The sequence below is a fragment of the Achromobacter pulmonis genome (genome assembly GCF_902859765.1).
Classification (GTDB): domain Bacteria; phylum Pseudomonadota; class Gammaproteobacteria; order Burkholderiales; family Burkholderiaceae_B; genus Achromobacter; species Achromobacter pulmonis.
On sequence record NZ_CADIJV010000012.1, the window covers coordinates 1 to 57061 of the forward strand.

General features: G+C 68.2%; 50 protein-coding genes, 1 tRNA gene and 1 pseudogene (1 of these 52 cut by a window edge). 22 read left to right on the forward strand and 30 right to left on the reverse strand.

The annotated features are described in order from the left end of the window. The coding region (locus HV701_RS12080) for a sigma-54-dependent Fis family transcriptional regulator (protein WP_175133270.1) at positions 1-920 on the reverse strand (920 nt) is incomplete at its 3' end. Between the two features lie 227 nt (positions 921-1147). On the opposite strand from HV701_RS12080, the gene adh reads away from it, so the two are divergent. Continuing rightward, positions 1148-2677, forward strand: coding sequence for an aldehyde dehydrogenase (adh, locus tag HV701_RS12085; RefSeq protein WP_175133271.1), 1530 nt, complete (start codon positions 1148-1150; stop codon positions 2675-2677). 25 nt (positions 2678-2702) lie between these two features. Continuing rightward, entirely contained in the window at positions 2703-3080 is a 378-nt protein-coding gene (locus HV701_RS12090) for a DUF779 domain-containing protein (RefSeq protein ID WP_175133272.1), read from the forward strand. Between the two features lie 282 nt (positions 3081-3362). On the opposite strand, the gene HV701_RS12095 is transcribed toward HV701_RS12090, so the two are convergent. Both HV701_RS12095 and HV701_RS12100 read right to left on the reverse strand, forming a co-directional pair. Next, positions 3363-4007 (reverse strand): 2-hydroxychromene-2-carboxylate isomerase, encoded by a 645-nt coding sequence (locus HV701_RS12095; protein ID WP_175133273.1) that lies wholly within the window; start codon positions 4005-4007, stop codon positions 3363-3365. Further along, positions 4004-4243: a DUF2917 domain-containing protein gene (locus tag HV701_RS12100; protein ID WP_175133274.1), complete on the reverse strand. Its 240-nt coding sequence runs from the start codon at positions 4241-4243 to the stop codon at positions 4004-4006. Before HV701_RS12100 ends, HV701_RS12095 begins: the two co-directional genes overlap by 4 nt. 172 nt (positions 4244-4415) lie before the next feature. Here HV701_RS12100 and HV701_RS12105 point away from each other — a divergent pair, with 172 nt between their 5' ends. Together HV701_RS12105 and HV701_RS12110 are read left to right on the forward strand one after the other, a co-directional pair. Next, positions 4416-5345, forward strand: a complete 930-nt coding sequence (locus tag HV701_RS12105; RefSeq protein ID WP_175133275.1) for a LysR substrate-binding domain-containing protein — start codon at positions 4416-4418, stop codon at positions 5343-5345. Positions 5346-5589: 244 nt separating this feature from the next. Continuing rightward, entirely contained in the window at positions 5590-7653 is a 2064-nt protein-coding gene (locus tag HV701_RS12110) for an LTA synthase family protein (RefSeq protein ID WP_175133276.1), read from the forward strand. Between the two features lie 27 nt (positions 7654-7680). On the opposite strand, the gene selD is transcribed toward HV701_RS12110, so the two are convergent. Next, the gene (gene selD, locus HV701_RS12115; protein WP_175133277.1) at positions 7681-8742 is read right to left on the reverse strand and encodes a selenide, water dikinase SelD; all 1062 of its coding nucleotides are present in this window, start codon (positions 8740-8742) and stop codon (positions 7681-7683) included. A 142-nt stretch (positions 8743-8884) separates the two neighbouring features. Between selD and HV701_RS12120 the strand changes: the two genes are divergently transcribed. Both HV701_RS12120 and HV701_RS12125 read left to right on the forward strand, forming a co-directional pair. Further along, positions 8885-9982 carry a transglutaminase-like domain-containing protein gene (locus tag HV701_RS12120; RefSeq protein ID WP_175133278.1) on the forward strand — a complete coding sequence of 366 codons (1098 nt, stop codon included), beginning with the start codon at positions 8885-8887 and terminating at the stop codon, positions 9980-9982. 15 nt (positions 9983-9997) lie between these two features. Continuing rightward, positions 9998-10549 (forward strand): TlpA disulfide reductase family protein, encoded by a 552-nt coding sequence (locus HV701_RS12125; RefSeq protein ID WP_175133279.1) that lies wholly within the window; start codon positions 9998-10000, stop codon positions 10547-10549. A 43-nt stretch (positions 10550-10592) separates the two neighbouring features. Here HV701_RS12125 and HV701_RS12130 read toward each other — a convergent pair. From HV701_RS12130 to fdnG, 7 genes are all read right to left on the reverse strand, one after another. Further along, positions 10593-10688, reverse strand: a tRNA-Sec gene (locus HV701_RS12130). Positions 10689-10700: 12 nt separating this feature from the next. Beyond that, positions 10701-12638, reverse strand: a complete 1938-nt coding sequence (selB, locus tag HV701_RS12135; protein WP_175133280.1) for a selenocysteine-specific translation elongation factor — start codon at positions 12636-12638, stop codon at positions 10701-10703. Continuing rightward, entirely contained in the window at positions 12635-14047 is a 1413-nt protein-coding gene (selA, locus tag HV701_RS12140; protein ID WP_175133281.1) for an L-seryl-tRNA(Sec) selenium transferase, read from the reverse strand. The genes selB and selA overlap by 4 nt, the downstream gene beginning before the upstream one ends. A 2-nt stretch (positions 14048-14049) precedes the next feature. Next, positions 14050-14985, reverse strand: coding sequence for a formate dehydrogenase accessory protein FdhE (fdhE, locus tag HV701_RS12145; protein WP_175133282.1), 936 nt, complete (start codon positions 14983-14985; stop codon positions 14050-14052). A gap of 130 nt (positions 14986-15115) precedes the next feature. Then, entirely contained in the window at positions 15116-15763 is a 648-nt protein-coding gene (locus HV701_RS12150) for a formate dehydrogenase subunit gamma (RefSeq protein WP_175133283.1), read from the reverse strand. Continuing rightward, positions 15756-16655, reverse strand: a complete 900-nt coding sequence (gene fdxH, locus HV701_RS12155) for a formate dehydrogenase subunit beta (protein WP_175133284.1) — start codon at positions 16653-16655, stop codon at positions 15756-15758. The genes HV701_RS12150 and fdxH overlap by 8 nt, the downstream gene beginning before the upstream one ends. A 10-nt stretch (positions 16656-16665) precedes the next feature. Beyond that, positions 16666-19734, reverse strand: a complete 3069-nt coding sequence (fdnG, locus tag HV701_RS12160; RefSeq protein WP_175133285.1) for a formate dehydrogenase-N subunit alpha — start codon at positions 19732-19734, stop codon at positions 16666-16668. A gap of 273 nt (positions 19735-20007) precedes the next feature. On the opposite strand from fdnG, the gene HV701_RS12165 reads away from it, so the two are divergent. After that, positions 20008-21516 carry a DUF1254 domain-containing protein gene (locus tag HV701_RS12165; RefSeq protein ID WP_175133286.1) on the forward strand — a complete coding sequence of 503 codons (1509 nt, stop codon included), beginning with the start codon at positions 20008-20010 and terminating at the stop codon, positions 21514-21516. A 78-nt stretch (positions 21517-21594) separates the two neighbouring features. After that, positions 21595-22095, forward strand: coding sequence for an acyl-CoA thioesterase (locus tag HV701_RS12170; RefSeq protein WP_175133287.1), 501 nt, complete (start codon positions 21595-21597; stop codon positions 22093-22095). Between the two features lie 170 nt (positions 22096-22265). Here HV701_RS12170 and HV701_RS12175 read toward each other — a convergent pair whose 3' ends face one another. Genes HV701_RS12175 through HV701_RS12185 form a run of 3 tightly spaced genes read right to left on the reverse strand, consistent with a single transcriptional unit; the run spans position 22266 to position 25007 of the window. Then, positions 22266-23285, reverse strand: coding sequence for a sterol desaturase family protein (locus HV701_RS12175; RefSeq protein WP_175133288.1), 1020 nt, complete (start codon positions 23283-23285; stop codon positions 22266-22268). A gap of 2 nt (positions 23286-23287) precedes the next feature. Next, the gene (locus HV701_RS12180) at positions 23288-24079 is read right to left on the reverse strand and encodes a polysaccharide deacetylase family protein (protein ID WP_175133289.1); all 792 of its coding nucleotides are present in this window, start codon (positions 24077-24079) and stop codon (positions 23288-23290) included. Continuing rightward, positions 24063-25007 (reverse strand): YVTN family beta-propeller repeat protein, encoded by a 945-nt coding sequence (locus HV701_RS12185; protein ID WP_175133290.1) that lies wholly within the window; start codon positions 25005-25007, stop codon positions 24063-24065. Before HV701_RS12185 ends, HV701_RS12180 begins: the two co-directional genes overlap by 17 nt. 324 nt (positions 25008-25331) lie before the next feature. Here HV701_RS12185 and HV701_RS12190 point away from each other — a divergent pair, with 324 nt between their 5' ends. Next, positions 25332-25769, forward strand: coding sequence for a universal stress protein (locus tag HV701_RS12190; RefSeq protein ID WP_175133291.1), 438 nt, complete (start codon positions 25332-25334; stop codon positions 25767-25769). A gap of 64 nt (positions 25770-25833) precedes the next feature. Here HV701_RS12190 and HV701_RS12195 read toward each other — a convergent pair whose 3' ends face one another. From HV701_RS12195 to HV701_RS12210, 4 genes are all read right to left on the reverse strand, one after another. Continuing rightward, positions 25834-26850 (reverse strand): 2Fe-2S iron-sulfur cluster-binding protein, encoded by a 1017-nt coding sequence (locus HV701_RS12195; protein WP_175133292.1) that lies wholly within the window; start codon positions 26848-26850, stop codon positions 25834-25836. A 13-nt stretch (positions 26851-26863) separates the two neighbouring features. Further along, positions 26864-27343, reverse strand: a complete 480-nt coding sequence (locus HV701_RS12200; protein WP_175133293.1) for a GlcG/HbpS family heme-binding protein — start codon at positions 27341-27343, stop codon at positions 26864-26866. A gap of 21 nt (positions 27344-27364) precedes the next feature. Further along, a complete protein-coding gene (locus HV701_RS12205) occupies positions 27365-28825 on the reverse strand; it encodes an aldehyde dehydrogenase family protein (protein ID WP_175133294.1) in 1461 nt (486 codons plus the stop codon). Positions 28826-28943: 118 nt separating this feature from the next. Beyond that, a complete protein-coding gene (locus HV701_RS12210) occupies positions 28944-30476 on the reverse strand; it encodes a hypothetical protein (protein WP_175133295.1) in 1533 nt (510 codons plus the stop codon). A 226-nt stretch (positions 30477-30702) separates the two neighbouring features. Between HV701_RS12210 and HV701_RS12215 the strand changes: the two genes are divergently transcribed. Both HV701_RS12215 and HV701_RS12220 read left to right on the forward strand, forming a co-directional pair. Continuing rightward, a complete protein-coding gene (locus tag HV701_RS12215) occupies positions 30703-31440 on the forward strand; it encodes a sulfite exporter TauE/SafE family protein (RefSeq protein ID WP_175133296.1) in 738 nt (245 codons plus the stop codon). A 77-nt stretch (positions 31441-31517) separates the two neighbouring features. Further along, on the forward strand, positions 31518-32234 hold the full coding sequence (locus tag HV701_RS12220) for a GntR family transcriptional regulator (RefSeq protein WP_175133391.1): 717 nt from the start codon (positions 31518-31520) through the stop codon (positions 32232-32234). A 16-nt stretch (positions 32235-32250) separates the two neighbouring features. On the opposite strand, the gene HV701_RS12225 is transcribed toward HV701_RS12220, so the two are convergent. The 4 genes from HV701_RS12225 to HV701_RS12240 form a co-directional block, all read right to left on the reverse strand. Next, positions 32251-32595: a 2Fe-2S iron-sulfur cluster-binding protein gene (locus tag HV701_RS12225; protein WP_175133297.1), complete on the reverse strand. Its 345-nt coding sequence runs from the start codon at positions 32593-32595 to the stop codon at positions 32251-32253. Between the two features lie 7 nt (positions 32596-32602). After that, on the reverse strand, positions 32603-32941 hold the full coding sequence (locus HV701_RS12230; protein WP_175133298.1) for a ferredoxin: 339 nt from the start codon (positions 32939-32941) through the stop codon (positions 32603-32605). 68 nt (positions 32942-33009) lie between these two features. Beyond that, positions 33010-33354: a 2Fe-2S iron-sulfur cluster-binding protein gene (locus tag HV701_RS12235; RefSeq protein WP_175133299.1), complete on the reverse strand. Its 345-nt coding sequence runs from the start codon at positions 33352-33354 to the stop codon at positions 33010-33012. A gap of 72 nt (positions 33355-33426) precedes the next feature. After that, complete coding sequence (locus tag HV701_RS12240; protein WP_175133300.1) at positions 33427-34158, reverse strand: iron-containing redox enzyme family protein; 732 nt, start codon at positions 34156-34158, stop codon at positions 33427-33429. Positions 34159-34381: 223 nt separating this feature from the next. Here HV701_RS12240 and HV701_RS12245 point away from each other — a divergent pair, with 223 nt between their 5' ends. After that, positions 34382-34591 carry a hypothetical protein gene (locus HV701_RS12245; protein ID WP_175133301.1) on the forward strand — a complete coding sequence of 70 codons (210 nt, stop codon included), beginning with the start codon at positions 34382-34384 and terminating at the stop codon, positions 34589-34591. Between the two features lie 64 nt (positions 34592-34655). Here the strand turns inward: HV701_RS12245 and HV701_RS12250 are convergent, their stop codons facing one another. Beyond that, a complete protein-coding gene (locus HV701_RS12250) occupies positions 34656-35075 on the reverse strand; it encodes a DUF2809 domain-containing protein (protein WP_175133302.1) in 420 nt (139 codons plus the stop codon). A 140-nt stretch (positions 35076-35215) separates the two neighbouring features. Here HV701_RS12250 and sorA point away from each other — a divergent pair, with 140 nt between their 5' ends. From sorA to HV701_RS12280, 6 genes and pseudogenes are all read left to right on the forward strand, one after another. Beyond that, positions 35216-36451: a SorA family sulfite dehydrogenase catalytic subunit gene (gene sorA / locus HV701_RS12255; protein WP_175133303.1), complete on the forward strand. Its 1236-nt coding sequence runs from the start codon at positions 35216-35218 to the stop codon at positions 36449-36451. A gap of 10 nt (positions 36452-36461) precedes the next feature. Beyond that, positions 36462-36788, forward strand: a complete 327-nt coding sequence (gene sorB / locus HV701_RS12260) for a SorB family sulfite dehydrogenase c-type cytochrome subunit (protein ID WP_175133304.1) — start codon at positions 36462-36464, stop codon at positions 36786-36788. Positions 36789-36920: 132 nt separating this feature from the next. Then, positions 36921-38625, forward strand: a pseudogene (locus HV701_RS12265) (MFS transporter). A gap of 16 nt (positions 38626-38641) precedes the next feature. Further along, positions 38642-40705 (forward strand): site-specific recombinase, encoded by a 2064-nt coding sequence (locus HV701_RS12270; RefSeq protein ID WP_175133305.1) that lies wholly within the window; start codon positions 38642-38644, stop codon positions 40703-40705. An 82-nt stretch (positions 40706-40787) separates the two neighbouring features. Continuing rightward, a complete protein-coding gene (locus tag HV701_RS12275) occupies positions 40788-42197 on the forward strand; it encodes an MFS transporter (RefSeq protein WP_175133306.1) in 1410 nt (469 codons plus the stop codon). Positions 42198-42339: 142 nt separating this feature from the next. Then, positions 42340-43959: a methyl-accepting chemotaxis protein gene (locus tag HV701_RS12280; protein ID WP_175133307.1), complete on the forward strand. Its 1620-nt coding sequence runs from the start codon at positions 42340-42342 to the stop codon at positions 43957-43959. 49 nt (positions 43960-44008) lie between these two features. On the opposite strand, the gene hutI is transcribed toward HV701_RS12280, so the two are convergent. The 5 genes from hutI to hutC form a co-directional block, all read right to left on the reverse strand. Beyond that, positions 44009-45226 carry an imidazolonepropionase gene (gene hutI, locus HV701_RS12285; RefSeq protein ID WP_175133308.1) on the reverse strand — a complete coding sequence of 406 codons (1218 nt, stop codon included), beginning with the start codon at positions 45224-45226 and terminating at the stop codon, positions 44009-44011. 261 nt (positions 45227-45487) lie between these two features. Beyond that, positions 45488-47017 carry a histidine ammonia-lyase gene (gene hutH, locus HV701_RS12290; protein ID WP_175133309.1) on the reverse strand — a complete coding sequence of 510 codons (1530 nt, stop codon included), beginning with the start codon at positions 47015-47017 and terminating at the stop codon, positions 45488-45490. 134 nt (positions 47018-47151) lie between these two features. Then, entirely contained in the window at positions 47152-48831 is a 1680-nt protein-coding gene (hutU, locus tag HV701_RS12295; protein WP_175133310.1) for a urocanate hydratase, read from the reverse strand. 152 nt (positions 48832-48983) lie between these two features. Continuing rightward, positions 48984-49610 (reverse strand): HutD/Ves family protein, encoded by a 627-nt coding sequence (locus tag HV701_RS12300; protein ID WP_175133311.1) that lies wholly within the window; start codon positions 49608-49610, stop codon positions 48984-48986. After that, positions 49607-50350 (reverse strand): histidine utilization repressor, encoded by a 744-nt coding sequence (gene hutC / locus HV701_RS12305; RefSeq protein WP_175133312.1) that lies wholly within the window; start codon positions 50348-50350, stop codon positions 49607-49609. The genes HV701_RS12300 and hutC overlap by 4 nt, the downstream gene beginning before the upstream one ends. Positions 50351-50484: 134 nt before the next feature. Here hutC and HV701_RS12310 point away from each other — a divergent pair, with 134 nt between their 5' ends. From HV701_RS12310 to HV701_RS12320, 3 genes are all read left to right on the forward strand, one after another. Then, entirely contained in the window at positions 50485-50775 is a 291-nt protein-coding gene (locus HV701_RS12310; RefSeq protein WP_175133313.1) for a metal/formaldehyde-sensitive transcriptional repressor, read from the forward strand. A 26-nt stretch (positions 50776-50801) separates the two neighbouring features. After that, the gene (locus HV701_RS12315; protein WP_175133314.1) at positions 50802-51911 is read left to right on the forward strand and encodes an S-(hydroxymethyl)glutathione dehydrogenase/class III alcohol dehydrogenase; all 1110 of its coding nucleotides are present in this window, start codon (positions 50802-50804) and stop codon (positions 51909-51911) included. Positions 51912-52079: 168 nt separating this feature from the next. Further along, complete coding sequence (locus HV701_RS12320) at positions 52080-53993, forward strand: bifunctional metallophosphatase/5'-nucleotidase (RefSeq protein ID WP_175133315.1); 1914 nt, start codon at positions 52080-52082, stop codon at positions 53991-53993. Between the two features lie 23 nt (positions 53994-54016). Here HV701_RS12320 and speB read toward each other — a convergent pair whose 3' ends face one another. Both speB and HV701_RS12330 read right to left on the reverse strand, forming a co-directional pair. Next, positions 54017-55063: an agmatinase gene (speB, locus tag HV701_RS12325; RefSeq protein ID WP_175133316.1), complete on the reverse strand. Its 1047-nt coding sequence runs from the start codon at positions 55061-55063 to the stop codon at positions 54017-54019. Then, positions 55060-56460, reverse strand: a complete 1401-nt coding sequence (locus HV701_RS12330; protein WP_175133317.1) for a sodium:solute symporter family protein — start codon at positions 56458-56460, stop codon at positions 55060-55062. The genes speB and HV701_RS12330 overlap by 4 nt, the downstream gene beginning before the upstream one ends. Positions 56461-56713: 253 nt before the next feature. Here HV701_RS12330 and HV701_RS12335 point away from each other — a divergent pair, with 253 nt between their 5' ends. Then, on the forward strand, positions 56714-57061 hold the 5' end (the start) of the coding sequence (locus HV701_RS12335; protein WP_175133318.1) for a LysR family transcriptional regulator. The gene runs 570 nt beyond the window's last position; the window shows 348 of its 918 coding nt (coding positions 1-348); it begins with the start codon at positions 56714-56716; its stop codon lies beyond the right edge, outside the window.

The window sequence follows — 57061 nt, forward strand, 5'->3', positions numbered from 1 at the left end:
AGGCGCGGCGGCGCCACCGGCGGGCGGGCGCGGGGCCGGCGCAAGCGCGCGTGATAGATGGCGCCGCCGCGCGCATGCACGCGCCCAGCCGCGTCGGGCGCCTGCTCCAGGTCGCCGTCGAACAGGTCCGCATAGCGATAGACGCCCAGCGCCGTGGCCGCCAGGCCGAGGGCCTGCATGGCGCGGCGGTTGGCCCCGACCAGCAGGTCCCCCTGGAAGGCCAGCAACCCCTCGCCGGGCGTGCCCAGGCCGGAACGGTCGACGTGCAGATGCAGCACCGCGCAGGGTTCATGCGCCGTATCGAACAACTGGTGTTCGATCAGGTCAACGGCCGCGCGCACCCGCGCCAGCACATCGGGGCGCACCTCGCGCGCCGGGCTGGACAGGTCCAGTACCCCCAGCATGCGGCCTTCGCTGTCGGTGATCGGCACCGCCGCGCAGGTCAGGATGCGGTTCGGCTCGAAGTAGTGTTCGGCGCCGTCGACGATGATAGAGCGGCCTTCCGCCAGCGCGGTGCCGATGGCATTGGTGCCGGCCGCCGCTTCGTCCCATGGGGCGCCGGGCATCAGGGCCACGCGCGAGGCGCGTTGCGCGAAATCGATGTCGCCGTCGCTGTCCAGCACCAGCCCCTGCGCATCTGACAGGATCACCAGCCCATCGCTGCCGCCCTCGCGGCGCAACAGCGCCATGGCCGGTTCCGACATGCGCCGCAGGGCTTCGTTGCGCTGGCGCGCCTCGCGCAATTCGGCGGCGGTCATGGGTTCGGCGCGGCGGGCGCCGCGCATGTCGATACCCAGGTCGGCGCAGCGCCGCCAGGAACGCAGGATGGGCTCGGCGACCAGCCCGCCGGGCACCACGCCCTGCTGGTTGAACAGCTGGCGCGCGTGCGTCAGCGATTGCCAACGGGATTGAGTGGCCATGCATGTCTCCTTGGACGGTGTTCTGCGACACCTGTTCCGCGACGGTGTCGCGAAACGCGACACCCTGGGGCGGCGCCAGACCGCCCACGCCCTTGCCGGCGCGTGGAAATGTACTTTCGCACGCGGCACGCGCGCTTGTCCAGCCGCGTCCCCCGACATGGCACGCGGTTTGCTTGATACGAAGCAGGCACCCGACTGCCGTTACACCGATCTATACGGAGACAAGCATGGACATCGCAACCCGCGTCACCCCCGAATCCTATGGCATGCGCCTGGACCTCAGGACGCAGTACGACAACTTCATCGACGGCAAATGGCAGGCGCCCGCCGACGGCGAATACTTCGACAACGTCACGCCCGTCACCGGCCAGGTGCTGACCCGCAACGCCCGCTCGAAAGAACGCGACATCGAACTGGCGCTGGACGCCGCGCATCGCGCCGCGCCCAAATGGGGTGCGACCCCGGCGGCCGAACGCGCGCAGATCCTGATGCGCATCGCCGACGTGATGGAAGCCAACCTCGAACGCCTGGCCACCGCCGAGACCTGGGACAACGGCAAGCCGATCCGGGAGGCCCGCGCCGCCGACATCCCGCTGGCGATCGACCACTTCCGCTATTTCGCCTCGTGCATCCGCAGCCAGGAAGGCGGGCTGTCCGAGATCGACCACGACACCGTGGCCTATCACTTTAACGAGCCGCTGGGCGTGGTCGGCCAGATCATCCCGTGGAACTTTCCCATCCTGATGGCCGCCTGGAAGCTGGCGCCGGCGCTGGCCGCGGGCAACTGCGTGGTGCTCAAGCCGGCCGAGCAGACGCCGCTGGGCATCCTGCTGCTGATGGAACTGGTGGGCGACCTGCTGCCGCCGGGCGTGGTCAACGTGGTCACCGGCTTCGGCCTGGAAGCGGGCAAGCCGCTGGCCTCCAGCAAGCGCATCGCCAAGATCGCCTTCACCGGCGAAACCACCACCGGCCGCCTGATCATGCAGTATGCGTCGCAGAACATCATCCCGGTGACGCTGGAGCTGGGCGGCAAGTCGCCCAACATCTTCTTTGCCGACGTGGCCGCGCAGGACGATGACTTCCTGGACAAGGCCATCGAAGGCTTCGTCATGTTCGCGCTCAACCAGGGCGAGGTCTGCACCTGCCCCAGCCGCGCGCTGATCCAGGAATCGCTCTACGACAAGTTCATGGAGCGCGCGCTCAAGCGCGTGGCCGAGATCAAGCAGGGTAACCCGCTCGATGGCGACACCATGCTGGGCGCGCAGGCGTCGACCGAGCAATTGGAGAAGATCCTGTCGTACCTGGACATCGGCAAGCAGGAAGGCGCGGCGGTGCTGGCCGGCGGCGCGCGCGCGCAGCTGCCGGGCGCGCTCGAAGGCGGCTACTACGTGCAGCCCACCGTCTTCAAGGGCCACAACAAGATGCGCGTGTTCCAGGAAGAGATCTTCGGGCCCGTGGTGGCGGTGACCACGTTCAAGGACGCCGATGACGCGCTGGCGCTGGCCAACGACACGCTCTACGGCCTGGGCGCGGGCGTCTGGTCGCGCGATGCCAACACGTGCTATCGCATGGGCCGCGCCATCAAGGCCGGGCGCGTATGGACCAATTGCTATCACGCCTATCCCGCGCATGCGGCCTTCGGCGGCTACAAGCAATCGGGCATCGGCCGCGAGAACCACAAGATGATGCTCAACCACTACCAGCAGACCAAGAACCTGCTGGTGAGCTATTCGCCCAAGAAGCTGGGGTTCTTCTGACCCCCGGGGCAGCGAGGAGCCCATCATGCCAGGACCCACTCCCCGCGTGGTCGCCACCGACGCGGCCCGTGCCTTGATCGAGACCCTGCGAGCCAGGCACGGGCCGCTGATGTTCCACCAGTCCGGCGGCTGCTGCGACGGCAGCTCGCCCATGTGCTATGCGCAGGGCGAGTTCATGGTGGGCGCTTCGGACGTGCTGCTGGGCGATCTGGAGGGTTGCCCGTTCTACATGGGCGAAGACCAGTTCGCCTACTGGGAGCACACCCAGTTGATCATCGACGCGGTGCCCGGACGCGGCGGCGCCTTTTCGCTCGATAGCGCCGAAGGCCAGCGCTTTCTGCTGCGTTCCCGGCTGTACTCGGACGAGGAGTGGGCCAACGTGGCGCCGGTCACGCACGGCTGAGGCCCCCCCAGGGCGGGCGCGGCGCGTCAGGGGCGCTGCGGCCCGCCGCCCTTGGCGGCCGGCTCTGCGCCGCCGGACTGCTGCTGCCACTGGAACGAAACGCGACGGATGCGCGCGGCGCGGAATTGCGTGAACGAACGGCCACCCGGCATGGGTGCGCCGCGAAGCGGACTGCTGCTGTTTTTCATTGCGGATAAAACGTCGAGGAAAAAAGGAACAAACGTCCGTAAAGCGGCGATGCCGCCGCCAGGCGATGGCGGCACGGCAATGGCTCGGACGGTTTCAGCCGTTGGCCGCGGCCCGGACGCCGACGGCCGCGCGGCGGGTCCATTCAAGCGCGTCTTCGAGGCGGTCATTGCCCCAGAACATCTCGCCATCGACAAAGAAGGTGGGCGCGCCGAACAGGCCCAGGTTGCGCGCCTGGTCCACCTGGCGGCGCAACGCCTCTTTGGCGGCCTCGGACTTGCCACGCGCGATCAATGCATCGGCATCGAGCGACAGGCCGGTCAACAGCGTATGCACCACGTCCTCGGCCTGGATGTCCTGGTCATGCTGGAAATTGGCGCGGAACACGGCCAGGCAGAAATCGCGGCACCACGGTTCGTCCTGACCCAGCCGCGCGATGCGGGCGGGCAGCACGCTCATGCGCGGAAACAAACTCGGACGGTGGTAAGGCACGCCGTATTTTTCGGCCAGGCGGGCGATGTCGCGCATCATGTAGGCGCCCTTGCCAGGAAACAGCCGGAAAGGCGTGTCGTGCCAACCCTGGGCCTGGAAGATCGGCCCCAGCAGGAACGGCCGCAGGTCGACCCGCACGTCAGCCTGCCTCGCCAAGGCCTCGATGCGCTCGATCGCCAGGTAGCTGTATGGGCTGGCGAAATCGAACCACATCTCGAGGCGGGGCATGGCAGGCAGGGGCGCATTCATGACAAAAGCTCCAACGACGGGGAAACCCGGGATATCAGGGCGACCTGCGCTTGCGGCAGGCCGCTGAGGACGACGTCGCGATTGCTGGCCACGATGATGGACTCGCCGGCTTGCAGCACGCTGTCATCGCGGCACCGATACTCGGACATCCAGACCGTGCCGGCATGACAGACGATGCGAACCCCCGAGGCGCGCCTGAGCAGCATAGTCGAACCCTGGGCCAAACGGAATGACATTCCCGCAGTGCAACATATTCGGATCATGGCGCAACCCCCCGCCGCGATGGCGGCCATCATGGCGGGCGTCATCGGCTTGCCACCGCTTCACCCGTCGTCTGAGTCATATTGGACGCCGCAGGCGTTATATTGCTCAAGCGACATTTCCGCCGCATACGCATGAGTTTTACGAATGTCATACCCCTTGGCCAAACTCCCTCCGCTTGACCTGGTGCGCGGCTTCGTCGCCGTCGGCCGCCGCATGAGCATCACGTTGGCGGCTCAGGACCTGCACGTGACACAGTCGGCGGTCAGCCGGCAGATCCGGGCGCTGGAGGCCCATCTGGGCGTGCCGCTGCTGGTGCGGGGCTTTCGCAGCGTCTCGTTCACCTCCGAGGGCGCGCAACTGTTCCGGATGGCCGACACCTGGCTGAGCCAGCTGGGCGATCTGACCGAACAACTGCGCGCGCCGGAACGCCGCACGCCGGTCACGGTCACCACCACCATCGGCGTGGCGTCGCTCTGGCTGCTGCCGCGGCTGGGGGACTTCCAGGCGGCCTATCCGAATATCGACGTGCGCGTGGCAGCCGACAACCGGGTCATCGACATCGACCGCGAAAGCGTCGACATCGCCATCCGCTACAGCCTGCGCGACACGGTGCCGGACGGCGCTATCTGGCTGTTCGGCGAATCCGTGGTGCCGGTGGCCCACCCCTCGCTCCAGGCGCGCGCCCTGGACGCGCGCGAATTGCAGCGCCACGTACTGCTCGAATTCGACGATCCCACCCGGCCCTGGCTGCAATGGTCGGAATGGCTCAATGCGCGCGGCCTGGGCCGGGTGCGGCCCAAAGGCATGCTGCGCTTCAACCAGTACGACCAGATCGTGCACGCGGCGCTGGCCGGCCACGGCATCGCGCTGGGACGGCTGGCGTTGATCGCGCCGATGCTGGCGGACCGCCGCCTGGTCACGGTGGGGGGCCAACCGGCAGACGCCACCGAACACGCCTACTGGCTGGTGCGCAACGCCCGCCGCAGCACGCCCGATGCCGAGATCGTGACGCGCTGGCTGGTGCAGCAAGCCACGGCCACGGCGCCGCTGCTGACACCGGAATCGGACCGATAAATACCGATATCCGCCCGCGCGCCAACATTGTCGGACTGACAGACCCGGCCTCTCCCTGGGCGGCACGCTACAAGTTCTATACAAACCTTCATAGATTCGCGCCTCCCCTGCGGTAGATTGCGGCCTGCATAGCCCGCATCGATCCGAACTCCCCCTGCGAATGCCCCCCGCGCCCCCCTGTCGGGCGCGGGTCCGTTGCCGCCGTTTTCCGGCGGCTTCCCCGCCTTTTCTCTTCATGGCGCAGATGAAGCTCTTCCGTTCCGCCGACGCCTGGCAAACCTGGTTTCTCAATTTCCAACGTTCCTTTCTGATCCTGCTGGCGCCGTGGCTGGTGTCGGTACTCGCGCAGGGCGCCGGCCGCGCCTACCTGCTGGCCGCGTATGCGCCTCCCGGCGCCTACGCGGCGCTGACGCAGGACATCAACCGCACGCTGCTGGTCGGCCTGCTGTTCGACATCAAGGTCGCGGCGATCGCGTTCGCGGCGCCGCTGCTGGCGGCGCTGGTGCTGGCGGCCCGCCCGGCGATGCAGGCCCGGTGGCTGCGCTGCCTGCCGGGCCTGGGCGCCGTGCTGGCAACCCTGTTCGCCGCCAGCACGGTGGTCAGCGTGTACTACTTCGCCACCTTTTCGCGCTCGATCGACATCTTCGTGTTCGGCCTGATGGACGACGACACCCACGCCATCCTGGTGACGCTGTGGCACGGCTATCCGGTGTTGCGGACCCTGGCGTTGCTGGCGGCGGTGCTGGGCGCCACCTACTGGCTGGCGCGCCGCTGGGGCGCCGGGGTCCTGCGCGCGCGACTGGCACGGCGCGGCCTGGCGCACAGCGCGGCGCGGCTGGCGCTGATCCTCGGCCTCACCGTGCTGGCCTGCCGCGGCTCGCTCGGCACCTTCCCGCTCAACAAGGACGACGCCGGCATCTCGTCGCTGCGCCTGCTCAACGATATTGCGCCCAATGGCATTTCGGCGTTCTTCTGGGCATTGTCCGAGCGCGGCAACGACAAACGCTTCACGCCGGTCAGCGACGATGAGGGCGCGCAACTGTACCAGCGCTTCCTGGGCCGCCCCGGCCATGGCCTGCAGCCCTTCATGGCCAGCACCGGCGCCAATCCGCAGGCCCGCGACCAGCCTCCCCATGTCGTGCTGCAGGTGATGGAGAGCATGGGGCATCACATGGCCATGTACGACCTGCCCGGCCGCGACCTGCTCGGCGCACTGCGGCCGCATTGGCGGCAGGACTGGCGCTTCGACCGCTTCCTGTCCGAAGGCAACGGCACCATCGATTCACTCAGCCGCCTGCTGGTGCGCAGCCCGGTGCCGGCCATCAGCCAATCGTCGGCGGCCCACGCCGACTTCGCAAGCAATGCCTTCACGCCCTTCCTGGCGCGCGGCTACCGGGTGGTGTTCGTCACCTCGGGCGCGGCCACCTGGCGCAACCTGGGGCGCTTTGCCAGCCATCTGGGCGCGCACGAATTCGCCGACCAACTGACCCTGAAACAGCGCTATCCCGAGGCCCGGCCGGGCGCCTGGGGCGTGCCGGACGAATACATGTTCCGCTATATCGCCGAGCGGCTGGCGCGGGCCGACCGCGATGGCGAACGGCTGTTCATCGTCGCCCTGTCCACGACCCACCATCCGCCTTTCCTGGTGCCCGAGGGCGGCCAGCGCGGCGGCCTGGACCTGCGCGATATCGAGCGGCTGCCCTACTACGCCCACTGGTCGGGCCTGGAGGATGCGTTCGACACCTTGCGCTATGCCAATGACCAATTGGGCCGCTTCCTGACCGGCTTGAAAAGCTCGCCCCAGGGCGCCCGCACCATCGTCGCCGTCACTGGCGACCACAACATCCTGGGCGTCGACTATGCCCGGGAGACCGATGCCGCGCTGGCGCACGCGGTGCCCTTCTATCTGTACGTGCCGGCCGCCTATCGCGGGCAGTCGACCTACGATCCCTCGCGGCCGGGCAGCCACAAGGACATCCTGCCGACGCTGTATCACCTGAGCCTGCCGGACACGCCATACTTCCGCAGCGGCTGCGACCTGCTGGCCGCGCGGCCCGATCCGCAATGGTGCTTCGGCTTCAACAACCCGCGCCTGCTGATCACGCGCGATGGCGCCTACCGCAGCGACCGGCAGGGCCGCATCCTGCCATGGGCCGCGCAGACGGGCCTGGCACTGGCCGCCGAGCAAGCGGCAACGCCGGCCCAGGCGGCCGAACAGGCCCGGCTCGACGCCTATGCCCCTTTGCTGCAATGGCAGATCAATTATCAGGTGCAGCACCAGGCGTCATTGCGGCCTGACCGGCCCTGAGACGGCCGGGGCGGCAACGCAGGCGGGCTAGTCGACGCGCACCAGCGCCTCGCCCGCGCACATCTCGCCGACGACGGCGGCATCGGCGAAGCCCTGCTGGCGGAACAGGTCCAGCACCGCCGGCGCCGCTTCGGGCGTGCAGGCCACCAACAGCCCTCCGGAGGTCTGCGGATCGGTCAGCAGGGCGCGCTCGGTATCGGTGACATCCGCGCCCAGCCGGATCGAGGCGCCGTACGAGGCCCAGTTGCGGCCCGATGCGCCCGTGATCACGCCATCGGCGGCCAAGGCGCGCACGCCCGGCAACCACGGTAGCGCCTCGCGCCGCAAGGTCGCCGTCAGCCCCGCGCCGCGCGCCATCTCCAGCGCATGGCCCAGCAGGCCGAAACCGGTGACGTCGGTGATGGCGTGCACGCCATCCATCGCCGCCAACGCCGCGCCGGGGCGGTTCAGGCGCGTGGTGGTGTCGATCATCACGCGGTAGCCGTCCGCATCCAGCCGGTTCTTCTTCAAGGCCGCCGACAGGATGCCTACCCCCAATCCCTTGCCCAGCACCAGCACATCGCCGGCGCGCGCGTCCGCATTGCGCTTGATGCGGTCCGGATGCACCAGCCCCATCGCCGCCAGGCCGTAGATCGGCTCGACCGAATCGATGCTGTGGCCGCCCGCGACCGGGATGCCGGCATCCCGGCAGACCGACTCGCCGCCGCGCAGGATATCGGCGATGACCGCGTGCGGCAGCACGTTGATCGGCATGCCGACAATCGCCAGCGCCATGATCGGCGTGCCGCCCATGGCGTACACGTCCGACAGCGCGTTGGTGGCGGCGATGCGGCCGAAATCGTAGGGATCGTCGACGATCGGCATGAAGAAGTCGGTGGTCGCGATCAGCGCCTGCTCGTCGTTGAGGCGGTAGACGGCAGCATCATCGGCGGTTTCGGTACCCACCAGCAGGCCGGGGTAGGCGGTAGCCGGCCCACAGCGCGCCAGCAGCTGCGACAGCACGCCGGGCGCGATCTTGCAGCCGCAGCCGCCGCCATGCGATAACGAAGTCAAGCGCGGCACCGCCGCGGACGCTGCATCCTGGGTCATGTCGGTCTCTCCGTAGGGGATGGGAAAAGGATAGCACCGCGCCCCCAAATAGCCCTATGATGAGCCAAGCAGCAGGCAGCAACGGACGGCCGCCCGCCACCGGGCGCACCGACAGCCAACATTCACCACGCGTGAGGGCTTCATGGACCGCCGACACTTTCTCCGTTTCTCGGGCGCCCTGTGCGCCACCCAAGCGGCCTTGCCCCTGGCCGCGCGCGCCGCGCAGGCGCCTGTGGACGCCGGTTGGCGTACCTTCGAATTGACCACCCTGGTCCGCCTCCAGGACCCCGGCGCCCAGGCCCGCATCTGGATTCCCGTGCCCTATGCCACCGACACCGACTACCAGCGCGGCGTGCAGAGCGCCTGGCTGGTCAGCGGTGGCGGCGAGGCGCAGTTGGTGCAGGCGCCCGGCTACGATGTGCGGATGCTGGCGGTGCAATGGCCCGACGCCCAGGCGCCGCGCGAGGTCAAAGTCACCAGCCGATTCCAGACCCGCAACCGGCGCGTCGACCTGACCCGACCGTCCCCGGGCGCGCCGCGCGAAAGCGCCGCCACCCTGCGTGAATTCCTCAGGCCCACCGCTTTGCTGCCGACCGACGGCATCGTCAAAAGCACCGCCGACCGCATCACCGCAGGCCACCAGGGCGCCCTGGCGCGCGCTCGCGCCCTCTATGACTGGGTGGTCGCCAACACCTGCCGCACCGCCGCCACCCCGGGCTGCGGCACCGGCGACGTGCGCTACATGCTCACCGCCAACGACCTGAACGGCAAATGCGCCGACATCAACGCGCTGTTCGTCGCCCTGGCGCGCGCGGCCGGCATCCCTGCCCGCGATGCCTACGGGCTGCGCGTGGCCAACTCGCAGCTTGGCTTCAAGAGCCTAGGCAAAGCCGGCGACGTGACAAAGGCGCAGCATTGCCGCGCCGAGTTCTACGCCGACGGCTACGGCTGGATCCCGGTCGACCCGGCCGACGTGCGCAAGGTCATGCTGGAAGAACCGCCCGGCGACCTGCCCGCCACCGACGCGCGCGTGCGTGCCGCCCGCGTCATGCTGTTCGGCGCCTGGGAAATGAACTGGGTGGCCTACAACCACGGCCACGACGTCGCCCTGCCCGGCACCGCCCACGGTCCCATCCCGTTCCTGATGTACCCCAACGGCGAAACCGCCGACGGCCGCCTCGACAGCCTCGACCCCGACAGCTTCCGCTACACCCTGAGCGCGCGCCAGCTAGCCACGTGACCCGGCGGCGTCGCCATGGCCAGCCGCCGCCTGCTCCTGCAATCCGCCCTGTCGCTGGCGGCGCTGCCCGCCTGGGCCCGCGCCGCCGCCAGCGACAGCGCCCTGAAGGCTGCCACCGGCCCCGACTGGGCGCCCTGGACCCTGCCCACCCCGCCTCTGGTCCTGCCAGACCTCTCGGGGCGCGAACAGAAACTTGCCGCCTGGCGCGGCAATGTCGTCATCGTCAGCTTCTGGGCCACCTGGTGCGATCCCTGCCGCGACGAAATCCCCCTCATGTCCGCCATGGCCAAACGCCACCGCGAAGAAGGCCTGCGCCTGGTCGCCGTCAACGTTGGCGAAGCCCTGGGAAAAATCACCACCTTTCTGGCCAAATGGCCCATCGCCGGCACCGTCCTGCACGACCGCAACAGCACGACCTCAAGGAAATGGAACGCCGCAGGCCTGCCCGCCAACTATCTGGTCGACCGCAGCGGCAGCATCCGCCACTGGCATCTCGGCGCCCTTGACTGGCAGGCCGAGAACATCAACCGCGTCGTCACCAGGATGTTGCGCGCGGCGCCGCGCTGACGCCAGCGCGATGGCAGAACCGGGGACCGCCCGCGAGAAAGATTGGCGGAAGGCAGCAGGAGTCGAACCTACCTGGGAGCGTCTGACGCCCCCAACCGGGTTTGAAGCCCGGCCGTGCCACCGGACACGGATGCCTTCCGGAAAGACCTGCCTATGATAGCGCCTGTCCGTCAGCCAAGTAGGCGCTATCGGCCCGCAGCACATGCGTGTCCCGCACCCGCCGCGTCAGCCCCGTCCGGTCGAAGAACTCCAGGATCTGGATCGCGCGTTTGCGCCCCAGGCCGGTGGCATCGCGGAAGGCCGCCGCGTTCAACCCATCCGGCTTCGCGGCAAGCTCGACCGCCAGCGCCGCCAGTTGCGTCACCCGTTCGCGGTGATAGAACAGATCCTTCACCACCTGCGCCACGTCCGCGCGCCGCAGCAGTTTGCGCAGCACTTGCCGCACCCGCTCCTCCGGCTCGCCCAACGCGCGCGCCAGGTCGCGCACCCACGGCGGATCGTAGGCCCCGGCCGCCAGCAGCGGCAGCAGGCGTTGCGCCAGTTGCGCCTCGGCCTCGGCCAGCGCCGCGGTGTGGCCCGGCAGATGCAGCCACGGCCCATTGCGCAGCACCCGGCCCTGCTGCCGCAGATCGTCCAACAGCCCCTGCCACAGCGCCTCGGGCGCCGCCGGCAAAGCCATGCGGCGCAGGCGTGAGCCGTCCGGCCCCGGCTCGTCCGGCGCCCCCTGGTGGAATGTCGCCAGCGCCTGCTCCACCCGCGCCCGCAGCGCTTCCCAGTGCGTGGCCAGGATCAGCGTGCGCGTGCCCTGCGGCGTGCGCGGCTCGATCCAGACCGCGCCATCCGGCGCCGGCAGTTCACGCACCGGCTTGCCGGTCAGGCGTTGCAGCGCCGTTTCGTCCAGGCCCAGCGCGGCCTGCGCCAGCAGCGGCTGCAACCCGCCCCCTTGCAGCATGTCCGCCACGCCTTGCAGCCATTGCAGCCGCGCCGGCGCGCGGCGCTTGCGGTCCGGCGCATTCGGATCGAGCACCCGGCCGCCGCCCACGGTGCGCGTGGCCTGCGCGTTGCGCACGATGTAGCGGTCGCCCGGCATCGCGCACACCGGCGCATCGAAAACCAGCTGCACCCAGCCCGATTGCCCCGGCGCCAGCGCATCGGCCGACAGCGGCACCACGTGCGCCATGTGCCGCGCCGCGCCCAGATGCACATGCAGCGGCGTCCAGGGGCGCAAGGGCGCATCGGCCGAAGACAGCAACGCCAGCGTCACGTCGACATGGCGCGACGGCTGGAAGCAGCGCGCGTCCGCGATCCAGTCGCCGCGCGTGATCGCATCCTTGTCGATGCCCGCCAGGTTGAGCGCGCAACGCTGCCCGGCCGCGCCGGTCTCGCTGGGCTGGTTCTGCGCGTGGATGCCGCGCACTCGCACCCGCGTCCCGGCCGGCATCAGGCGCAGATCGGCGTCTTCGTCGCCGACGCGGGCGCGCCCGCCATGGACGGTGCCGGTCACCACCGTGCCATGGCCGGCCAGCGTAAAGACCCTGTCCACCGCCAGCCGGAACAGGCCCGCGCCGTCGCGCGCGCCAAGCGCCTGCGCGGCCTCGTCCAGATGCTGCTTGAGCCGCGCCACGCCCGCGTCACCGGCGCGGGCCGCGCACACCTCGAACACCGGCGCGTCATGCAGGAACGTGCCGGCCGCCAGCGCCGCGATATCGGCCCGCACCGCCGCCAGCCGGTCCGTGTCGGCGCGGTCGGCCTTGGTCAACGCCACCGCGCCACGCGCCACGCCCAGCAACGCCAGGATCGCCAGATGTTCGCGCGTCTGCGGCATGACGCCGTCGTCGGCGGCCACCACCAGCAGGCCAAAGTCGATGCCGCTGGCGCCCGCAGCCATAGTGTGCACCAGCTTCTCATGGCCTGGCACGTCGATGAAACCCAGCACGTCGCCGTTGGGCAGCGGCGTGTAGGCGTAGCCCAGCTCGATGGAAATGCCGCGCGCCTTCTCTTCCTTCAGGCGATCGGTATCGACGCCCGTCAGCGCCCGCACCAGCGTGGTCTTGCCATGATCGATATGGCCGGCGGTGCCGACGATCATGCCAGCGGCTCCGCCAATTGCGCCGCGAAGGCGTCCTCGTCGCGCGCTTCCAGGCAGCGCAGGTCGAGCCACAGGGCATCGTCGGCGATGCGGCCGATCACCGGCACAGGCAGGTTGCGCAAGCGCGTCTCCAGGCGGTCCAGGTGACGCCCGGGGCGCCCCTTGCCGCGATAGCGCACCGCCAGCCCGTAGCTGGGCAGTTGGTCCACCGGCAGCGCGCCGCTGCCGATCTGGCTGAACATCGGCACCGCCTCGACCTCGTAATCCGCGCCCGCCGCGTGCGCCAGCGCGCCGCGCAGGCGCTCGGCCTGCGGCTGGATCTCGCGCTGCGGCCGGGTCAACAGGCGCAGCGTGGTCAGGCGCTGCGCCAGGAATTCGGGCGCGCGGTACAGCTGCAGCACCGGCTCGAGCGCGGCCAGCGTCAGCTTGCCCACGCGCAGGGCGCGCTTGAGCGGGTTCTTCTTGATCTTGCGGATCAGGTCGGCGCGTCCCACCAGCAGGCCGGCCTGCGGGCCGCCCAGCAGCTTGTCGCCGCTGAAGGTCACCAGGTCGGCGCCGGCGGCGATGGTCTCGCGCACGGTGTCCTCGCGCGGCAGGCCGAACTGGGTCAGGTCCACCAGCGTGCCGCTGCCCAGGTCCACCGTGGCGGGCAGGCCGCGCGCATGCGCCAGCGCCGCCACCTCGGCCACGCTGACGCTCTTGGTGAAGCCGGTGACGGCGTAGTTGCTGCAATGCACTTTCATCAGCATCGCGGTGCGCGGGCCAATGGCGTTCTCGTAGTCGGCGGCATGGGTGCGGTTGGTGGTGCCGACCTCGACCAACCTGGCGCCGGCGCGCTTCATGATGTCCGGGATGCGGAAAGCGCCGCCAATCTCGACCAGCTCGCCGCGCGACACCACCGCCTCGCGGCGGTCGGCCAGCGCGTTCAGCATCAGCAGCACGGCGGCCGCGTTGTTGTTGACCACGGTGGCGGCCTCGGCGCCGGTCAGTTCGCACAGCAGCTCGTCGATCAGGTCGTCGCGGTCGCCACGGCCGCCCGTGTCCAGGTCGAATTCCAGATTGGCCGGCGTGGTCAGCGCGCGCAGCACCGAGGCCACCGCCTCGTCAGGCAGCAGGGCGCGCCCGAGGTTGGTGTGCAACACGGTGCCGGTCAGGTTGTAGACGGCGCGCAGGCGCGGCGCACTGGCACGCGCCAACGCGGCATCGACGGCTGCCGCCACGCAGCTTTCGGCCAGTTCCGCGCGCGGCAATTCGCCCGCCACGGCGCGTTGCCGCAACGCATCCAGGTGACGGCGCAAGGCCGCCACCACCTGGGTGCGGCCATGCACATCCAGCGCCGCGGCCACGGCCGGTGCGTTCAGCAACCGGTCGAGCGCGGGAATCTCGGCGGCGGCGGCGAACCCGGTCATGCTCACTCCTCCTCGGCGCCGTGCCATAGCAACGGATTGCCGCTGGCGCGCGAATAGCCGGCTTCGCCCACCAGCACGTCCAGCATCAGGCTGGCGAGATCGTCGGCCACCGGCTCGACGTTCAAGTCCTTGTCCTGGTAGAAGATCTTGCGATAGGTGTGGCAATGGTCGCAGGTCTCGGCCTTGATGGCCGGCGTGCGCCCCTCGATGGCCTGGTAGGCGACCGATTCGACGTCCTCGCAATGCGAGCATTTGACGCGCACCATGTGCCATTGCGTTGCGCACAGGCTGCAACACAGGTAGCGGTAGCCTTCGAATTGTCCTCCCACGCGCACCACGCTGGCCACCGGCAAGCTGGCGCAGACCGGGCAAACGCCGAAGGGCGAGGCAACCGGCAATTGCTTTTCGTCGAAACGGCTGGCCAGGTCGGTCCAATAGACCTGCAGCGCGGCCATGACGAAGGGCGCGGCGGCGCCATCGACGCCGCGATGCTGCTCCGACAGCAGCGCCTCGGCCAGGTCCTCCAGCGATTCGGTGTCTTCATCCAGCGCGCGGCGCAACGCCGCGCAAACCTCCAGCGCCTCGGCCGGCACGTCCTGGCCGCCGGCCACGTCGTCGACCAGCCGGCGCAGGATATCGCGCCACAGCGCGGTGCGCGGCCAACCCACCGCCTGCAACGGCGGCATGCCATGGGCCTGCGCCAGCGCAATGCGATCTTCCGATGCCGGCGGCGCGGCGCAGTCGCGCAGCGCCCGCTGTTGCGCGTCCACCAGCCGCGCCATCAGCAGCAGGTAATCGGCCACCGGACTGTCGACAGCCAACTGCCGCAGGCGCGCGGCGCGCGTCGCGAAAACCGACTCGCGCGCGGGCAGCTGGACGCGGGGAATGGTGTTGTGGTCTAGCGCTTCGATTTCGCCACGCGGAAGAATTCGCTGCAATTGCGTCTCCAGATAAACGAACACGGCTGCCGCCCCACAAAGGGGCGACAGCCGTGCGGTGGGATCGGGAAGTGCCAACCCGGCCGGCCCGCCACGCCAGGGACGCGGACGCCAGCCAGGCGGCGCCCGCTTACTTCGTGGTGGACTGCTTGCCGATTTGCTCGCGGAACCAGGCGCGGTGGTGTTTCCACGCCCAGCCCGCGGTCACGTAGCCGCGCAGCATCGCCGTGAGCGAGCCCTTGACCCAGATCGCCGCATAAATATGCACAATGATCGCGCAAATCAGCACCAATGCACAAACGGCATGCAGCACCGAGGCCGCGCGCACGACCCAGATCGGGAAATAGAAGGCGAAGTAATCGCGCCAGATCACGATGCCGCTGGCGAACAGCCCCAGCATGCACAGGATCAGCACGTAGAACAGCAGCTTCTGGCCGGCGTTGTACTTGCCGACCTCGGGCAGCTTGTCCTCGCGGTTCTCGACCACGTCATTGAGCTGGCTCAGCCACTGGCGGTCGGCCTTGGTCATCAGGTTGTGGCGCCACATGTGGCCGGCGAACACCACGAAGCAGAAGAACATCACCAGCCCGATGAACGGGTGCAGGATGCGGGTCCAGGGACCGCCGCCGAACAGGTTGGCGAGCCAGAACATCGACGGGTGGAACAGCGCCAGCCCGGACAACGCCAGCAGGATGAACGTGAGGGCGATGATCCAGTGGTTGGTGCGCTCGCCGGGCGAATAGCGCTTGATCCGGCGGTGATGGCGATCGTCAGTCATGGCGGATCTCCTCTTCGGCACGGCGTTCGTCTTCCTCGTCGACCTCGTTGCGGCCGACGCGGGCGTAGTGGAAGAAACCGGCCAGCGCCGTCAGGGCCATGGCGGCCACCCCCAGCGGCTTGGCGATGCCCTTCCACAGCGCCACCATCGGGCTGATCTGCGGGTCCTGCGGCAGTCCGTGGTACAGCCCGGGCTGGTCGGCGTGATGCAGCACGTACATCACATGGGTGCCGCCCACGCCCTGCGGGTCATACAGGCCGGCCTGCTCGAAGCCGCGCGACTTCAGGTCCTCGATGCGCTCGGCGGCGTGTTGCTTCATGTCGTCCTTGGTGCCGAACACGATGGCGCCGGTGGGACAGGCCTTGACGCAGGCCGGCTCCTGGCCGACGGCCACGCGGTCGGAACACAGGGTGCACTTGTACGCCTTGTGGTCCTTCTTGCTGATGCGCGGCACGTTGAACGGGCAGCCGGTGATGCAGTAGCCGCAACCGATGCAGTTCTCTTCGTGGAAATCGACGATGCCGTTGTTGTACTGGATGATGGCGCCCGGGGAAGGGCAGGCCTTCAGGCAGCCCGGGTCCTCGCAGTGCATGCAGCCGTCCTTGCGGATCAGCCACTCCAGGTCGCCTTGCGTGTTCTCGTATTCCGAGAAGCGCATCACGGTCCAGGAATGCTCGGTCAGGTCGGCCGGGTTGTCGTAGACGCCGACGTTGGTGCCGATCTCGTCGCGCAGGTCGTTCCACTCCATGCAGGCGCTCTGGCAGGCCTTGCAGCCGATGCACTTGGAGACGTCGATCAGCTTGGCCACGGACCCGGTGATGGGTTCGCGAATGCCGGGAGGCGGCGTGGTGGTGGCCGAGCGCCGTTTAATGTCGAGGGATTGCATAGACATGTGCGCTCTCCTAGATCTTCTCGACCTGCACCAGGAACGACTTGAATTCCGGTGTCTGGGAATTGCCGTCGCCCACGAATGGCGTCAGGGTGTTGGCCAGGAAGCCGGGCTTCGCGATACCGACAAAGCCCCAGTGGATCGGAATGCCGACGTGGTAGACGGTCTTGCCCTCGATGGTCAGCGGCCGCAGGCGCTTGGTGACCAGCGCCACCGCCTTGATGTAGCCGCGGTTGGACGACACCTTGACGCGCGAGCCGTTGGCGATTCCCAATTCCTTGGCCATGACTTCGCTGATCTCGACGAACTGCTCGGGTTGCAGGATCGCGTTGATGCGGACGTTCTTGGTCCAGTAATGGAAGTGCTCGGTCAGGCGGTAGGTGGTGGCCACGTACGGGAACTTGTCCACCGTGCCCATCGCCGCCAGGTCGTCCTTGAACACGCGCGCCGCCGGGTTGTTGGTGACGCCCTTGGCCTGCGGATACAGCGGGTTGTAGCCCAGCGGCGTCTCGAACGGCTCGTAGTGTTCCGGGAATGGCCCTTCGGCCATGCCGGCGCGCGCGAAGAAGCGCGCCACGCCCTCGGGGTTCATGATGAACGGCCCCATGCCGCCGTCAGGGTTCTCGTCGCCCTTGAAATCGGGAATGTCGGCGCCGACCCAGGCCTTGCCGTTCCAGGAAATCAGGCTGCGGCGCGGGTCGAACGGCTTGCCCGAGACGTCACAGGACGCCCGGTTGTACAGGATGCGGCGGTTGGCCGGCCAGGCCCAGGCCCAGTTCAGGGTCTGGCCGATGCCGGTCGGATCGCTGTTGTCGCGGCGCGCCATCAGGTTGCCGCCCGGCCCCCAGGCGCCGGCGAAGATCCAGCAGCCGCTGGCGGTGGAACCGTCGTCGCGCAGCTCGGCGAAACCGGCCAATTGCTCGCCGCCCTTGCGCGTGATCCTGGCGGGGTCCTTGGGATCGGCCAGGTCGACCAGGGCCTTGCCGGAATATTCCTTGGCCAGTTCCTCCGGGGTCGGGCTTTGCGGGTTGGAATACGGCCACGACAGGTTGACGATGGGGTCGGGATACTTGCCGCCTTCTTCCTGGTACATCTTGCGCAGGCGCGTGAAGATCTGCGACATGATCTCGATATCGCTCTTGGCCTCGCCCGGCGGCTCGGCGCCCTTCCAGTGCCATTGCAACCAGCGCCCGGAGTTCACCAGCGCGCCATCTTCCTCGGCGAAGCAGGTGGTGGGCAGGCGGAACACCTCGGTCTGGATCTGCTTGGGATCGACGTCGTTGGCCTCGCCGGCGTTGCGCCAGAACTCCGAGGTCTCGGTGGCCAGCGGGTCCATGATCACCAGATACTTCAACTTGGCGAAACCCTGGTTCAGCTTGGCCTTGTTGGGCGCGGCCGCCAGCGGGTTGAAGCCCTGCGCCAGATAGCCGTTCATCTTGCCCTGGTGCATCAGCTCGTAGACCTGCAGCATGTCGTAGAGCTTGTCGAGCTTGGGCAGGTAGTCGAACGCCCAGTTGTTCTCGGCGGTCGCGGCCTTGCCCCACCACGCCTTCATCAGGCTGACGTGGAACTTGCCGTAGTTCTGCCAGTAGCTGAGCTGGTTGGGCCTGAGCGGCTTGAGCGCGCGCGCGGCGATGTACTGACCGTAGTCCTGCTCGGGCTCGTTGGGCAGGGTCAGGTAGCCGGGCAGCAGATTCGACATCAGGCCCAGGTCTGTCAGGCCCTGGATGTTCGAGTGCCCGCGCAGCGCGTTCATGCCGCCGCCGGCCACGCCGATATTGCCCAGCAGCAGCTGCACCATGGCGCCGGTGCGGATGATCTGCGAGCCGATGGAATGCTGCGTCCAACCCAGCGCGTACATGACGCTGGTGGCGCGATCGGGAGTGGCGGTGGACGCCAGCATCTCGCATACCTTCAGGAACTTGTCCCGCGGCGTGCCGCAGACCCGCTCGACCATTTCCTCGGTATAGCGCGAGTAGTGCTTCTTCAGCAGCTGGTAGACCGTGCGCGGATGCTGCAGCGTCGGGTCGGTCTTGACATAGCCGTCATCGCCGCGCTCGTAGTCCCAGCTGGCCTTGTCGTAGCTGCGCTTCTCGGCGTTGTAGCCCGAATACAGCCCCGCGTCGAAGGCGAAGTCCTCGCGCACGATGAACGAGAAGTCGGTGTAGTTGCGCACGTACTCGTGCTGGATCTTGTCGTGATCCAACAGGTACTTGATGACGCCACCCAGGAAGATGATGTCGGTGCCGGTACGGATGGGCGCGTAGAAGTCCGCCACGGATGCCGAGCGCGTAAAGCGCGGATCCACGACGATCAGCTTCGCCTTGTTGTGGGCTTTCGCTTCCGTGACCCATTTGAACCCGCACGGGTGGGCCTCGGCGGCATTGCCACCCATGATCAGTACTACGTCCGCGTTCTTGATGTCGACCCAATGGTTCGTCATCGCTCCACGGCCAAACGTCGGGGCAAGACCTGCCACCGTCGGGCCATGTCAGACACGGGCTTGGTTGTCGAACGCCAGCATCCCCATGCTGCGCACGGTCTTGTGCGTGATGTAGCCCACCTCGTTGCTGCTTGCCGAGGCGGCCAGCATGCCGGTGGTCAGCCACCGGTTGACCGTTTTGCCGTCTTCGGTCTTTTCGACGAAGTTGGCGTCACGGTCGGCCTTCATGAGCTTGGTGATGCGGGTCAGGGCCTCGTCCCACGACATCCGCACCCACTTGTCCGAACCGGGTGCCCGGTACTCCGGGTACATCAGGCGGTTGGGGCTGTGGATGAAGTCGATCAGGGCCGCGCCCTTGGGACAGAGCGTGCCGCGGTTGACGGGGTGGTCGGGGTCGCCCTCGATGTGCATGATGCTGGCGCGGGCGTTCTTGGCGCCGTCGCCCAGGCCGTACATCAGCAGACCACAGGCGACCGAACAGTAGGGACAGGTGTTGCGCGTTTCCGTCATGCGCGCAAGCTTGTACTGGCGCACCTCGGCCATGGCCGTGCCGGGGGCTGCCCCCAGCAAGGCCAGGCTCGAGCCGGCCAGCGTAGTACCGGTCACCTTGAAGAACTGGCGGCGGTTCATGTTGACCATGAAGCACTCCTCTCCGGGTGAAATGGGGGAAGCCGAGGGCCGGTCCGGGCAAAGCCCCTACGGATCCCAAGGATATGAAATCAAGTATAGGCTCAGCGCGGAGCGGGCGCCATGCCTGGAGATCCCGCCGCGACGAAATCAGTCGCTGCGAACCGATAAGCCGCCAGAATCAGGGTTCTTCGCGGATTTTGGATCATCGCGCGACTGCTACCATTGCCGGCGTCGGGTTCCGACCCGCTTTTCCGCCCGTCCCGCCTGCCTGTTGGAGCGCCGATGCGCTGTTTCGCCCCCTTGCTCCTGTCCCTGTCACTGGCCGCGCCGAGCCTGGCCCCGGCCGCCGCCGCGCCGCCGCTGACCCCGGCGGCGGCGGCCACCGAGTCCGCCCGCGAGGCGGCGATGGCAGGCTATCTGTATTTCTACCCGTTGCTCACCCTGGACCTGACACGGCGCCAGTTCACGCATCCGTCGCAGGGCGCCGAAGGCGCGCCGGCCAATGCCTTCCTGCACGCGCGCGCCCTGCCGCGTCCCGGCGCGGCCACGCCCTGGGCCAATCCCGACATGCTGCGCAGTACCGCCTGGCTCGACCTGAGCGCCGGCCCGGTGGTGCTGTCGGTGCCCGACAGCCAGGGCCGCCTGTATACGCTGACGCTGCTGGACCTGTGGAATGAGGCCTTCGCCACCTTCGGCAAGCGCAGCACCGGCACCACCCGCGGCAACACCGCGATCGTACCGCCAGGCTGGACCGGCACCCTGCCCTCGGGCATGCCGCGCATCGACGCGCCCACCGCCTACGTCTGGGCCCGCTCGCTGATCCAGACCGGCGGCCCGGCCGACTATCCGGCGGTGCACGCGCTGCAGGATGGCTTCACCCTGACGCCGCTGGCGCAGTGGAATCTGCCGCCGCAATCGCAGCGGATCAAGGCCGACCCGTCACTGGACCTGACAACGCCGGTACGCGAACAGGTCGAGTCGATGCCGACCGACGCCTTCTTCACCTACGCCGCCGAATTGCTGCGCCGCAACCCCGCGCACGCCACCGACCAGCCGGTGCTGGCCCAGTTGCGCCGGGTCGGGCTGATCCCCGGGCGGCCGTTCGACTTTTACAAGCTCGACCACCCCGTCAAGCAGGGCCTGCGGCGCGGCCTGCGCGACGCGCGCGAACGCATGCAGGCCGCCGCCGGCGTCAGCCTGACCAGTGTCAACGGCTGGCAGCGGGAGACGGCCAGCGTCGGCGTCTACGGCAACGCATACCTGCGGCGCGCGTTGTCGGCCCAGGCCCAGCCCGGCGCCGGGCTGGCCGAAGACCTGTCGGCGCTGCTGCTGGCGGCCGACAGCCAGGGCCGGCCGCTGGACGGCGCCCACCGCTACACGCTGCATTTCGACAGCGGCCAGTTGCCGCCGGCAGGCGCGCTGTGGTCGCTGGCCGCCTATGACGCGCAGGGCCAGCCGATGGCCAACCCGATCGGGCGCTACGCGCTGGGCGTGCGCGATCCGCTGCAATACAACGCCGATGGCTCGCTCGACCTGCTGCTCAGCCACGGCGCCCCCGAGCCCGGGGCCCAGTCCAACTGGCTGCCGCTGGCCGCCAGCGGGCCGGTATACGTGCTGCTGCGCGTCTATGCGCCCGGGCCGGCCTTGCTGGACGGCCTGTGGGCGCCGCCGCCCGCCGTGCGCGACGAACCCGAGCCCGAGCCGGAACCCGAGCCGCAGGCCGCGCCGGCACCCGCAGTCCCGCCCGCCGTGGGCGCATCCACGCCCGCCGCCCCCGCGAAGAAACCCTGACAGACGCGCCGCCGACGGCGTCATGACAAGGTTTCGCCACTACCATAGGCGTTTTTGTCGCCGAGTAGAACGCCCGCCATGGACGAAGCCTTTAGCCACCAACTGTCGATGACCATCCTGATGACGCCCGATATGGCGAATTTCTCGGGCAATGTGCACGGCGGAACCATCCTCAAGTACCTCGACCAGGTCGCCTATGCCTGTGCCAGCCGCTATGCGGGCCAGTACGTCGTGACCCTGTCGGTCGACCAGGTCGTGTTCCGCGAACCGATCCACGTCGGCGAGCTGGTGACTTTCCTGGCGGCGGTGAACTACACCGGCCGCACCTCGATGGAAATCGGCATCAAGGTGGTGACCGAGGACATCCGCAAGAAGCTGGTGCGCCACACCAATAGCTGTTACTTCACGATGGTGGCGGTGGACGACCAGGGCGCGCCCACCGCGGTGCCGCCGCTGGCGCCGCGCAACCTCGAGGAAAAGCAGCGCTTCGAGGCCGCCCGCCTGCGCCGCGAACTGCGCCAGGAAATGGAACGGCGCCACGACGAGATCAAGCGCGAGACCACTCATGAAGGGGGTTGAGCGCCACGCCGCGCGCTAGCTGCCCCCGAGAGGGCTGCCCGCCCTTGGGGCGGCCCGGCGAGGGGCGGCTATTCTTGCGACGGCCAGCGTTCGGGTCGCAAGAATAGCCAACATGAAAAAACCGGGCCTTGAAGGCCCGGTTTCTCTTGGCGACGATGCCGCGCGGCGCGTCAGGCCCCCTCGGCCGCGCCCGGCGGGCGCGACGGCGACGGCGACGCCGTCACGGCCGGCTCGCGGTCGCGGCCCACCATGCGCTTGAGACCCAGCCACTGCTGCGCCCAGAAGCCCCGGCCGTAGTCGCGGCCGCCCAGTTCCGGCTGCTGATCATGGATGCCGGTGGGGCCGTAGCCGACGCCGAAGCGCGCCGAGCGGAACAGCACGTCCCAGACCGGGAACAGCGCGGCGAAGTTGTAGCCGCCGGCCGGCCCCGGGGTCGAGGCGTCGTAGGCGATGGAATGGTGATGGCGGTGAAAGCGCGGGCTGACCAGCAGGCGCTCGCCGATGGCGCCAAAGTGCATGCGCAGATTGGCGTGCGAGAAGCTCTGCGCCAGCTGGGTGATGGCCACGATCGCCACGAACTGCGCCGGCGGCACACCCACCAGCTGCGACACGAACACCACCACCACGTCGCGCAGCATGTCGTCCAGCAGGTGGTTGCGGTCGTCGCTCCAGATGGTCATCTGGCGCTGGCTGTGATGCACCGCGTGCAGCGCCCAGAGCCAGGCGAAACGGTGCTGGGCACGGTGGTACAGGTAGTCCACCAGATCGAACAGCAGCAGGTAGATGATCAGGCTGACCCAGGCCTGGTCGGTCACGCCGGGCCAGTACTGGTCGAGCTGGAACGGCGCGAAACCCCAGATGTGCAGTTGCCCGAAGATGCTGTCCCAGAATGGGTCGATGGTGAAAAACAGCGCCAGGCGGAACAGGCCCAGGCGGTGGATCAGGGTATAGATCACGTCGATGCCGATCTGGCGCCGGTCGACGACCGGCTCGACCGGGCGCAGGCGCTGCAGCGGGCCGAACACCAACACCAGCACGGCCACCTGCAGCAGGCCGACCAGCAGCCACATGGTGGCGTCATAGCCGTCCTCGATGAAATTGCTCAGGCCCAGGTGGAACAGCGCCGGCTGCACCAGGGTTTCGAACAGCCATTGCTGGCAGTTCCCGAACCATTGACTAAGCGTATCCATGATCAGTGATGCGTGGCGATCCAGTCGCGGTAAGCGGGATGCGTATCCAAGGTGGCAAAACAATACCCCTTGCGCTGCAGGCCTTCAATCAGCGGTTCCAGCACGGCCGGGGCCCAGGGGTCCTGGCGCGACCAGATGCCCAGGTGCGCCAGCAGGATGTCACCCGGCTTGATGGTGCGCAGCGCCTGCTCCAGCAGCCTGGCGTTGGGGTATTTGTCGCTGGGCAGTTCGTCGCCCAGGAAGCCGGCCGGCGCCCAGCCCACGTGCGCGTAACCGCAGGCCTTGGCCGCGCGCAGCAAGGCCGGCGAGGTCTTGCCCCCCGGCGCGCGGTACAGCGGCAGCATCTGCTTGCCGGTCATCTGCGTGAAACGGGTGGCGGAACGCTTGATCTCGGCGCAGTACTGCTCGGCCGTCCAGGTCTGGCGCTTGCCGGCGTCGGGGCCGGCGCTGGGTTTGACGCGGAACTTGCCATCCGGCAGGTCGCCCTGCCAGTAGACGTGGTCGTAGGTGTGCGAGCCAAACACGTGGCCCTCGGCGGCGCGCGCCCTCCACCAGGGCGCCCAGTGGTCGTCCAGGCTGCTGCCGTCGGTCAGGGTGCGCTCGTTGGCCAGGAAGAACGTGACCTTGACGTGATGGCGCGCCAGCACCTCGGCGATCAGCGGCGCCACGCCCATGTGGCCGGTGTCGAAGGTCAGGTAGACCGGCTTGTCACAGGACGCCGGGGCCGCCGTGGCGGCCTGCGCCGCCAGCGCCAGGCAGACGGCGGCGGCCAGCCGTTCAGCGGGTCGGCGCATGGTTCAGCGTCCAGACGCCGTGCGGCGATTTGCCGACATTGACCTGCTTGACGACTTTCTTCTGCTCCAGGTCCACCACGGAGAGCTTGCGGGCCCAGCGCGAGGTGACCAGCAGGGTCTTGCCGTCAGCCAGCACGTCCATGCAGTCGGGACCGCCCGGCACCGGGAAGGTATCGACCACCGCCAGCGTCTGCATGTCGATGCGGCTGATGGAGTTGGCGGTGCGGTTGCTGACAAACAGGTGGCGGTGGTCGCCCTGGGCGCGGAAGGCGTGCGCGCCGGCGGCGGTCTTGATGCGCGAAATCAGCTTGGCCGGGCCCTTGCTGACGTCATAGGCCTCGACGTAGGAATCGCCGGTCAGCGCCACCAGCAGCGTCTTCTGGTCGGGCGTGAGGAACACGTCGGCCGGCGTCTTGCCCACCGAAACGGTCCACTTGGGCGTCTGCGTGGCCAGGTCGATGGCGATGAGCTGATCGCTGTCCTGCAACGTGACGTACGCCGTGGTGCTCTTGGCGTCGATCATGATGTGGCTGGGCGTCTTGCCGGCCGGGATGCGCTTGACCAGTTTCAGGTCGAAGCCCTTTTCCAGCGGCTGCCAGGCGTAGATGTCGATGTGGTCCAGGCGGTTGGCCGCCGTGACGAACCACTTCATGTCCGGCGAGAACTGCAGCTGGTAGGGATCGACAATGCCGGTCAGGGTGCGCTGCACTTCGCCGGTCTTGGGATCCATCAGCGTGATCGAATCGCCGGTGGCATTGGCCACCATCAGCGACTTCCGGTCAGGCGTGAGATACAGGTGGTGCGGTTCCTTGCCGGTGGGAACACGCCGCAGTTCGGTGTAGGTGGCCGGATCGACGATGCTGACGTTCGCATCCAGGGAATTCAGGACAAAAATCGGGGCCGACGCCGCGACGGCGCTGAGCGCCATCCCTGCGCCGAAAATGGCGCAGCGGACAAAATGCAAGGGATTCAATTTCCAGGTCCGACAAAAGGGGATCGGGCACCGATCCCGGCGGCTGCCATTTTGGCATAGCCGCCTGTCAAAAAACCGTAAGTCGGCGCCGGGTCGGCAAACCCGAAAGCGTGTTGCCGCCCCGCAACAGGCGGGGATTTATCCGATCGCAACAATCGCAAAAAAACATTGCTGGCCAGCCGCGCGACTCGGCCGAAAGCCGTACTGGATCGCGCCAGGGCGCCGCCCTATACTGGACCTGCCCTTGCTGGACGTTCCTTTTCCCAAAGGAGACGCAACATGTACAGGCATCTGCTCATCGCCGTGGACGGCTCGCTGCTGTCCGAATCGGCCTTCAAGAAAGCGCTCGCGTTCGCCAAGGAAATGAACGCGACGGTCACCCTGCTGCGCGCCATCCCTGAAGACCACCTGACCATCTACCAGGCGGAAATGCTGGGCGCCCACCAGGCCCAGCACACCGACCAGGCCCGCAAAAACGCCACCGCCTACCTCGAAGGCCTTGAAGCCGAGGCGCGCCACGCGCTGGTGCCGTGCGACACCGCCGTGGTGATCAACGACCATCCGCACGAAGCCATCGTCGACACCGCGCAGCAGCGCGGCTGCGACCTGATCGTGATGGGGTCGCACGGCCGCCACGGCATGACCGGCTTCCTGCTGGGCAGCGAAACCCAGCGCGTGCTGGCGCGCACCAAGTTGCCGGTGTTGGTGTTCCGCTAGCGGGCGTTCCCGAGGCTGCCGCGCGGCGGCGCCTTTCCGGGCTGACGGCGCCGGGCCGCCGCGGCTACGGCATCACGGCCGTGGCCGGCGCGTGCTGGAAGGTGAAGCTGTCGGCGTAGACGTGGTCCAGGCTGGCGCCGCGCCCTGCCAGCAACGCGGTCGCCTCGCTGATCATGGCCGGCGCGCCGCACAGGTAGAAGGCGTGCTCGGACAGGTCGGCATGGTCCGCCACCACCGCCTGCTGCACGTGGCCACGCCGTCCCCGCCAATCGGCACTGGCGCGCGACAGCACCGGAACGAAGTTGAATTCGTACAGGCGCCCGGCCCAACTCTCGATCACGTCGCGCAGATACAGGTCGGCCTCGGTGCGCATGCCCCAGTAGAGCGTCACCGGCGGGCAATCTTCATTGTCCAGCAGCGATTCCAGGATGGCCTTGATCGGCGCGATGCCCGTGCCAGTGGCCATCATGATCATGGGCCGCCAGTCTTGCTCGTGATAGCTGAACACCCCCAGCGGCGCTTCGATCTCGAGCGTCGCGCCAGGCCGTGCCTGGCCCAGCCAATGATCGGTATAGCGGCCGCCGGGAATGCGCCGCACATGGAAATCGAGCCGGTTGGCGGCCGGCGCCGACGCCATCGAGAAGCTGCGGGTGGCGCCGTCGGGCAGCACCACGTTCATGTACTGGCCGGGCGCATAGTCCAGCGGCGTGTCCGGCGGCAGCGCCAGCGTCAGGTGGATGACGTCGTCGCACAGCGCCGTGATCTCCTGCACGCTGGCCGCCAGGCGGCGGGGCTCGGCGAACGGGCGCGGATTCGGCACGCTGATGCACAGGTCGCCGCAAGGCCGCGCCTGGCAGGCCAGGGCATAACCCTGCGCCGCCTCTTGCGGCGTCAGCGCCATGGGGAATTCCTCATACGTGACGGCGCCTTCGGCCAGCTTGACGCGGCAGGTGCCGCAGCCGCCGAAGGTACATTCGTGCGGCAGCCGGATCGCGGCGCGCTCGGCCGCCTGCAACACGGATTCATCCGGTTCGACCATGAAGGCCTGTCCGGTTTCGAGGATCTGCACGCGATATGCCATGACCGCCAGCCGCCTATTTCTTGATGTCGGCCTGCACCAGCACTTTCATGCCGCGCGGCTCCAGCAGTTCGGCCAGCGCGGTCAGCGCCGCCAGCCCCGCCTGGGTATCCTGCTCGCCATTGCCGCCGCTCAGGCCGACGCCGCCGATCACCTCGTCATTGACCACGATCGGAAAGCCGCCCACGAACGCGGCGAACTTGCCCTCGAAGCTCCACTGGATGCCAAAGGCCTCATTGCCCGGCAGGGCGGGGCCGTTGGGCGGGGTCGTGAACAGGTGCGTGGAGCGCTTGTGCCCGGCCGCCGTGAAGGCCTTGTTCCAGGCGATCTGCGGGCCGGTGATGCGGGCGCCGTCCATGCGTTCCAGCGCGATCGGATAGCCGCCATCGTCGACGATGCATACCGATTCGAGCACGCCGATCTGCTCCGAACGGGCTATGGCCGCGCGCACCATGAGACGCGCTTCTTCGAGTTCCAGGCGATATATCTGCTTCATGTCCTTGCTCCAGGTGGGCCGTCAGCCGGCGCGGTAGACGGTCTTGATCTGCGTGTAGAACTCCAATCCGACGCGGCCCGATTCGCGGAACGTCGAGGTGCTGGAGCTTTTCAGGCCGCCGAACGGGGCGTTGATGAGGTTGCCGGTGGTGGTGCGGTTGATCTTGACGGTGCCGGCCTGGATGTCGCGGGCAAAGCGATGGGCATAGCGCGCATCCGTGGTGGCGATGGCGGCCGACAGACCGTACTCGGTGTCGTTGGCGCAGGCGATGGCCTCGTCGTAGCCATCCACCGCGATCAGCGCCAGCACCGGGCCGAAGATTTCCTCGCGCGCGATCCGCATCTGCTGCGTCACGTCGGCGAACAGGGCCGGCGTCACGAAATAGCCGTGGTCGAAGCCCGGGCCTTGCAGGCGCTCGCCGCCGGTCAGGTGGGTCGCTTCCTGCTTGCCCAACGCGATATAGCTCAGCACCGTATCGAGCTGCTTGCGCGTGGCCAGCGGCCCCAGGTCGAAATTGCCGTCCAGGCCGTTGCCGATGGTCAGCTTGCCCATGCGCGCCAGCAGCTTGTCGGTGAACGCCGCCATCACCTTGCGGTCGACCAGCAGCCGGCTGGTGCCGGTGCAGGCCTGGCCGCTGAGCGAAAAGCCGCCCTTGACCGCCAGATCCACCGCGCGGTCCAGGTCCGCGTCCGCCAGCACGATCAGCGGGTTCTTGCCGCCCAGTTCCATCTGCGTGCGCGTGGTCAGACCGGCGCCGCGGTGGATCTGTTCACCGGCGGCGGTCGAGCCGGTGAAGGAGATGGCGCGCACCGCCGGCGCGGTGGTGATGGCCTGGCCCACCTGCGAGGCCGGGCCGGTGAGGAAATTCAGCACCCCGGGCGGCAGGCCGGCGTCGACAAACGCCTCGGCCAGCCGGTAACCGCTCAATGGCGCATCGGATGAGGGCTTGAACACCACCGTGTTGCCGGTGATGAGCGCCGGCGCGATCTTGCGGGCCGGAATCGAGATGGGGAAATTCCATGGCGAGATCACCGTGACCACGCCCAGCGGTTCGCGCTGGCTGTAGACCACCATGTCGGGATCGTCATTGACGAAGGTCTCGCCCGTGAACGACTGCCCCTCCACGGCGTAGAAACGCAGGGTCTGGGCCGAGCGCAGCACTTCGTCGCGCGCCAGCCCGAGGCTCTTGCCTTCCTCGCGGGTCAATTCCCGCGCCACGCTGTCGGCCCGGTCTTCCAGGATCTGGGCCGCGCGAAACAGGATGGCGGCGCGCTTGGAGATCGGCGTGTCGCGCCAGGCGGCGAACGCGTTGGCGGCGGCCGCCACCGCGCGGGCGGCATCGGCCGCGTCCGATTGCTGAAAGTGCCCCACCACGTCCGACGTGTCGGCGGGGTTCAGGTTGGGCGCCGTAGCGCCCGAGGCGCACGCCACCCATTCACCGCCGATGTAGTTGAGAAATGCCTGCTGCGAGAGATCGTCCACGGAGGTTGTTCCTTTGCCGGGCTGGCCGGAATGCCCGGAAATTGGCCGTCTTAGGTAATTTCTGAACATTGTATACTTTAATCCGTTTGATTCGATCCACGTAAACCCGAACCCGCCCTCAGCCCCAGATCAGCACGGCGCAGATGGTGGACACGCATAGCGCCAGCACGACGGGCAATAGCAGCGCCCGCACCAGCGACAACACATGCACCCGCGCGAACCCCGCCACCGCGATCAGCGATGACCAGGCGATCAGCGTGCCGCCGCCGGTCCAGACCGCGCCCATCTGCCCGACCGCCGCCAGGGTCGCCGGGTCCACACCTACCACCGGTCCGAGCGCGCCCGAGAGCGTGCCGGTCAACGGCAGGCCGGCGAAGCCCGACCCGTCAATGCCGGTGATCATGCCCACCAGCAACACGCCGAACGCCACCAGGAAGTGGTTTTCCGGAATCAGGTGCTGCCCGGCCGAAATCACTTCGAACAGCAGGCCCGGCGCCTGCGCTTGCGGCATGCCCAGAATCTGCGCGGCGGTCTCGTTGGCGCCGATGAAGAAAAACCCCGCGATGGGCAACACCGAGCCCATTGCCTTGAAGGCGAACACGAAACCATCGGTGACGTGCTCGGGGCAGACGTCGAGCATCTTGCGCGGCCCCTCGGCGGCCAGCGTCACCAGCATCATCACCACGAACGCCACACCGCCCACCAGCGCCGCCGCGTCGCCGCCGCGCAGGGCCGGCAGCGCCGGGAACAGCCGCGGCAGCACCATCACCGCGATCACGCCCAGGAAAGCCAGCGGCGTCACCACCGCGAACACCCGCGACCAGCGCACCCGGCGTCGCTCCTCGTCGTCCAGCCCGGGGCCGCGCGGCAGCGCCGGGTTGGCGCCCATGGTGCCGCGCGCCAGCTCGGCCTTGTCGAACGAACCGGAATGCTCGATCTCGGCCAGGCTGCCGTCCTGCGCCCGCGCCTGCCAGGCCGACAACAGGCGCGCGTCGGCCGGCACGATGTGCTTGCGTATCAACAGATAGGCCGCCGTCAACGCCACCGCTCCGGTGATCAGCGACAGCACCAGCGCCCGGTCCGCCACCACCGCGGCGCTGACGGCGGCGCCGGCAGCCTTGGCGCTGATGCCCGGCGCCACGCCGATCACGTAGTCCGACGACAGCGCCATGCCCTGCCCGGCGATGGCGATCGCCATGGCCCCCGCCAGCGGCGGCAGCCCGGCCGCGATGGCCGCGGGCAGCAGGATCGCCGACACCAGCGGCACCGCCGGCGTGGGCCAGAAGAACAGCGAGATCACATACGTACAGAGGGCGATGATGATGAACGACGAGTGCCCGCCGCGCATCACCCGCCGGAATGGCTGCACCATGCGCACGTCCGCCTGCAGCGTCTTGAGCGCATTGAGCAGGGCGGTCATGAAAGTGATCACCAAGAAAATATTGAAGAGCTCTTTGGCGGCCACGAAGCTGGCCGAGAAAATCCCGATCAGCGCGCTGATCGGATTGCCGGTGATGGCCAGCACGACCAGGAAAGTGCCGATCACCGACGGCACCACCACATTGGCCCGCAGAATCATCGTCAGGATGATCGCGGCGACGCTGATCAGGTACATCCAGTGAGCGGCGTTGAGCACGACGTCCGATTGCATGCGCTATTCCCCTTGTCTACGTGGCTGTTAAGTCGCCACGTCGGTATACTATATTTCGTTGTGCGCTATACCAATTGAAATATGCAGTGCTTAGGGAAAGCGATAATTCTGAAAATTCCATGAATATTCGTGGAAAATCAGCGCATTATGTTGGGGCATCGGCCCAATGTTGGTGCATCGCCCATTCTTCTATAGACTATCGTATACAAAAAGACGCGACATCGGCATGGCAAACTACCTTCCGGATTTCTGGCATTACGCCGCCATGGCCGCGGTGGTGTTCGGCGCGGCGCTGGCACAGGGCGTGGGCGGCATCGGCTTCGCCATGTTCGCCGCGCCGGTGGCGGCGTTGTGCTTCCCGCAACTCGCGCCGGGGCCGCTATTGACCCTGGGCGGCTTCATTTCCCTGCTGACCGCGCTGCGCGAACGCGCCGCCATCGACTGGCCAGCGGTCGCCTACGCCCTGGGCGGACGCGCCGCCGGCACGCTCATCGCCATCTACGCCATGGCGCGCTTCGCGCCGCAGACATTGGGACTGTTGTTCGCCGCCATGATCCTGGCGGCAGTCGCGCTCAGCGTGGCCGGGCTGCGGTTTACCGCCACGCCCGGACGCGTCTCGGGCGCGGGCGTGGCCTCGGGCATCATGGGCACCATGACCTCGGTCGGCGCCCCGCCGATCGCCCTGGTGCTGCAGCACACTGAACCGGCGCGGCTGCGCGCCACGCTCGGCATGGTGCTGTTCCTGGGCTCGATCTTCTCGCTGGCCATGCTGGCCTGGGCGCGCCGCTACACCGGCTACCACGCCGGCCTGGCCCTGAGCCTGGCGCCTTTCCTGCTGGCGGGATTCGCGGTTTCGGGGCGCCTGCGCCATCGGCTGCCGCCGCGCGCCGTGCGCGCCGTGCTGCTGGCGGCCTGCGCCCTGGGCGCGCTGGGCGTGATCGGCAAGGCCCTGTGGGCCGGCTGAGGTCCGCGTGACCCGCCGCCGGCGCGCCGCCCGGTAATACAATGAAGACTGTATCCATTCCGCCAGACCTGCTCGCCATGACCACTACGCCCGTCAGCCCGCAAGCCGTAGACACCCAGTCATCTGCCCCGCTGAAAATCGGCGAGCAGCATCCGCAGTTGTTCGCGGTCATCCGCGACAAGCTGCGCGAGCGCATCCTCAGCGGTGAATTCACACCTGGCGACCGCCTGGTCGAAGGGCGGCTGTCCGAGGAGATGGGCGTGTCGCGCATCCCGGTGCGCGAGGCGCTGCGGGCGCTGGCGGCCGAAGGCCTGGTCACCATCGAACCGCGCCGCGGCGCGTCGGTCTCGGTGCTGTCGGACGCGGTGGCCTATGACATGGTGGAAGTGCGCGCCACGCTCGAGGGCCTGAACGCCAAGCTGGCGGCCCAGCGCCGCGATAACGAAACGGTCGAGCGCCTGCAGGCATTCCTGCGCGAGGGCGCCGAGGCCGCGCGCAGCGAGCAGTTGGACAAGTTCCTGGCGCTGAATTCGCAATTCCACGAAATGCTGGCCACCATCGGCGGCAATGTGGTGCTGACCGACCTGATGCGTTCGTTGCGCGACCGCACCGCGCTGCTGTTCGCGCCCAGCAACATGCACCGCGCCAAGCAGAACTGGGACGAGCACTCGCAGATCCTGAACGCCGTCATCGCCGGCAACGGCGACCTGGCCGCGCTATTGGCCAGCCAGCACGTGCATAACGCCGCCAAGGCCTACACCGACACGCGCCAGGCGCATTCGTCGGCCGCCTGAGGGCGGCGCCGCGCCATCAGGGTATCGCCGGCGCCGGCTGGCTGCTGGCGCCGTCCACCACCACGCCCTTGCCGTCACGCACCACCCACGATACCGCCACGTCGCCCAGCACGAAAGTCTGGCAGGCCATGCGGTAGCCGGCCTCGAAGTCCTCGGGCCGCAGGTGCTTGCGCTCCTTGGGTTTGATGGCGTCGGTGTTTTCCACCCCCTGTTCGATGCGGCATTTGCAGGTGCCGCACAGGCCGCCGCCGCACTTGAAGGGGATGCCGCCCTGCTCCTTGAGCGACACCCGCAGCAAGTTGCTGTTCTCGGGCGCCTGGGCCACCTTGCCGCCATTCGATAGAAACGTAATCTTGACCATATGCTGCTCACTGCTCCGCGACGGGGCCGGGACGCCGCGTCAAGGTGGTTTGCATGCTGCCGAAGCGGCTCAGGTGCGCCAGCTCGCGGCGCGCGGCCTCGAGCGTGGCGAACGCGTCCAGGAACTTGGACGGCACGCGGTTGACGATATAGGGCGGGGTTTCCTCGGTGACCAGCAGGCGCGCCGGCCCGTGCAGGCGGGCAATGCTGAACACGGCGCGCGTCCTGCCATCGCAGGCGTAGTCATAGGTCTCGACGATCTCGGCCTGCGCGTCCACCTCGGTGCGGTACACGCCGGGCTTGGACGTCAGGATCACGAACACGGCGTCATTCGCGTCGCGGGTCATGCGCGGTTCCTTTGCATCGGGTTGGACGGCGGCGCCGGGGCTGGTGGACGGGGAGCACGCGCGGCGCGCTAGGGCTGCCCGACCGTGGCCGCGGGCACGGGCACGGACGCGACCGCCACCTCGGCATCCTGGGCCAGTTCGATGTCATGGCCCAGCCACAACTGGCAAGCCAGCCGGTAGCCCGCGTCGATGCGCTCGCCCAACTGCTTTTTTTCCTTCCAGTTCACTGGCGGCAGGTGTTCCGCGCCCGCCAGCACGCGGCAGGCACATTTGGCGCATTTGCCCATGCCACACTCGTAGCGCAGGTGCGGGAAGGGGAATTGCCGGATGCCGGCGCGGACCACCAGGTTGGCGTTGTCCGGCACCTCCCCGGTATAGGTCTGGTCGCCTTTGTGGAATACGACGGTAGGCATGGATGGGTTATCCGGTTGGACCCCGCGGCGATGGCCCGCGCCAGGGCGCGGGTCGTCGCCGCGAATGGGGCATCAGGCCGCCAGGCCCAGTTCCGGCAGCGCGATTTCCTGCTGCACGTAATCGGTATAGAGCGCGGTGGTATAGAGCAGACGCATCTGCGCGCCGATTTCGCAGATCTTCAGGCAACGTTGCTGCAGCTCGACCGTGTTGGCATGCTCCAGCACGATCTGGTAGCCGCGTTCACCGTGGATTTCATCGGACACGATGTGCAGGTCGAAGAATTCCACTTCCTCGTCGGTGAAGCCGTATTTTTCGCGCAAGGTCGGCGTCTGCTTGCGGTAGATCGACGGCACTTGCGATTCCAGACCCACCACCAGGCCGGCCACGGCCACGATGGGGTCTTCGCGCATCGCCACGGCATAGCACCAGCTTTGCAGGGCCCGGGTGGTGGGCGACATGTTGTCCGGATTGGTGACCCGTTCGCGGCTGGTGCCGCAGGCCTCGGCGAAACGGATCAGCAGGTCGGTATGGCGGTCGCCGCCGATTTCCTCTTCGTACATGTTGGCCAGCAGGAAGTCCTTGGCCTCGGTGTAGGTGTCGGGCGTGCGGGCGTACAGATAGCCCAGATAGTCGGCGAACGGACCGACATAGTGATAGTGATTCTCGGCCCAGCGCGCCAGATGCTCGCGGCTGAGCTTGCCTTCGGCCCAGGCAATGGAAAAGGGCGACGCGTTGGCGCTCTTGCCCTTGATCGCGTTTTCCAACGCGGTACGGAATTCATCTCGGTTCATCAGTTCTGCCATGACGCGCTCCAAGTCTAGGTGGGAGGGGGCCGGCCGAAAACCTCGACCGATGCAGAACATCGTATACCGTCTACTGTTTTGATCGACTAGGGTATTCCCGTTGCCATGACTGCCAACGGGGACTGTCCCTTTGACATCAACGTGTTGGATGAAGGTGCCGAGGTTGGAACTCCGGGTTTACCCTGGTACAATGAATACACTTTCAATGCAATCCGGAAATACCATGACTACCCGCCACCCCCTGGGAGACGCCCCGATCGGCCAGCAATTGCTGGCGCATTACGCCCGCCGCGATGCGGTCCGCCACGCCACGCCCCTGTTACCCTCGTCCTGGGCCGAATGTCTGGCCCCCTTCCGCAATGCGCGGCTGCGCGCGCAGGCAGCGCGCGCCGGGCAGGCTGGCGAAGGCACGCCGGTCGGTCAGGCCGGCTGAGCGTGCGCGGGGGCCGCGCCCCGCATTGCATGCGAGTCGGGCAAACGCCCGCCGCGCAATCGCCTCAGGGCCGAACGTCGCCTTCGGCGGCGCGGCCGCCAGCGTCTTGCGGGCGCGGCCGCCGCCGCGCCGTCAGCAGCAGCACCAGGAAGAACCCCAGCGTATAGGCCAGCATGTCCCACCAATCGGGCACGCTGCCCAGAACCACGCGCAGCACCGGTTGTTCCAGGCGCCAGCCAAAGTGGCGCGCCAGGTACTGGCCCAGTTCAACCGCATAGCCGGTCAGCAGGGCCGCCAGCGCCAAAGGCAGCACGCTGGCGCGGATGAAGCTGCGGTACACCAGATAGGCCCAACCCACCGCCACCACATCGCCCACGAATCCGCGCAACAGCGGATAGGGCTTGCCCAGGGTCGCGATCAGCACCTCCACGGCGGTCACCGCGAGCAGGGCCGCGAAGGCTCTTCGATTGAAAGTCAGTCTCATTCTGGCGTCAGGCGCGCGGCGCGGAAAACCCGGTTATTGAAACGGCCGATGCAACTGTTAACGTATTTTTCAGGCCGGCAGGCGTAGCCTGAATCGACCGCGCCGCAGGCGAGGGTACTAGAAAACACGAGGAGACAAGCATGAGCGCATTCGATCCGGATGGGCGCCGACGCTTCCTGCGCCAGGCCTGCACCCTGGGCGCGACCAGCACACTGGCCGGTCACGCCCTCACCAGCCTGGCGGCCCCGGCCACCGTCACCCTGCCTTTCGCCAACGGAGAGCGCGACCTGATCGCCTACCCGCAGAAGCGCCCCCTGATCCGGCAGACCTCGCGGCCCCCGCAACTGGAAACACCGTTCGCCGTCTTCAATGAAGACCTGATCACGCCCAACGATGCCTTCTTCGTGCGCTACCACTTGGCCAATATTCCCACCGCCATCGACCCCGCCGCCTACCGGCTGCGCGTGGGCGGAATGGTGGCCACGCCGCTGGAACTGTCGCTGGCCGACCTGAAGCAGCAGTTCGGCGCACCGGTCGAGCTGGTGGCGGTGACCCAGTGCTCCGGCAACAGCCGCGGCTTTTTCGAGCCGCGTGTCGGTGGCGGCCAATCGGGCAACGGCGCCATGGGCAACGCCCGCTGGCTCGGCATCCCGCTCAAGCGGGTGCTGGACAAGGCCGGCATCAAGGCTGGCGCGCGCCAGGTGACCTTCGAGGGGCTGGACCGGCCGGTGCTGCAAGGCACGCCCGAGTTCATCAAGGCGCTGGACGCGGCCCACGCGCTCGACGGCGAGGTGATGCTGGCCTATGCCATGAACGGCGCCGACCTGCCCATGCTCAACGGCTATCCGGTGCGGCTGGTGGTGCCGGGCTATTACGGCACCTACTGGGTCAAGCACCTGGCCGACATCCAGGTGCTCGACCGGGAATTCGACGGCTTCTGGATGCAGAAGGCCTATCGCATCCCCGACAACGACTGCGCCTGTACGCCGCCGGGCAAGGCACCCGACAAGACCCGTCCCATCGGCCGCTATAACGTGCGCAGCTTCATCACCAGCCTGGCCGATGGCGCCCGTGTGGCCAAGGGCAAGCGCGTGCCGGTGCGCGGTATCGCCTTCGACGGCGGCCAGGGCATCCGCGGCGTCCAGTTCTCCGCCGACGGCGGCAAGACCTGGCATGCCGCCAAGCTGGGCCGCGATCTGGGCCGCTATTCCTTCCGCGAATGGCACGCCGATTTCACCCCGGCGCAAGCCGGCGCCTACCAACTGATGGCACGCGCCACCAACATGGCCGGCGAGACCCAGCCGCTGGAGGCGCGCTGGAATCCGGCCGGGTACATGCGCAATGTGGTCGAAACCGTGCGCGTCGACGCCGCCTGAGGAGAGCGCCATGATCCGACTCGTCCGCCTCGTCCTGGCCTTGGCCGCCGCCTGCGCCGCCACCCCCGCGCTGGCCCTGGACATCCAGCTGCCCCAGGAGACCGCCACCCTGCGCCCCGGCAGCGGCCCCGGCGCCCAGGGCGCCACCCTGTGCCTGATGTGCCATTCGGTCGACTATCTCTCGTCGCAACCGCCCATGCCGCCGGGCTTCTGGGAGGCCGAAGTCAAGAAGATGGCCGGCACCTACGGCGCGCCGATACCGGCCGAACAGGTGCCGCTCATCGTCGAATACCTGAATCAGGCCTATCCGCCGCGCGGGCCGTCCGCCAAGCCCTGAGCCCCGTGCCGCGCGCCCCTGCGGACGCGCGGCCCGGCACTCCCCCGCCGACTCGTCGCCACCGTGACGCCCCAATAGGCGTACCATTGGACGGCTCCCGCCCGCTGCCGCCGGGCGATGACAAAAGCCGCCATGCTCCAGCCCGTTTCGGCCACCAACGATCTGCCCCCCCACCGCGCCGGGTACGGCCGCCGCGCCGCCGCGCCCGGTGCTGCGAGCCGGCACGCTGTCTCCCTTCGCCTTCCCCGCCTTCCGCCTCATCTGGATCGCCAATCTGTTCGCCAACCTCGGCACCTGGGCCCAGTCGGTCGCCGCGGCCTGGGTCATCACCACCGAGCAGAGCAGTCCGCTGATGGTTGCCATGATCCAGGTGGCCGCGGCCTTTCCGCTGGTGGCGCTGTCGATCCTGACCGGCGTGCTGGCGGACAACTACGACCGCCGCAAGGTCATGCTGACCGGCATGCTGCTGGAACTGGCCGGCGGCATCTTCATCACCATCCTGGCCTATCTCGGCCTGCTGCACCCGGTCACCCTGATCGTGTCGGTCTTCTGCATCGCCATCGGCAGCGCCATCGTCACGCCCGCCTGGCAGGCGGCGGTGGGCGAACAGGTGCCGCGCGAGCACATCGGCAGCGCGGTGCTGCTCAATAGCGTCAACTACAACGTGGCGCGCGCGGTCGGGCCGGCGATCGGCGGCCTGCTGTTGGGCGCGGCCGGCGCGCCCACCGTGTTCCTGCTGAACTGCGTCTGCTATGGCAGCCTGATCTGGGCCATCTGGCGCTGGCGCCGCGATGTCCCGGCGCGGCGGTTGCCGCCAGAACGGCTACTCGAAGGCGTGGTGGCCGCCCTGCGCTATACCCAGCATTCCACCGTGACGCGAGTGGTGATGCTGCGCGCCTTCGCCTTCGGCCTGTCGGCCAGCGCGCTGTGGGCGCTGCTGCCCTTGCTGGCCTACGCCCACGAACAGGGCAACGCCCTGCTGTACGGCTACATGCTGGGCGCGCTGGGCCTGGGCGCCATCCTCGGCAGCGTCGTGGTGCGGCGGCTGCAGGCGGCCTGGGGCGCCAGCGGCCTGGTGAGCGCCGCGGCGGGCCTGCTGGCCGCCTGCCTGCTGGGGCTGGGGCTGACCCGCACACTGTGGCTGGCGTTTCCGGCGTTGCTGCTGTCCGGCGCCTGCTGGATCGGGGTGCTGGCCACCTACAACACCACCGTGCAGATGCTGGTGCCCGACTGGGTCAAGGCGCGTTCGCTGGCGCTGTACCAGACGGCGATCTTCGGCGGACTGGCGGCCGGTTCGTTCATGTGGGGCCACTTCGCCGGCACCATGGGCGTGTCCGGCGCCCTGTCGGCCGCGGGCATCACGCTGGCGGTCACCGTCGCGCTGCTATACCGCTCCCGCCTGCCCGAGCCGGTGGACACGCAATCGCTGGCGCGCGCCGACGCCGCCGAACCGGCGCTGTCGGCGGCTGGCTTCAACACCCAGCATGGCGCGGTGCTGGTGGCGGTGGAATACCTGATCCCCACGGAAAAGCTGTCCGCCCTGATCCACGCGGCGCGCCCGCTGCGCCTGCTGCGGCTGCGCAACGGCGCGCAGCAATGGCAGCTGTTCCGCGACCTGGAGCGCGAGGGCGTATGGCGCGAGGTATTCCTGGTCGAAAGCTGGATGCAGTATCTGCGCATGATCGACCGTATGACGCTGGCCGACAAGATGGTGCTGGACGAACTGCGGGCGATGCACAGCGGCGACCAGCCGCCGCGGGTCTCGCGCAATGTCAGCTATCTGGCCATGAACGACGCGCAGGGCTTTTCACTGCGGCGTGAACCCGAACCGTCCTGACCCGCGCGAGGCTCCCATGCTGAACTCCCTCTGGCGTAAATGGCTTGCGTCGCGGCATGGCGGGCCGCAACTCGACACCATCCTGGCCAGCGCCGATCCTGAAGCGCCGCTGGCGCAGCGCAACCTGTGGATGGTGGACCTGTGCCGCTGGATCGACCGCCCCGGGCGCGACCCGGCCGAAGATGGCCGCCACCCGCAACATGCGCGGCTGCGCTACGCGCTGCAGGTGCTGGAGAACAACCCGGCGCTGGCTGCCCCGGTGGCTGCCACGCTGCGCTCGCTGGTTGCCGATAACGATCCCACCTCGCTGCTATGCGATACGGGCGTGGCCTCGCACCCTGGCTTCTGGGGTGAATTCTGGGAACGCGCGCAGGCGCGGCTGCTGCCGCCACCGCCGAACCGCAGCGACATGTTCGGACTGTTCTCTCTGATTTTCCGCAAATCCCATGACGCCGCCTGGATCGAAGCGCTGGACGAGGACACCCGCGCCCGCATGCGGCGCCTGTTGCGCCACGGCGATGGCATCGACCGCATCGACGCGGCCGCCCCCGAAGCCCCTCCACGCCACCTGGTCGATGCACTCACCAGCAGCATCCAGGTGCTGGCCAGCCAGGTGCGCGCCACCGGCCTGAGCCAGGACATCCGCTCGCGCCTGCCGGGCCGGGTGCGGGAAAGCCCGTTCTTCGCCCTGGCGGCCGCCGCCGCCGAACTCTGCGACAGCCCAGCCGACACACCGCGCGAGGTCTTCGCCCGCCGCCTCAACCTGTTTCGCGCGCAACTCGACAGCTGCCGCGCCGCCTCGCAGCATGTCTACGCCGAACTGGAACAGAACGGGGTATCGGTCGAAGTCGTCTTCCAGATCGAACGCATGAAGCTGCGGCTGGCGCGCATCGAGTTGCTGCTGGGCGTGTGGGTCGACCCGACGCAGCGCCACAAATACGTGCATCTGATCGCCGAGCTGATCCGCTCGACCCAGGCGCGCAGCAGTATCCGCCACCTGGCGGCCTCGTCGTTCGCCCAGTTGGCGCGCCGCGTCATGGACCGCACCGCCGAAACCGGCGAGCATTACATCGCGCGCGACAGCGCGGAATACCTGGCGATGCTCAAGGCCTCGGCCGGCGGCGGCCTGTTGATGGTGCTGACCGTCTACCTGAAGTTCTTCATCGTTTCGCTGCACCTGGACAAGTTCATCGAAGGGCTGCTGGCCGCGCTGAACTACGCCGGCGGTTTCCTGGCCATCCATTTCTCCCATTTCACGCTGGCGACGAAACAGCCGGCCATGACCGGGCCGGCGCTGGCGCACCGCCTGGATGAAGCCAACACGCCCGAGGGCCGCGAAGCCTTCCTCGACGACACCCTGTCGATGATCCGCTCGAACGCCGCGGCCATCCTGGGCAACCTGGCGGTGGTGTTTCCGCTGGCCTGGGCGGCGCAATGGGTGGCGCAGCATGGGCTGCAACGGCCGCTGATCGATGCGCACAAGGCGCAGGCGACGCTGGACTCCTTTTCGATCTGGGGGCCCACGCCGATCTACGCCGCGGCCACCGGCGTGCTGCTGTGGCTGTCCAGCCTGATCGCCGGCTGGGCCGACAACTGGTTCGCGCTGCACCGCGTGCACGACGTGATGGCCTACGACCGCCGCATGCGCCACCTGTTCGGCGCGCGCGGCGCGGCGCGCTGGGCCGGGTTCTGGCAGCGCAATATCGCCGGTATCGCCGGCAATGTGTCGCTGGGCCTGATGCTGGGCCTGGGCCCGGCCATCGTCAGCTTCTTCGGTCCGCACGTCGAAGTGCGCCACGTGACGCTGAGCGCAGGCCAGCTCGGCTCGGCCATCGGCGCGCTGGGCTGGGAAGTCGTGCACACGCCGGCGTTCTGGCTGGCAGTCGCGGGCACCGCGTTGACCGGCGTGCTGAACGTGGGCGTCAGCTTCGCGCTGGCCTTCGACGTGGCGCTGCGCTCGCGCAACCTGCGCCGCGGCGACCGCCAGGCATTGACCCTTGGCGTGCGCCGACGCATCTGGCAACGGCCGGCCACGCTGTTCTGGCCGGTCAAGCCACGGCCGCCGGGTCCGCAATCGTAATGGGGTTCAGAACGTAAACTAGAATCAACCCTCACCCAAAGCCGGCGTGCTCCCGCGCCCCGGTCTCTTGCCGCGGCGCCCCATGCTCTCTTTCTCGCACCACACCATCCATCCCGCGGGCCAGGGTCTGCCCGCGTCCGAGCGCCTGGGCGCGCTGCTGGCTGTGATGCTGGCCGTTTGCATGGCCAGCCTCGACACTGCCATCGCCAACACCGCGCTGCCGACCATCGCCCGCGACCTGCGCGCCAGCGATGCCGGCTCCATCTGGGTCATCAGCGGGTACCAGCTGGCCATGGTCGCCGGCCTGCTGCCGGCCGCCGCGCTGGGCGAGATCCTGGGACACCGCCGCGTCTACATGGTCGGCATCGCGGTCTTCACGCTGGCCTCGCTGGCCTGCGGGCTGGCCCCGTCGCTGCCGGTACTGGTGGCCGCCCGCATCCTGCAAGGGCTGGGCGCCGCCGGCGTCATGAGCGTGAATGCCGCCCTGCTGCGCTTTATCTACCCCGCGCCGGTGCTGGGGCGCGGCATGGGCCTGAACGCCATGGTGGTGGGGCTGTCGTTCGCCGCCGGGCCGACCGCGGCATCGGCCATCCTCTTGCTGGGCTCTTGGCATTGGCTGTTCCTGATCAATGTGCCGATCGGCCTGCTGGCGGTCGGCCTGGGCCTGCGCGGCCTGCCCCAGACCACACGCGCGCCGCATGGCTTCGACGGTCTTGCCGCGGCGCTGTGCGCGCTGACGCTGGGGCTGTTCGTGCTGGGGTCGAATGAATTGGCGCACAGCGCGCCGTGGCAACGCGTCGCCCTGGAATGGGGCCTGACGGTCGCCAGCCTCTGGCTGCTGATGCGGCGACAAGCCGGCCATCCCGCGCCGATCCTGGCGGTGGACCTGCTGCGCCGGCCGCTGTTCGCGCTGTCGGCCGCCACTGCGGTCTGCGCTTTCGCGGCGCAAGCGCTGGCCTTCGTGTCGCTGCCGTTCCTGTTCCAGACCGTACTGGGCTACAGCCAGGTGCATACCGGCTTTCTGATCACGCCCTGGCCGGTCGTGGTGGCCTTCATGGCGCCCATCGCCGGGCGCATGTCGGACCGCTATCCGGCCGGCATCCTGGGCGGGGTCGGGCTGGCGCTGCTGGCCCTGGGCATGGTCTCGCTGGCGCTGCTGCCGGCGACGCCGTCGGCATGGGACATCGCCTGGCGCATGGCGCTGTGCGGCGCCGGCTTCGGCTTTTTCCAGTCACCCAACCTGCGCGCCATCATGACCTCGGCGCCGCCCTCGCGCGCCGGTGGCGCCAGCGGCATGATCGGCACGGTGCGATTGCTCGGGCAGGCCAGCGGCGCGGCCCTGGTGGCGGCCTGTTTCAATGTCTCGAGCAGCCATGGCGCGGTGATGGCGCTGTGGCTTGGCGGGCTGTGCGCCGCGCTGGCGAGCCTGGCCAGCTTCGCACGGCTGCGCTTTGGCGCGCTCGAACCGGCCGAAATGCCCGCCGCCCGCTGAACCCGCTTTTTATTGCGCTTTATGTCGTTATAAATCAGGTCGCGCCAGACATATACGTAAGATGTGCAACACCCGCTAAATATCGGTGGCGCGGGGACGTTGTCCGGGATGTAGCAGTCTCCCACACCCTGGAAAGACACGTATGACAAAGTTCCTGAAAGACATCACCATCCGCCGCATGATCCTGTGCACGCTGCTCCTGATCAGCGCCCTGCTCGCGGGCCAGTCGGCCATCAGCGTAAAAGGCCTGCGCAACTCCGGGGAAGCGCTCACTGCCAGCTATGCGCTCCTGAATGAAGTTTCCGCCCTTTCCCGCGTCAACGACCAGATCATGCGGGCGCGCCTGCGGCTGTCGCGCCAGCTGGAATATGCGCGCGACGGCCTGGCCGGACCGGCGGCCGAGGAAAACCGCAGCATCGACGCCGCCATGACGCTGGCGCGAAAGTACCAGGCCGCCTTCCTGGCGTCGGCCAAGGACGACACCCCCGCCGCCATCCTGGAGCCGCTGCAGCGCGGGTTCGACGCCCTGGTCGGCGACATCGACACGCAGCGCAGGCTGCTCGCCGCGGACGAGGTCGAGAAGGCGCGCGCCCATGCCACCGGCCCGGTGATCGTCGCCAGCCGGGCCTTCGGGGCGAGCATCGAAAAATACGAGGTCTATGCGCAGGAACGCCAGGATTCGATGCGGGCCGATGCGATCGGCGAGCGCCGCAACGCCTATGCCGGCATCGGCATCGTGCTGGGCGTGACGCTGCTGCTGCTGTTCCTGGGCGACCGCTACGTGGTGCTCTTCGTGCGCCGGCCGCTGGACGACATCAAGCGGCATTTCCAGCATATCGCCGCCGGCGACCTGACCGTGCCCATCGCGCCCTTCGGCCGCAACTGTGTCGGCCAATTGATTCCGTATCTGCAGGAAATGCAGTCCAGCCTGGTGCGCACCGTGCACACGGTGCGTGACGGGGTGGCCGAGATCAACACGGGCTCCAGCGAAATCGCCGCTGGCAACCAGGATCTGTCCAGCCGGACCGAACAACAAGCAGCCTCGCTCGAAGAAACCGCGGCCAGCATGGAACAGTTGCTGTCCACCGTCACCAGCAACGCCGACAACGCGCGTCAGGCCAACGCCATGGCCACCGAGGCTTCGGATGTGGCCCGCCGCGGCGGCGCGGCGGTGCGCAGCGCGGTGAGCACCATGCGCGAAATCGCCCAGGACTCCGGGCGTATCGAGGATATTGTCGGCGTCATCGACGGCATTGCGTTCCAGACCAATATCCTGGCCTTGAACGCCGCCGTGGAAGCGGCCCGGGCCGGTGAACAGGGCAAGGGCTTCGCGGTGGTGGCCGGCGAAGTGCGCTCGCTGGCGCAGCGCAGCGCCAGCGCCGCCAAGGAAATCAAGCAACTGCTGGCGACCTCGGGGTCAACCGTGCAAGCCGGCGCGGCCCAGGTGGAAACGGCCGGGCGCACCATGGAGGAAATCCAGGCCGCGATCGAGCGGCTCACCACCCTGGTCGGCGACATCGCCACCGCCTCGCAAGAACAGGTCACAGGCATCGACCAGGTCAATACGGCGGTCACGCAGATGGACCAGGTCACGCAACAGAACGCGGCCCTGGTCGAACAGGCGGCCGCCGCAGCGGCTTCGCTCGAATCGCAGGCCCAGCGGCTGCAACAGTCGGTCAGCGCCTTCCGGCTGCCGACCCATCCGCTCGAACACGAACAGCGTACCCTGCCGGTGCGCGAGCGGCTGGCGCTGTCGGCCTGAGGCGCCGTGGCGGCCATGCCGGCATCGCCGGCGCGGCCGTCCACACGCGTCAGGCCAGCGAGGTGGCGCAGACCTGTTGGCCGTGGCGAATGACCCGCTTGGGCAATTCGCCGCCGATCCAATACGCCAGCTCGGCGGGGTGCGCAATCTCCCATGCCACGAAATCCGCGGTCATGCCGGCCGCCAGCACACCGTGGCTGGCCTGCAGGCCGAGCGCGCGCGCCGCGTGGACCGTGGCGCCCGCCAGCGCCTCCTCCGGCGTGAGGCGCAACAGCGTACACGCCATGCTCAACATCAGCCGCAACGACAACGCCGGCGAAGTGCCCGGATTGAGGTCGGTGGATATCGCGATGGGCACCCCATGACGGCGCAGCAGGTCTACGGGCGGCAGCTGCGTTTCGCGCAGGGCATAGAACGCGCCCGGCAGCAGCACCGCCACGGTGCCGGAGGCGGCCATGGCGCGCACGTCGGCTTCGGTCAGGTATTCCAGGTGATCGGCGGATAGCGCGTCGTAACGCGCGGCCAGGCTGGCGCCATGCAGCGGCGACAACTGCTCGGCGTGCAGTTTCACCGGCAAGCCAAGCTGGGCCGCGGCCTGGAACACCCGTTCAACCTGCGCCGGCGAGAACGCCAGGTGCTCGCAGAACGCGTCCACCGCATCCACCAAGCCCTCGGCCGCCAGCACTGGCAACATGCGGCGCGCGACCTCGTCGATGTAATCATCGGCACGGCCGGCGAATTCCGGCGGCAACGCATGCGCCGCCAGACAGGTGGCGCGCACGGTCAGCGGCAGCGTCTGTCCCAGGTGGCGCGCCACCCGCAACATCTTGCGTTCATTGGGCAGATCCAGACCATAGCCGGACTTGATCTCCAGCGTGGTCACGCCGTCTCGCAGCAGGTGCAGCGCGCGCAGCCGGGCGCTGGCATACAGTTCCTGCTCAGTGGCGGCGCGGGTGGCGCGCACCGTGCTGGCGATGCCGCCGCCCTGGGCCGCGATCACCGCGTAATCCACCCCCTGCAGGCGCTGCTCGAACTCCTGGCTGCGGTTGCCGCCGAACACCAGGTGGGTATGGCAGTCGATCAGGCCCGGCGTCACCCAGGCGCCGCCCAGGTCGTGCGAGGGCGCATCGATACCGCCTGGCAGCGCCCGCTCCGGGCCGATCCATTCGATCAGCTCGTCCCGGGTCACCAGCGCGGCCCGCTCGATCACCGCGTACCGCCCGCCAGCCATCGTCGCCGCTTGGCAATTGCGCCATACCTGCTTCATCGAAAGACTCCTGTCATCCGCCATGCCGGCGGCTCAATCCGCGGCCTCGGCGCGCGGGGCGCCGACGCCGCAGCCAGGGCCCTGGGGCCGTACCCACAGGCGATAGACCTGGCGCCACAGCCCGACCCATGTCGCGCCGGCAGGCCTCGCCTGAGATTCTTCTCCTGGGTCTGCATCCTTGTCTCCATATTTTTTGGCCGAGCGACGGCCAGCGTCCAGGGGACGGCGCCTCGCCCGGCGCGCGCCGGCCGCCGGCAGACATCACAGGCTGGGCAACAGGCCGGCCGGCATCAGCGCGTTCAGTTGGCGGCCGGCGATCAGTTGGCTGGCGGCCTCGATGTCGGGCGCGAAGAAACGGTCTCTCTCGTAATGCGCCACCTTTTCGCGCAGCAGGGCGCGGGCGCGCTCCAGCTTGGGCGATGTCTTCAGGCCGGCGCGGAAGTCCAGACCCTGGCAAGCGCCCAGCCACTCGATCGCCAGGATGTCGCGCACGTTGTCGGCCATCGGCCAGAGCCGCTTGCCGGCGTTGGGCGCCATCGACACGTGGTCTTCCTGGTTGGCCGAGGTTGGCAGGCTGTCGACGCTGGCCGGGTGGGCCAGCGCCTTGTTATCGCTGGCCAGCGCGGCCGCGGTCACCTGCGCGATCATGAAGCCCGAGTTGACGCCGCCGTTGCTCACCAGGAATGGCGGCAGCTGCGACATGTGCTTGTCCATCATGAGCGAAATGCGGCGCTCGGACAGCGCGCCGATCTCGGCCAGCGCCAGGGCCAGGTTGTCGGCTACCAGCGCCACCGGCTCGGCGTGGAAGTTGCCGCCCGACAGCACGTCGCCCTGTTCGGCGAACACCAGCGGGTTGTCGGAGACGGCATTGGCCTCGATCCGCAGCACCTGCGCCACATGACGGATCTGCGTCAGGCAGGCGCCCATCACCTGCGGCTGGCAGCGCAGCGAATAGGGGTCCTGCACCTTGTCGCAGTCGGCGTGCGAATGGCCGACTTCGCTGTCATCGGTCAGCAGGTCACGGTAGACGGCGGCCACGTCGATCTGGCCCGGCTGACCCCGGGCGTCGTGGATACGGGCGTCGAACGGCACGCGCGACCCGAGCATGGCCTCGACGCTGAGGCTGCCGCAGACCAGGCCGGCGGCCAGCAGGTCCTCGGCCTCGAACAACCCGCGCAAGGCGTAGGCGGTGGACACCTGGGTGCCGTTCAGCAACGCCAGGCCTTCCTTGGCCGCCAGCGTCAGCGGCTCCAGCCCGGCGCGGGCCAGCGCCGCCTTGGCGGGCAGCCACTGGCCGTCGCAGCGGGCGCGGCTTTCGCCCAGCAACAGCAGCGACATGTGCGCCAGCGGCGCCAGGTCGCCGGAAGCGCCCACCGACCCCTTCAGCGGGATATGCGGATAGACGCCGGCGTTGACCAGCGCGATCAGGCTGTCGATGACCCGGCGGCGGATGCCCGAACGGCCGCGCGCCAGGCTGTTGATCTTGAGCACCATGATCAGGCGCACCAGGGCGTCGTCCAGCGCCTCGCCCACGCCGGCCGCGTGCGACAGCACCAGCGAGCGTTGCAGCGCCTGCAGGTCCTCGCGCGCGATCCTGGTGGACGCCAGCAGGCCGAAGCCGGTGTTGATGCCGTAGGCCGTGCGGCCTTCGGCGATGATGCGCTCGACGCAGGCGACGCTGGCGTCGATCGGGCCGTAGGCGGTCGGGTCCAGCGTCAGGCGGACCGGATGCTGGTACGCCTGGCGCAGTTGCGCCAGCGTCAGGCGGCCGGGTTCGAGGTGCAGGTCCATTTCTTGTTCTCCAGGATGAGGCTGCGGTGTCATGCAATATCGTGGCCGCGCCGCGCTGTCCTGCCGCATGCGGGGTCTCCTTGTGGGCACCCCGTCCGGCAGCGCCCCGGCATTTCCTTCGGCGGGCCGTGGATTCAACGGATGGCGTCGACCATGGGCAGGTCCAGGCCCTGTTCGCGGGCGCAGTCGATGGCGATGTCGTAGCCGGCATCGGCATGGCGCATCACGCCCGTGGCCGGATCGTTGGTCAGCACGCGGGCGATGCGCGCGGCCGCCGCGTCGGTGCCGTCGCACACGATCACCATGCCGGCGTGCTGCGAGAAGCCCATGCCCACGCCGCCGCCGTGATGCAGCGAGACCCAGGTGGCGCCGCCCGCGGTGTTCAGCAGGGCGTTGAGCAGCGGCCAATCGGACACCGCGTCGGTGCCATCGCGCATGGCCTCGGTCTCGCGGTTGGGGCTGGCCACCGAGCCGGAGTCCAGGTGGTCGCGGCCAATCACCACGGGCGCCGACAGTTCGCCGCTGCGCACCATCTCGTTGAACGCCAGGCCCAGCCTGGCGCGCTGGCCCAGGCCGACCCAGCAGATGCGCGCCGGCAGGCCCTGAAAGCGGATGCGTTCGCGCGCCATGTCGAGCCAGCGATGCAGGTGGGCATCGTCGGGAATCAGTTCCTTGACCTTGGCGTCGGTCTTGTAGATGTCCTGCGGGTCGCCCGACAGCGCGGCCCAGCGGAACGGACCGACGCCGCGGCAGAACAGCGGCCGGATGTAGGCGGGCACGAAGCCCGGGAAATCGAAGGCGTTGGCCACGCCCTCGTCCTTGGCCATCTGCCGGATGTTGTTGCCATAGTCGAAGGTCGGGACGCCCTGCTTCTGGAAGTCGAGCATGGCCTTGACGTGCACGGCCATCGACTGCTTGGCCGCCTTGACCACCGCCGCGGGCTCGCGCTGGGCGCGCTCGCGGTACTCGGACCAGGTCCAGCCGGCGGGCAGATAGCCGTTGAGCGGATCGTGGGCGCTGGTCTGGTCGGTCACCATGTCCGGACGCACGCCACGGCGCACCAGCTCGGGCAACACCTCGGCGGCGTTGCCGCACAGCGCGATCGATACCGCGCGGCCTTCCGCGGTGTAGCGAGCGATGCGCGCCAGCGCGTCGTCCAGGTCGCGGGCCTGCTCGTCGACGTAGCGGGTGCGCAGGCGAAAGTCGATGCTGGCCTGCTGGCACTCGATGTTCAGCGAGCAGGCGCCGGCCAGCGTCGCGGCCAGCGGCTGCGCGCCGCCCATGCCGCCCAGGCCGGCGGTCAGCACCCAGCGGCCGCTCAGATTGCCGCCGTAGTGCTGCCGGCCGGCCTCGACGAAGGTCTCGTAGGTGCCTTGCACGATGCCCTGGCTGCCGATGTAGATCCAGCTGCCGGCGGTCATCTGGCCATACATCGCCAGGCCCTTGGCGTCCAGCTCGTTGAAGTGTTCCCAGGTGGCCCAGTGCGGCACCAGGTTGGAATTGGCGATCAGCACGCGCGGCGCGTTGGCGTGGGTCTTGAACACGCCCACCGGCTTGCCCGACTGTACCAGCAGGGTTTCGTCGTCCTCCAGGCGCTTGAGCGTCTCGACGATCCGGTCGTAGCAGTCCCAGTCGCGCGCGGCGCGGCCGATGCCGCCGTACACCACCAGCTCCCTGGGATTCTCGGCCACGTCCGGATCGAGATTGTTCATCAGCATGCGCAGCGGCGCTTCGGTCAGCCAGCTCTTGGCCGTCAGCTGGTTGCCACGCGGGGCGCGGATCTCGACATCGCGATATCGGTTCGATTTTTCCAAGGCGGTCTCCGTGTTCGAGGGCGGCGCAGGCCGCCGCGTGGCTGATGCCGAATCATAGGATGCCTATTCTTGTATATACAAGTCCGGTAGAGTTTTTCCCAGATCAGGGATTTCCCGTATGCAAGGGGCGGCCGCTCAGCGGCGGGAGCCGTTCAGCCGCAACGCCGCTGCAGTTCGATCAGGCAGGCGTCCAGCATCGACGCCGACGCCAGCCGGTACTCGGCCAGATCATCGCGGCCGTCCTCGCGCGCCGCGGCCTGCTGTTCGATGTGCAGGCAGTCGTAGCGCGCTGGTTCGAGCAAGGCGCGGCCGTCACGCTGGACGGTCAGCGCCTGCCCCGCATTCAGCAGCAACACCGTGCTGGCGGCGCTATGGAACGCCCACTCGCGCACGCCGCCGATCCACTGCAGCCGGGCGCGGTAGTGACGCGGCGAGTAGATCAGATTGAAGTCGCGGATGGCGCCCGCCAGCAGGCGGCAGTCGACCCGCGCTTCGCCGGAGAACGCATAGGCCTGGCGCGGCCGCAACGGCGCCTGCGCCTGGCCGTCGACAGTCAGCGCGATGCCGGCGCCTTCGAGCACCGTGATGATGCGTTGCTGGCCGCGAAAGAGCGAGAACCCGCCGTCCTGCGCCACGTCGGCGATGGACAGGCGCCATTCGAACGCGGCGCTGCTGCCGCCTTCATTGCAGGCCACTTCCTGGGTGGTGCCGCCGCCATTGCGCCAGGGCATGCGCGGGTAATCCTGTGCCCGGTACAGGCGCACATCGAACGGAGTCATGTGGTGAACTTTCCTTCAAGGCGATGGCGCGAACCGGGGTGGATCAAGCGCGCCAGGGTGACGGCGCGTTCGCCCGACCAGGTGCGGCGGCGGATCAGCAGACAGGGCTCGCTGCGCTCGATCTGCAGCAACTGGCACTCGCGCGGCTTGGCGACGATGGCCTCGACCACGTGCTCGCCCTCGGTCAGCGGCGCCACGCGCGTCAGGTATTCATAAGGCGTATGGCGGGTGAAGTCCTGCTTCAGATAGTCAGGCGCCAGACGCACGTTGACGTAGCGGTCCTCGAGCTGGATCGGCACGTCGTCCTCGTAATGCACGATAAGCGAATGGAATAGCGGCTGGCCCTCGCGAATGTCGAGCGCGGCGGCCTGCTCGCCGCCGGCCGGTTCCTCGGCCAGCCGCACCACGCGCGCGTGGTGGCGATGGCCGCGCGCGGTGATCTCATCGGCGATGTTGTTGACCGCGAACAGCGCCGAGCGGGTCTTGGGCTGGGCCACGAACGTGCCCACACCCTGCATGCGCACCAGCAGCCCCTCGGCCGTCAGTTCGCGCAGCGCGCGGTTGACCGTCATGCGGGAATAGCCCAGCTCCCGCACCAGCTCGCTTTCCGAGGGCACGCGGTAATGCGCCGGCCATGCGCCGCTGCGGATCTGCTGGGCGATCATCTGCTTGAGCTGGGCGTACAGCGGCGCCGGCAGGGCCGAGGGCTGGGCCGGCAGACGGGGCGGGGGAGAGGCCAAGAGGTATCCTGTGTCGTGCCATGGGACGAATCCCGATTATAGGGGTCAGCTCGACATGTACAGACAGGCGATCCGCGCTGGACGCGGCGGCCTTGCTTGCGTATACTCCCCCCCTGTATCTACCGGAGCCTGCCGTGCCCCATTCCCCCGCAGAGAAGAAACGTGTCACCACGCGCCTGCGCCGCATCCAGGGCCAGGCGCTGGCGCTCGAGCGCGCGGTCAACGAGGGCACGGAATGCGGCGCGCTGCTGCAACAACTGGCCGCCCTGCGCGGCGCGGCCACCGGCCTGATGGCCGAAGTGCTCGAAAGCCATCTGCGGGAGACCTTCCTGCAATCCTCGCAGGGTGAACGGCCCGGCGCCGCGATCGAACCCGAAGCGGAGATCGACCAGATCATGCGGATCGTCCGTTCCTACCTGAAATAACCCCATCCGACCTCGTGGAGCCCCTTATGAAATCACGCGCAGCCGTCGCATTCGGCCCTGGCAAGCCGCTGGAAATCGTTGAAATCGACGTCGCGCCGCCCCAACGCGGCGAGGTGCTGGTGCGGATCACGCACACCGGCGTCTGTCACACCGACGCCTTCACCCTGAGCGGCGACGATCCCGAAGGCCTGTTTCCCGCCGTGCTCGGCCATGAAGGCGCCGGCGTGGTGGTCGAGGTCGGCGAGGGCGTGACCTCGCTCAAGCCGGGCGATCATGTCATCCCGCTCTATACCGCCGAATGCCGCGAGTGCAAGTTCTGCCTGTCGGGCAAGACCAACCTGTGCCAGAAAGTGCGCGCCACGCAAGGCAAGGGCGTGATGCCCGACGGCACCTCGCGCTTCAGCTACGAGGGCAAGCCGCTCTACCACTACATGGGCTGCTCGACCTTCAGCGAGTACACCGTGGTCAACGAGATCTCGCTGGCCAAGATCAACCCGGCCGCCCCGCACGAGAAGGTGTGCCTGCTGGGCTGCGGCGTCACCACCGGCCTGGGCGCGGTGCACAACACCGCCAAGGTGAAGGAAGGCGACACCGTGGCCGTGTTCGGCCTGGGCGGCATCGGCCTGGCGGTGATCCAGGGCGCGGTGCAGGCCAAGGCCGGCCGCATCATCGCGGTCGACACCAATCCCAACAAGTTCGTGCTGGCCAGCGCCATGGGCGCCACCGACTGCATCAACCCCAAGGACTACGACAAGCCGATCCAGGACGTGATCGTCGAACTCACCGACGGCGGCGTGGACTTCTCGTTCGAATGCATCGGCAACGTGCATGTGATGCGCGCCGCGCTCGAATGCTGCCACAAGGGCTGGGGCGAAAGCATCATCATCGGCGTGGCCGGCGCCGGCCAGGAAATCAGCACGCGCCCGTTCCAGCTGGTCACCGGCCGCGTCTGGCGCGGCTCGGCTTTCGGCGGCGTCAAGGGCCGCACGCAGTTGCCCGGCATGGTCGAGGATGCCATGAGCGGCAAGATCGATCTGGATCCGTTCGTGACCCACACCCTGCCGCTGAGCCGTATCAACGAGGCCTTCGACCTGATGCACGACGGCAAGTCTATCCGCACCGTGATCCACTACTGACGCCACGGCAGTGTCCTCGCGCGGGCCCGGTGCGCAAGCACCGGGCCCGTGCCGTTTCATGACGGCCGCGCGATAACGGCCGGGTCCGGATGTGACAGGCCTGTCATTCATCTTCACGTCATCTCGGCCCGCGACCATGCGCCCTCCGACGACAGAGGATGCGCGCGAATGATCACGTGGAAAAGGAACGCCGGCGCGGCCGCCTTGAGCCTGGCGGCGCTGCTGGCCGGTTGCGGCGGCAACGATGACGACAAAACGCCCGCCAGCCCCGCCCCGGCCGCCAGCCGGCCGATGGCACTGACCATCCTGCATATCAACGATCATCATTCCAACCTGGACAGCAAGAAGAAAGACCTGAAGCTGCTGGACGCGGCCGGCACGCGTGTCGCCGTCAACACCCAGGTGGGCGGCTTCGCGCGCGTGACGGCCGCCTTCGAAGCGCTCGCCGCGCAAGCGCCCAATGTGCTCAAGCTGCATGCCGGCGATGCCACCACCGGCACGCTCTATTTCAACCGCGCGGGCGAGCCCGGCGAGGCCGACGCCGCCCTCATGAACATGGTCTGCTTCGACGCCATGACGCTCGGCAACCATGAGTTCGACAAGGGCGACAGCGGCCTGAAGCGCTTCATCGAACTGCTGCATGCCGGAACCTGCCAGACGCCCCTGCTCAGCGCCAACGTCACCTTCGGCGCCAACTCGGCGTTGAACCCGGCGCGCGCGCCCGGCCTGGTCAGGCCATCTATCGTGCTGCAGCGCGATGGCCAGCCCATCGGCCTGGTCGGGCTGACCATCGCCAACAAGACGCAACAGTCGTCCAGTCCCGATCCCGGCACGCGCTTCTCCGACGAGACCGCCGCCGCGCAGCAACAGATCGACGCGCTGCGCGCGCAAGGCGTCAACAAGATCGTGGTGATGAGCCACATCGGCTACGACTACGACAAGCGGATCATCCCCAATCTGAGCGGCGTCGACGTGGTGGTGGGCGGCGATTCGCACACCCTGCTGGGCCCGGATGCGTTATCGGCCTACGGCGTCGGCACGCCCGCCGGCGCTTACCCCACCGAACTGCGCGACAAGGACGGCAAGCGCGTCTGCCTGGTCCAGGCCTGGGAGTACTCGCAGGTGGTCGGCGAACTCAAGGTCAGCTTCGACGCCAATGGCGATGTGACGGCCTGCGCCGGCACCCCGCACGTGCTGATCGGCGATACCTTCACCATCGCTGGCGCCGCGCCGTCCGCGCCCGATCTGGCCGCCATCCAGGCCGATGTGGCCGCCAGCGGCTTCCTGCGGGAACAGGCGCCGGACGCGCGGGCCATGGCGGTGCTGCAGCCGTTCAAGGCCAAGGTAGATGCCTTCAGCGCCAGCCTGGTGGCGACAGTGCCCCAGGAACTGTGCTCGCGGCGCGTACCCGGCGGCCCGGGCTCGCGCGACTATGGCCGTTCCAGCGTCGCCTGCAACACACTGGGCAACGTCAGCCTGCATGGCGGTGACATCCAGCAACTGGTGGCGCAGGCCTATCTCGACGTGGCCAATACCCGCTACGGCGGCGCCGACATCTCGCTGCAGAGCGGCGGCGGCGTGCGCGTGCCGCTGCTGGGCAATGTGACCGCCGCCAACGTGATCGAGGTGGTGCCCTTCGGCAATATGCTGTGGCGCCTGGAGATCACCGGCGCCGAAGTCAAGAACATGCTGGAGGACGGCATGCAGGCGGTCTATGGGCCGGGGGGTTCCACCGGCCCCTACCCCTATGCCGGCGGGCTGCGTTGGGACGTGAATGCGGCCCTGGCCGAGGGCAACCGCGTCTCCAACATCGAGGTGTTCGACAACGCCGGCGGCGGTTGGCTGCCGCTCGACCCGGACCGCACGTACAAGCTGTTCGTCCTGAGCTTCAACGCCACCGGCGGCGACGGCTACAAGACGCTGGCCAGCGTGCCGGCGGCGCGGCGCCAGGACATCGGCGTGCTCGACGCCGATGTCCTGCAGGCCTACATCGACAAACAGGCCAAGGACCCCGTGTCCGGCCTGCCGGTGCTGAACCGGCTGCCGATCAGCCTGTACAGCACCAAGACGTACAGCGAGTGAGGGCGGGGCGGCGCGACGGCGGTTCAGCGCGCGCCGCGCAGGCGCATCAGGCTCAGGATCTCGAACAGGATCTGCGCGCCGGCGTGCGCCGTGTTGGCAGTGGCGTCGTACGACGGCGCCACCTCCACCAGGTCGCCGCCGACGATGTCCAGGCCCGCCAGCCCACGCAGCATGGCCTGGGCCTCGCGCACCGTCACGCCGCCGACCTCGGGCGTGCCGGTGCCCGGCGCGAAGGCCGGGTCCAGGCAATCGATGTCGAACGACACATAGACGGGCGTATCGCCGACCACGGCGCGCGCCCGGGCGACGATGGCCTCTACGCCCAGGCGCGGAATGTCCTCGGCGTGGATCACCGTCATGCCCGATTCGTACGAGAACTCCCAAAGATATTCGGCCGAACCGCGAATGCCGATCTGGATGGTGCGGGTGGGATCGAGCACGCCTTCCAGCACCGCCTGGCGAAACGGCCCGCCATGGTGGAAGCGGCTGCCGTCGAATGGGCCGCCGGTGTCACAGTGCGCATCGAAGTGCACCAGCGCCACCGGTTGCCTGGCCCCCAGCGCGCGCAGAATCGGCAGCGTCACCGAATGATCGCCGCCGACCGATAGCGGCGTGACGCCGGCCGCCACGATCTTCTCGTAGGCCGCATGGATATCGGCGTGCGACTGCTCCAGGCTGAAGCGGCTGCGCATCGGCACATCGCCAATGTCGGCCACGCGCAATTCGCGCACCGGCACGCACTTGAGCGCGTGGTTGTAGGGACCGACCCGCTCGATGGCGCGCAAGGCGCGCGGCCCGAAACGACAGCCGCTGCGATTGCTCGCGCCCAGGTCCATCGGCACCCCCAGCAGCGCCACCTGCAGATCCCCGAAATCCGGCCGCTGCCAATCGATCTGCCACGCCGGCGCGTCCAACAGTGTCGGCATGCCGGCATAGGGCGCGCTGCGCGTGCCGCTGTCGTCGATGACATTAGCCGCCACCGCGCGAAAATGCGGGTCGTGGATGACGGCCTCGTTGGATCCACCGAACCGGGCGCGCAAGGCGGCCAGTTTTTCGGGCGTGAAACTCATGGAGCACTCCTGGAAGAGGTTGCGCCAGGGGCGGGCGCGGGCGCCTGCCCCATCAGGCTGATAACAATGAAACTGATGGCGCTGACGGCCAGGCTGGCGTAGATCGGCGTATTGGCCGCCAGCCCGTCGCGGATCATGCAACCGACCGCCGTGGCGCAGCCCAGCAACATGCTGGCGATCGCCGCCGCCGTGGTCGCGCGGCGCCACCAGATCGCGCCCAGAATCGGCACCAGCATGCCGCCCACCAGCAGGTTGTAGGCGCAGGTCAGCGCATCGAGCACGTCATCCACCGCCAGCGCGATGCCCAGCGTGACCAGACCGACCAGCAGCGTCATCAGCCGATGGCTGCGCACGTGCGCAAAGCCGCGCCCGCCGCGCAGGGCCGGCAGCAGGTCTTCGGCCAGCACAGTGGCCGAGGCCAGCATCGCCGCACTGGCGGTAGACATCATCGCCGCCAGCGCCGCCGCGATCACCAGGCCGCGGATGCCGGCCGGCAGTTCGGCCTGCACGATGGCGGCAAAGGCATTGTTGACGTTGTCGAGATCCGGCAGCAGCACCCTGGCGGTCATGCCGATCAATGCCCCCACCAGGCCGTAGACAATGCAGTACATGCCCGCGGCCGCGCCCGCCAGGCGCGCCACCCGCTCACTGCGGGCGGTGAAGACCCGTTGCCAGATATCCTGGCCGATCAGGATGCCGAAGAAGTAGATCAGGAAGTAGGTCAGAATGGTGGGCCAGCCGATCGCGGTGGCCTCGAAACTGGTCGGCGGCAATTTCGCCACCAACTGGTCCCAGCCGCCGACCCGGTACAGGCAGATCGGCAGCAGCACCGCCATCAGGCCGACGGTCTTGATCAGGAACTGCACGATATCGGTCAGGGTGAGCGACCACATGCCGCCCACGGCCGAATACACCACCACCACGCCGCCACCCACCAGGATCGCCAGCCAGAAGGGCATGTCGAACAACACCTGCATCACCGTGCCGGTCGCGATCACCGAGGTCGCCGCCAGCATCAGCGCGTAGGCCATCATCACGAGCGCGCTGACATGCCGCGTGCGCGCGCTGTAGCGGAACTCCAGGATCTGCGTCACGGTGTAAATGCGCAGCTTCAGCAGCGGCCTGGCCAGGCACACATTGAGCACGATGATGCCCAGGCCCAGCATGGCGCACAGCCAGAAACCCGAGATGCCATGCACATACCCCAGCCGCACCGTGCCGACGGTGCTGGCGCCGCCCAGCACCGTGGCGGCCATCGTGCCCATGTAGAAGGCCGGCCCCAGATTGCGGCCCGCCACCAGGAAATCCTCCTGCGTCCTGGCGCGGCGCATGCCGTACCAGCCCAGCAGCAGCATCGCGGCCAGATAGACCGCGACCACGGCTATGTCGACAAACATGTCCTTCCCCTTGTCCGTTCGCGTGCGGCACGCACGCGGATTGGCCACCGCCGCCAAAACAACTATTGCAATAGAAGTGAATCTGGAAAATCAGGCTTTTCAGACCTCGATCCGCCCGCCCTCCGGCGACGGCACCACAGCCGGGTCGAATCGATAACACCGGTGGAATAATAGGAATCCGGACTTTTTCCATCCATGCTTAGTTCGGAAAATTCACATCGATATTCATCAATGTTCTGTCGGTATTAACCCTATGCTCTCGAACGTTTCCGACCTCGACCTGCGCCTGATCCGCGTCTTCCTCACCATCGTCGACGCCGGCGGCGTATCGGCCGCGCAGGCCCTGCTGGGCGTGGGCCAGTCCACCATCAGCAGCCAGCTCGCCACGCTCGAAACACGGCTCGGATTCACGCTGTGCGAGCGCGGTCGCGGCGGCTTTCGCCTGAGCGCCAGAGGGCAACGCTTCGACAAGCTGGCGCGGCGCGCGCTGGCCTCGCTGGACGACTTCAGCGCGCAGGCCCGCAACATGCACCGGCAATTGGTCGGCAATCTCACGCTGGGCCTGATCGGCAACGCCACCATGGCGCAGAACGCGCGCATC

Excerpts from the sequence above, each read along its gene's own strand:
- adh (WP_175133271.1), top strand. The coding sequence starts at position 1,148 with ATGGACATCGCAACCCGCGTCACCCCCGAATCCTATGGCATGCGCCTG.
- HV701_RS12090 (WP_175133272.1), top strand. The coding sequence starts at position 2,703 with ATGCCAGGACCCACTCCCCGCGTGGTCGCCACCGACGCGGCCCGTGCC.
- HV701_RS12095 (WP_175133273.1), bottom strand. The coding sequence starts at position 4,007 with ATGAATGCGCCCCTGCCTGCCATGCCCCGCCTCGAGATGTGGTTCGAT.
- HV701_RS12100 (WP_175133274.1), bottom strand. The coding sequence starts at position 4,243 with ATGTCATTCCGTTTGGCCCAGGGTTCGACTATGCTGCTCAGGCGCGCC.
- HV701_RS12105 (WP_175133275.1), top strand. The coding sequence starts at position 4,416 with ATGTCATACCCCTTGGCCAAACTCCCTCCGCTTGACCTGGTGCGCGGC.
- HV701_RS12110 (WP_175133276.1), top strand. The coding sequence starts at position 5,590 with ATGAAGCTCTTCCGTTCCGCCGACGCCTGGCAAACCTGGTTTCTCAAT.
- selD (WP_175133277.1), bottom strand. The coding sequence starts at position 8,742 with ATGACCCAGGATGCAGCGTCCGCGGCGGTGCCGCGCTTGACTTCGTTA.
- HV701_RS12120 (WP_175133278.1), top strand. The coding sequence starts at position 8,885 with ATGGACCGCCGACACTTTCTCCGTTTCTCGGGCGCCCTGTGCGCCACC.
- HV701_RS12125 (WP_175133279.1), top strand. The coding sequence starts at position 9,998 with ATGGCCAGCCGCCGCCTGCTCCTGCAATCCGCCCTGTCGCTGGCGGCG.
- selB (WP_175133280.1), bottom strand. The coding sequence starts at position 12,638 with ATGATCGTCGGCACCGCCGGCCATATCGATCATGGCAAGACCACGCTG.
- selA (WP_175133281.1), bottom strand. The coding sequence starts at position 14,047 with ATGACCGGGTTCGCCGCCGCCGCCGAGATTCCCGCGCTCGACCGGTTG.
- HV701_RS12150 (WP_175133283.1), bottom strand. The coding sequence starts at position 15,763 with ATGACTGACGATCGCCATCACCGCCGGATCAAGCGCTATTCGCCCGGC.
- fdxH (WP_175133284.1), bottom strand. The coding sequence starts at position 16,655 with ATGTCTATGCAATCCCTCGACATTAAACGGCGCTCGGCCACCACCACG.
- HV701_RS12165 (WP_175133286.1), top strand. The coding sequence starts at position 20,008 with ATGCGCTGTTTCGCCCCCTTGCTCCTGTCCCTGTCACTGGCCGCGCCG.
- HV701_RS12170 (WP_175133287.1), top strand. The coding sequence starts at position 21,595 with ATGGACGAAGCCTTTAGCCACCAACTGTCGATGACCATCCTGATGACG.
- HV701_RS12175 (WP_175133288.1), bottom strand. The coding sequence starts at position 23,285 with ATGGATACGCTTAGTCAATGGTTCGGGAACTGCCAGCAATGGCTGTTC.
- HV701_RS12180 (WP_175133289.1), bottom strand. The coding sequence starts at position 24,079 with ATGCGCCGACCCGCTGAACGGCTGGCCGCCGCCGTCTGCCTGGCGCTG.
- HV701_RS12185 (WP_175133290.1), bottom strand. The coding sequence starts at position 25,007 with ATGGCGCTCAGCGCCGTCGCGGCGTCGGCCCCGATTTTTGTCCTGAAT.
- HV701_RS12190 (WP_175133291.1), top strand. The coding sequence starts at position 25,332 with ATGTACAGGCATCTGCTCATCGCCGTGGACGGCTCGCTGCTGTCCGAA.
- HV701_RS12195 (WP_175133292.1), bottom strand. The coding sequence starts at position 26,850 with ATGGCATATCGCGTGCAGATCCTCGAAACCGGACAGGCCTTCATGGTC.
- HV701_RS12200 (WP_175133293.1), bottom strand. The coding sequence starts at position 27,343 with ATGAAGCAGATATATCGCCTGGAACTCGAAGAAGCGCGTCTCATGGTG.
- HV701_RS12210 (WP_175133295.1), bottom strand. The coding sequence starts at position 30,476 with ATGCAATCGGACGTCGTGCTCAACGCCGCTCACTGGATGTACCTGATC.
- HV701_RS12215 (WP_175133296.1), top strand. The coding sequence starts at position 30,703 with ATGGCAAACTACCTTCCGGATTTCTGGCATTACGCCGCCATGGCCGCG.
- HV701_RS12220 (WP_175133391.1), top strand. The coding sequence starts at position 31,518 with ATGACCACTACGCCCGTCAGCCCGCAAGCCGTAGACACCCAGTCATCT.
- HV701_RS12225 (WP_175133297.1), bottom strand. The coding sequence starts at position 32,595 with ATGGTCAAGATTACGTTTCTATCGAATGGCGGCAAGGTGGCCCAGGCG.
- HV701_RS12230 (WP_175133298.1), bottom strand. The coding sequence starts at position 32,941 with ATGACCCGCGACGCGAATGACGCCGTGTTCGTGATCCTGACGTCCAAG.
- HV701_RS12235 (WP_175133299.1), bottom strand. The coding sequence starts at position 33,354 with ATGCCTACCGTCGTATTCCACAAAGGCGACCAGACCTATACCGGGGAG.
- HV701_RS12240 (WP_175133300.1), bottom strand. The coding sequence starts at position 34,158 with ATGGCAGAACTGATGAACCGAGATGAATTCCGTACCGCGTTGGAAAAC.
- HV701_RS12245 (WP_175133301.1), top strand. The coding sequence starts at position 34,382 with ATGACTACCCGCCACCCCCTGGGAGACGCCCCGATCGGCCAGCAATTG.
- HV701_RS12250 (WP_175133302.1), bottom strand. The coding sequence starts at position 35,075 with ATGAGACTGACTTTCAATCGAAGAGCCTTCGCGGCCCTGCTCGCGGTG.
- sorA (WP_175133303.1), top strand. The coding sequence starts at position 35,216 with ATGAGCGCATTCGATCCGGATGGGCGCCGACGCTTCCTGCGCCAGGCC.
- sorB (WP_175133304.1), top strand. The coding sequence starts at position 36,462 with ATGATCCGACTCGTCCGCCTCGTCCTGGCCTTGGCCGCCGCCTGCGCC.
- HV701_RS12270 (WP_175133305.1), top strand. The coding sequence starts at position 38,642 with ATGCTGAACTCCCTCTGGCGTAAATGGCTTGCGTCGCGGCATGGCGGG.
- HV701_RS12275 (WP_175133306.1), top strand. The coding sequence starts at position 40,788 with ATGCTCTCTTTCTCGCACCACACCATCCATCCCGCGGGCCAGGGTCTG.
- HV701_RS12280 (WP_175133307.1), top strand. The coding sequence starts at position 42,340 with ATGACAAAGTTCCTGAAAGACATCACCATCCGCCGCATGATCCTGTGC.
- hutI (WP_175133308.1), bottom strand. The coding sequence starts at position 45,226 with ATGAAGCAGGTATGGCGCAATTGCCAAGCGGCGACGATGGCTGGCGGG.
- hutH (WP_175133309.1), bottom strand. The coding sequence starts at position 47,017 with ATGGACCTGCACCTCGAACCCGGCCGCCTGACGCTGGCGCAACTGCGC.
- HV701_RS12300 (WP_175133311.1), bottom strand. The coding sequence starts at position 49,610 with ATGACTCCGTTCGATGTGCGCCTGTACCGGGCACAGGATTACCCGCGC.
- HV701_RS12315 (WP_175133314.1), top strand. The coding sequence starts at position 50,802 with ATGAAATCACGCGCAGCCGTCGCATTCGGCCCTGGCAAGCCGCTGGAA.
- HV701_RS12320 (WP_175133315.1), top strand. The coding sequence starts at position 52,080 with ATGATCACGTGGAAAAGGAACGCCGGCGCGGCCGCCTTGAGCCTGGCG.
- speB (WP_175133316.1), bottom strand. The coding sequence starts at position 55,063 with ATGAGTTTCACGCCCGAAAAACTGGCCGCCTTGCGCGCCCGGTTCGGT.
- HV701_RS12330 (WP_175133317.1), bottom strand. The coding sequence starts at position 56,460 with ATGTTTGTCGACATAGCCGTGGTCGCGGTCTATCTGGCCGCGATGCTG.